Origin of the sequence: Pseudomonas sp. A-RE-19 (genome assembly GCF_019956555.1) — a bacterium.
In the GTDB taxonomy this organism is placed as follows: Bacteria; Pseudomonadota; Gammaproteobacteria; order Pseudomonadales; family Pseudomonadaceae; genus Aquipseudomonas.
Genome location: NZ_JAHBDQ010000008.1, coordinates 1 through 57,671 on the forward strand (window position 1 = coordinate 1; position 57,671 = coordinate 57,671).

The 57,671-nt window shown below is 61.1% G+C and carries 42 protein-coding genes and 3 pseudogenes; 8 read left to right on the top strand and 37 right to left on the bottom strand.

What is annotated here, in order from left to right; genetic code table 11:
* Nucleotides 1-298 precede the first annotated feature (298 nt).
* Both KGB14_RS06060 and KGB14_RS06065 read left to right on the top strand, forming a co-directional pair.
* Complete coding sequence (locus KGB14_RS06060) at nucleotides 299-1,447, top strand: MalY/PatB family protein (RefSeq protein ID WP_223484759.1); 1,149 nt, start codon at nucleotides 299-301, stop codon at nucleotides 1,445-1,447.
* A 106-nt stretch (nucleotides 1,448-1,553) separates the two neighbouring features.
* A pseudogene (locus KGB14_RS06065) lies at nucleotides 1,554-1,925 on the top strand (Yip1 family protein); the annotation flags it as partial.
* A 76-nt stretch (nucleotides 1,926-2,001) separates the two neighbouring features.
* Here KGB14_RS06065 and KGB14_RS06070 read toward each other — a convergent pair.
* From KGB14_RS06070 to KGB14_RS06080, 3 genes and pseudogenes are all read right to left on the bottom strand, one after another.
* Nucleotides 2,002-2,184, bottom strand: a pseudogene (locus KGB14_RS06070) (hypothetical protein); the annotation flags it as partial.
* A gap of 1 nt (nucleotide 2,185) precedes the next feature.
* The gene (locus KGB14_RS06075; protein WP_223484761.1) at nucleotides 2,186-4,462 is read right to left on the bottom strand and encodes an ATP-dependent DNA helicase; all 2,277 of its coding nucleotides are present in this window, start codon (nucleotides 4,460-4,462) and stop codon (nucleotides 2,186-2,188) included.
* Nucleotides 4,459-6,126, bottom strand: a complete 1,668-nt coding sequence (locus tag KGB14_RS06080) for a VRR-NUC domain-containing protein (protein ID WP_223484763.1) — start codon at nucleotides 6,124-6,126, stop codon at nucleotides 4,459-4,461. The genes KGB14_RS06075 and KGB14_RS06080 overlap by 4 nt, the downstream gene beginning before the upstream one ends.
* A 209-nt stretch (nucleotides 6,127-6,335) precedes the next feature.
* Between KGB14_RS06080 and KGB14_RS06085 the strand changes: the two genes are divergently transcribed.
* Nucleotides 6,336-6,560 (top strand): YgdI/YgdR family lipoprotein, encoded by a 225-nt coding sequence (locus KGB14_RS06085; RefSeq protein ID WP_223484765.1) that lies wholly within the window; start codon nucleotides 6,336-6,338, stop codon nucleotides 6,558-6,560.
* A gap of 153 nt (nucleotides 6,561-6,713) precedes the next feature.
* On the opposite strand, the gene KGB14_RS06090 is transcribed toward KGB14_RS06085, so the two are convergent.
* The 13 genes from KGB14_RS06090 to KGB14_RS06150 all read right to left on the bottom strand — a co-directional run bounded on the left by KGB14_RS06090 (nucleotide 6,714) and on the right by KGB14_RS06150 (nucleotide 22,931).
* The gene (locus tag KGB14_RS06090) at nucleotides 6,714-7,793 is read right to left on the bottom strand and encodes a tartrate dehydrogenase (RefSeq protein WP_223484767.1); all 1,080 of its coding nucleotides are present in this window, start codon (nucleotides 7,791-7,793) and stop codon (nucleotides 6,714-6,716) included.
* 35 nt (nucleotides 7,794-7,828) lie between these two features.
* Entirely contained in the window at nucleotides 7,829-9,286 is a 1,458-nt protein-coding gene (locus KGB14_RS06095) for an NAD-dependent succinate-semialdehyde dehydrogenase (protein WP_223484769.1), read from the bottom strand.
* Between the two features lie 256 nt (nucleotides 9,287-9,542).
* Complete coding sequence (argE, locus tag KGB14_RS06100; RefSeq protein ID WP_223484771.1) at nucleotides 9,543-10,700, bottom strand: acetylornithine deacetylase; 1,158 nt, start codon at nucleotides 10,698-10,700, stop codon at nucleotides 9,543-9,545.
* Nucleotides 10,697-11,866, bottom strand: a complete 1,170-nt coding sequence (locus KGB14_RS06105) for an NAD(P)/FAD-dependent oxidoreductase (RefSeq protein WP_223484774.1) — start codon at nucleotides 11,864-11,866, stop codon at nucleotides 10,697-10,699. Before KGB14_RS06105 ends, argE begins: the two co-directional genes overlap by 4 nt.
* Entirely contained in the window at nucleotides 11,863-13,254 is a 1,392-nt protein-coding gene (locus KGB14_RS06110) for an NAD(P)/FAD-dependent oxidoreductase (protein ID WP_223484776.1), read from the bottom strand. The genes KGB14_RS06105 and KGB14_RS06110 overlap by 4 nt, the downstream gene beginning before the upstream one ends.
* On the bottom strand, nucleotides 13,236-13,544 hold the full coding sequence (locus tag KGB14_RS06115) for a (2Fe-2S)-binding protein (RefSeq protein WP_223484778.1): 309 nt from the start codon (nucleotides 13,542-13,544) through the stop codon (nucleotides 13,236-13,238). The genes KGB14_RS06110 and KGB14_RS06115 overlap by 19 nt, the downstream gene beginning before the upstream one ends.
* Nucleotides 13,541-15,382: an ABC transporter ATP-binding protein gene (locus KGB14_RS06120; RefSeq protein ID WP_223484781.1), complete on the bottom strand. Its 1,842-nt coding sequence runs from the start codon at nucleotides 15,380-15,382 to the stop codon at nucleotides 13,541-13,543. Before KGB14_RS06120 ends, KGB14_RS06115 begins: the two co-directional genes overlap by 4 nt.
* A gap of 1 nt (nucleotide 15,383) precedes the next feature.
* A complete protein-coding gene (locus KGB14_RS06125) occupies nucleotides 15,384-16,259 on the bottom strand; it encodes an ABC transporter permease (protein WP_223484783.1) in 876 nt (291 codons plus the stop codon).
* Entirely contained in the window at nucleotides 16,256-17,212 is a 957-nt protein-coding gene (locus KGB14_RS06130; RefSeq protein ID WP_223484785.1) for an ABC transporter permease, read from the bottom strand. The genes KGB14_RS06125 and KGB14_RS06130 overlap by 4 nt, the downstream gene beginning before the upstream one ends.
* A gap of 45 nt (nucleotides 17,213-17,257) precedes the next feature.
* Nucleotides 17,258-18,895 (bottom strand): ABC transporter substrate-binding protein, encoded by a 1,638-nt coding sequence (locus tag KGB14_RS06135; protein ID WP_223484787.1) that lies wholly within the window; start codon nucleotides 18,893-18,895, stop codon nucleotides 17,258-17,260.
* A gap of 91 nt (nucleotides 18,896-18,986) precedes the next feature.
* Nucleotides 18,987-20,261, bottom strand: a complete 1,275-nt coding sequence (locus tag KGB14_RS06140) for an NAD(P)/FAD-dependent oxidoreductase (RefSeq protein WP_223484789.1) — start codon at nucleotides 20,259-20,261, stop codon at nucleotides 18,987-18,989.
* Between the two features lie 45 nt (nucleotides 20,262-20,306).
* Nucleotides 20,307-20,975: a haloacid dehalogenase type II gene (locus tag KGB14_RS06145; protein ID WP_223484797.1), complete on the bottom strand. Its 669-nt coding sequence runs from the start codon at nucleotides 20,973-20,975 to the stop codon at nucleotides 20,307-20,309.
* A 483-nt stretch (nucleotides 20,976-21,458) separates the two neighbouring features.
* Nucleotides 21,459-22,931 carry an aldehyde dehydrogenase family protein gene (locus KGB14_RS06150; RefSeq protein ID WP_223484799.1) on the bottom strand — a complete coding sequence of 491 codons (1,473 nt, stop codon included), beginning with the start codon at nucleotides 22,929-22,931 and terminating at the stop codon, nucleotides 21,459-21,461.
* Between the two features lie 241 nt (nucleotides 22,932-23,172).
* On the opposite strand from KGB14_RS06150, the gene KGB14_RS06155 reads away from it, so the two are divergent.
* Nucleotides 23,173-24,030, top strand: coding sequence for a GNAT family N-acetyltransferase (locus KGB14_RS06155; RefSeq protein ID WP_223484808.1), 858 nt, complete (start codon nucleotides 23,173-23,175; stop codon nucleotides 24,028-24,030).
* Between the two features lie 69 nt (nucleotides 24,031-24,099).
* Nucleotides 24,100-24,813: a cupin domain-containing protein gene (locus KGB14_RS06160; RefSeq protein WP_223484810.1), complete on the top strand. Its 714-nt coding sequence runs from the start codon at nucleotides 24,100-24,102 to the stop codon at nucleotides 24,811-24,813.
* Nucleotides 24,814-25,028: 215 nt separating this feature from the next.
* On the opposite strand, the gene KGB14_RS06165 is transcribed toward KGB14_RS06160, so the two are convergent.
* The 6 genes from KGB14_RS06165 to gabT all read right to left on the bottom strand — a co-directional run bounded on the left by KGB14_RS06165 (nucleotide 25,029) and on the right by gabT (nucleotide 31,549).
* Nucleotides 25,029-26,372, bottom strand: a complete 1,344-nt coding sequence (locus KGB14_RS06165) for an OprD family porin (RefSeq protein WP_223484812.1) — start codon at nucleotides 26,370-26,372, stop codon at nucleotides 25,029-25,031.
* Nucleotides 26,373-26,458: 86 nt separating this feature from the next.
* A complete protein-coding gene (locus KGB14_RS06170) occupies nucleotides 26,459-27,664 on the bottom strand; it encodes a DUF1624 domain-containing protein (RefSeq protein WP_223484814.1) in 1,206 nt (401 codons plus the stop codon).
* A 39-nt stretch (nucleotides 27,665-27,703) separates the two neighbouring features.
* Nucleotides 27,704-28,477, bottom strand: coding sequence for a DUF4198 domain-containing protein (locus KGB14_RS06175; protein ID WP_223484816.1), 774 nt, complete (start codon nucleotides 28,475-28,477; stop codon nucleotides 27,704-27,706).
* 493 nt (nucleotides 28,478-28,970) lie between these two features.
* Nucleotides 28,971-29,459, bottom strand: a complete 489-nt coding sequence (locus tag KGB14_RS06180) for an Lrp/AsnC family transcriptional regulator (RefSeq protein ID WP_008055821.1) — start codon at nucleotides 29,457-29,459, stop codon at nucleotides 28,971-28,973.
* 45 nt (nucleotides 29,460-29,504) lie between these two features.
* Entirely contained in the window at nucleotides 29,505-30,161 is a 657-nt protein-coding gene (locus KGB14_RS06185; RefSeq protein ID WP_223484818.1) for a 2-haloalkanoic acid dehalogenase, read from the bottom strand.
* A 95-nt stretch (nucleotides 30,162-30,256) separates the two neighbouring features.
* Nucleotides 30,257-31,549, bottom strand: coding sequence for a 4-aminobutyrate--2-oxoglutarate transaminase (gene gabT, locus KGB14_RS06190; RefSeq protein WP_223484820.1), 1,293 nt, complete (start codon nucleotides 31,547-31,549; stop codon nucleotides 30,257-30,259).
* 272 nt (nucleotides 31,550-31,821) lie between these two features.
* Here gabT and KGB14_RS06195 point away from each other — a divergent pair, with 272 nt between their 5' ends.
* The gene (locus KGB14_RS06195; RefSeq protein ID WP_223484822.1) at nucleotides 31,822-32,748 is read left to right on the top strand and encodes a 2-hydroxyacid dehydrogenase; all 927 of its coding nucleotides are present in this window, start codon (nucleotides 31,822-31,824) and stop codon (nucleotides 32,746-32,748) included.
* A gap of 47 nt (nucleotides 32,749-32,795) precedes the next feature.
* Here the strand turns inward: KGB14_RS06195 and KGB14_RS06200 are convergent, their stop codons facing one another.
* The 12 genes and pseudogenes from KGB14_RS06200 to KGB14_RS06255 form a co-directional block, all read right to left on the bottom strand.
* Nucleotides 32,796-33,170, bottom strand: a complete 375-nt coding sequence (locus tag KGB14_RS06200; protein WP_223484824.1) for a hypothetical protein — start codon at nucleotides 33,168-33,170, stop codon at nucleotides 32,796-32,798.
* 286 nt (nucleotides 33,171-33,456) lie between these two features.
* Entirely contained in the window at nucleotides 33,457-35,310 is a 1,854-nt protein-coding gene (locus KGB14_RS06205) for a polyurethanase (protein ID WP_223484826.1), read from the bottom strand.
* Between the two features lie 97 nt (nucleotides 35,311-35,407).
* On the bottom strand, nucleotides 35,408-37,105 hold the full coding sequence (locus tag KGB14_RS06210; protein WP_223484828.1) for a polyurethanase: 1,698 nt from the start codon (nucleotides 37,103-37,105) through the stop codon (nucleotides 35,408-35,410).
* 23 nt (nucleotides 37,106-37,128) lie between these two features.
* Nucleotides 37,129-40,176: an autotransporter serine protease gene (locus KGB14_RS06215; protein ID WP_223484836.1), complete on the bottom strand. Its 3,048-nt coding sequence runs from the start codon at nucleotides 40,174-40,176 to the stop codon at nucleotides 37,129-37,131.
* A 217-nt stretch (nucleotides 40,177-40,393) separates the two neighbouring features.
* Nucleotides 40,394-43,351, bottom strand: coding sequence for an autotransporter serine protease (locus KGB14_RS06220; RefSeq protein WP_223485042.1), 2,958 nt, complete (start codon nucleotides 43,349-43,351; stop codon nucleotides 40,394-40,396).
* 137 nt (nucleotides 43,352-43,488) lie between these two features.
* The gene (locus tag KGB14_RS06225; protein ID WP_223484845.1) at nucleotides 43,489-44,853 is read right to left on the bottom strand and encodes a TolC family outer membrane protein; all 1,365 of its coding nucleotides are present in this window, start codon (nucleotides 44,851-44,853) and stop codon (nucleotides 43,489-43,491) included.
* A gap of 2 nt (nucleotides 44,854-44,855) precedes the next feature.
* Nucleotides 44,856-46,205: an HlyD family type I secretion periplasmic adaptor subunit gene (locus KGB14_RS06230; protein WP_223484847.1), complete on the bottom strand. Its 1,350-nt coding sequence runs from the start codon at nucleotides 46,203-46,205 to the stop codon at nucleotides 44,856-44,858.
* Nucleotides 46,202-47,977, bottom strand: a complete 1,776-nt coding sequence (locus KGB14_RS06235; RefSeq protein WP_223484849.1) for a type I secretion system permease/ATPase — start codon at nucleotides 47,975-47,977, stop codon at nucleotides 46,202-46,204. The genes KGB14_RS06230 and KGB14_RS06235 overlap by 4 nt, the downstream gene beginning before the upstream one ends.
* 210 nt (nucleotides 47,978-48,187) lie before the next feature.
* The gene (locus KGB14_RS06240) at nucleotides 48,188-48,610 is read right to left on the bottom strand and encodes an AprI/Inh family metalloprotease inhibitor (RefSeq protein WP_223484852.1); all 423 of its coding nucleotides are present in this window, start codon (nucleotides 48,608-48,610) and stop codon (nucleotides 48,188-48,190) included.
* A gap of 68 nt (nucleotides 48,611-48,678) precedes the next feature.
* Nucleotides 48,679-50,136 (bottom strand): serralysin family metalloprotease, encoded by a 1,458-nt coding sequence (locus KGB14_RS06245; protein WP_223484861.1) that lies wholly within the window; start codon nucleotides 50,134-50,136, stop codon nucleotides 48,679-48,681.
* Nucleotides 50,137-50,521: 385 nt separating this feature from the next.
* Entirely contained in the window at nucleotides 50,522-50,689 is a 168-nt protein-coding gene (locus KGB14_RS06250; RefSeq protein ID WP_223485054.1) for a hypothetical protein, read from the bottom strand.
* Nucleotides 50,662-50,766: pseudogene (locus tag KGB14_RS06255) on the bottom strand (hypothetical protein); the annotation flags it as partial. The gene KGB14_RS06250 and the pseudogene KGB14_RS06255, both read right to left, overlap by 28 nt.
* 258 nt (nucleotides 50,767-51,024) lie before the next feature.
* On the opposite strand from KGB14_RS06255, the gene KGB14_RS06260 reads away from it, so the two are divergent.
* Complete coding sequence (locus tag KGB14_RS06260; RefSeq protein WP_223484863.1) at nucleotides 51,025-51,300, top strand: DUF1652 domain-containing protein; 276 nt, start codon at nucleotides 51,025-51,027, stop codon at nucleotides 51,298-51,300.
* 59 nt (nucleotides 51,301-51,359) lie between these two features.
* On the opposite strand, the gene KGB14_RS06265 is transcribed toward KGB14_RS06260, so the two are convergent.
* The 3 genes from KGB14_RS06265 to KGB14_RS06275 all read right to left on the bottom strand — a co-directional run bounded on the left by KGB14_RS06265 (nucleotide 51,360) and on the right by KGB14_RS06275 (nucleotide 56,670).
* The gene (locus tag KGB14_RS06265) at nucleotides 51,360-52,541 is read right to left on the bottom strand and encodes a cystathionine gamma-synthase (RefSeq protein ID WP_223484865.1); all 1,182 of its coding nucleotides are present in this window, start codon (nucleotides 52,539-52,541) and stop codon (nucleotides 51,360-51,362) included.
* Nucleotides 52,538-53,914 carry a pyridoxal-phosphate dependent enzyme gene (locus KGB14_RS06270; protein WP_223484867.1) on the bottom strand — a complete coding sequence of 459 codons (1,377 nt, stop codon included), beginning with the start codon at nucleotides 53,912-53,914 and terminating at the stop codon, nucleotides 52,538-52,540. Before KGB14_RS06270 ends, KGB14_RS06265 begins: the two co-directional genes overlap by 4 nt.
* Before the next feature lie 281 nt (nucleotides 53,915-54,195).
* A complete protein-coding gene (locus tag KGB14_RS06275; protein WP_223484869.1) occupies nucleotides 54,196-56,670 on the bottom strand; it encodes a UvrD-helicase domain-containing protein in 2,475 nt (824 codons plus the stop codon).
* 279 nt (nucleotides 56,671-56,949) lie between these two features.
* Between KGB14_RS06275 and KGB14_RS06280 the strand changes: the two genes are divergently transcribed.
* Nucleotides 56,950-57,645: a pirin family protein gene (locus KGB14_RS06280; protein WP_223484871.1), complete on the top strand. Its 696-nt coding sequence runs from the start codon at nucleotides 56,950-56,952 to the stop codon at nucleotides 57,643-57,645.
* Nucleotides 57,646-57,671 lie beyond the last annotated feature (26 nt).

Consider the following 57,671-nt stretch of genomic DNA (forward strand, 5'->3'; position numbering starts at 1 on the left):
GGCGGCGTGTCAGACGACATCAATATTGATTGTGCTGCCGTCTTCGCGGGCAAGCCTCGCTCCTACAGAGGTTTCGTGTAACTGCCTGGCATTGTGCGTTGGCCGGGTTTTTCTGGACGATCACGGTGACGGTAACCTATCTACCGCCACTTAGAACTTTAGACAATCTTGCCGTGCGTCGTCTGAAAACCGACCGTCGGCAGCTTGCCGGTCATGCTCTGTTGCGCAACTCGCCAGCGATCGAGGTTGGCGCTTATCATGACCGCCGGATTAACCCCTGCCTTTTATGAGACTGAGCATGACTTTCGATTTTGATCAGGTGTTCGACCGCCATGGCACCGGCAGTACCAAATGGAGCCGTTACCCGGCCGACGTATTGCCAATGTGGGTCGCCGACATGGACTTCGCCACGCCGCCAGCGATCACCCGGGCCCTGCACAAACGCCTGGAACACTCGATGCTCGGTTACAGCGTGGCCCAGGACGACCTGCGTGAGGCCATCGTCGCCGACCTGTGGAACAAATACGCCTGGCGCGTGCAACCCCAGGAGCTGATCTTCCTGCCGGGAGTGGAGCCGGGTTTCAACATGGCCCTGCATGCGTTGGTTCAGCCGCAGCAGAATGTAGTCGTGCAGACACCGAACTATCCGCCGCTGCGTCATGCAGCGAGCCACTGGAACTTGAACAAGGTCGAACTGGATTTCGACACATTGGCCGACGGTACTTATGCCACGCCACTCGATGCCTTGCGCCAGGCGTTGCAAGGTGGCGGCGCGCTGCTGCTGAGCAATCCGCATAACCCGCTGGGCAAGGTCTTCCCGCGCGAAGAGCTGCAAGCGGTCGCCGACATTTGCCTGGAGCAGGACGCCTGGATCATCTCCGACGAGATCCATGCCGAGCTGTGCTTCGACGGGCGCGTGCACATTCCGGTCGCCTCGCTCAGCCCGCAGATCGCCCAGCGCACCATCACCCTGATGTCGGCGAGCAAGGCCTACAACATCGCCGGTTTGAAGACTTCGTTCATGATCATTCAGGACGCGGCGCTGCGCCATCGGGTCAACAGCGCCCGTTGCGGGATGGTCGACAGCGTCAACCCACTGGGCCTGGAAGCCACCCGCGCTGCCTACAGCGAAGGCGGCCCGTGGCTGGCCGGGCTCATGGCCTACCTGCAAAGCAATCGGGATTATCTGGTGGAGGCGGTTCGCACGCGGTTGCCGGGCGTGACCATGAACATACCCCAGGGCACTTACCTGGCGTGGCTCGACTGCACGGCGCTGGGGCTGGACAACCCGCAGCAGTTCTTCCTCGAACAGGCCAGGGTCGGGCTGAGCGCCGGGCTGGATTTCGGCGATAACGCCCAGCAATTCGTGCGCCTGAACTTTGGCTGCCCGCGGGCGCTGCTGGAAGAAGGGATCGCGCGGATGGAGCGTAGTTTGCGTAACCGCTGATTCCTGGCGCAACAAGGATCAAGTGTAGGAGCTGCCGAAGGCCGCGATCTTTTGACTTTGATGTCAGCGAAAGCAAGATCAAAAGATCGCAGCCTTCGACAGCTCCATTGTCGGCGTGGCGCTGATGGGCCTGTTCATCCGCTGGATGTCACGCACCTTCGACTCACGCCCCACCGTCAATCAGTGCATCGGTTTTGCCGCCTATACCGTAACCCCACTCTTCCTCGCGGGCGTCGCCGGGCTCTATCCGAGTCGCTGGCTGGCGATCACGGTGCTGGGGGCCGCCTCCCTCTATTCGACGTTTCTGCTGTTCGTCGGTTTGCCGATTTTCATGCACGAGCGCAAGGAGCAAGGCCTGCTGAATGCGGCGAGCGTATGGGGTATCGGGCTGTTGGTGCTGGTGACTATCCTGGTGGAAATGATTCTGATCTGGTCCAACTACCTGGCACCTGAATACCTGCGCGCGACCGTGGGTTGATAGGGTCAGTTGAATCGCAGAGGCCCGGCGAATGACGGGGCTTTGGTTTTCCTGATGGGCACAAACGCGACAAGTGTCACTTCATCGCCAGGGCAATGACTTCCACCAGATTGAGTTGGGTAAAGGGTTTGGGCAGACGAGGGAGTCTGGCCGCAAAGCCTTCCAGACGCTCGGCGTAACCGGTGGCGAGGATGATCGGCAGGTGCGGCCTCATGGCCCGAATAGCCTGCGCCAGTTGCGCGCCACTCTTTTTGGGCAAGTCACCGCGCTGCATCAAGGGTAGTCTGGAGCGTCCACCAGCGTGGCAGCAATTGCTTGACCTTACTCTCGCCAAACCGGTCATCGATCAGCATCACCACCCCTTGATCCTGCTGAGTGCGGATCACCCGCCCCGCCGCCTGCACCACTTTCTGCACGCCGGGAAACAGGTAGGTGTAGTCATAGCCGGCACCGAAAATCGCCGCCATGCGATGCTTCATCTGTTCATTGACCGGATTGAGTTGCGCCAGCCCCAGAGTGGCAATAAATGCGCCAATCAATCGTGCGCCAGGCAAATCGATGCCTTCGCCAAACGCTCCACCCAGCACCGCAAACCCGATGCCCTGGCCATGGACGGTGAATTGATCGAGAAACGCCTGACGCGGCCCTTCCCCCATTCCCCGGGACTGCGACCACAGCGTGATGTACGGATGCCGCTCGGCCAACAACTGCGCCACTTGCTGCAAATAATCGAAGCTGCTGAAAAACGCCAGGTAGTTGCCAGGGCGCCGGGCGAACTGTTTGGCGATCAGCTCGACGATGGGCTCAAGGGACGCCTGACGGTGGACGAACCGCGTGGAGATCTGGCTGACGATGTGCACATGCAGTTGATCGGCGTGAAAGGGCGATTCGACATCGATCCAGACCGTGTTCGTCGGTGTTCCCAGCAAATCGGTGTAATAGCGCTGAGGGCTCAGGGTGGCGGAAAACAACACCGTGCTGCGCGCAGCGGTCAGGCGCGGGCGAATGAAACCGGCGGGCACCACGTTGCGCAGGCACAGCTGCGACAGGTTGCGCTTGCGCTCGAGGTCGCGCTTGCTGATGTCGAACAGGAAATGCTCATCGAACAATTCAGCCACGCGGCCGAATTGCAGCATGTCGAAGTAAAAATTCTGCAATCCGCTGTCCAGGCCTTGGGGATGATCGTTCAGGTAATCGCCGATGCTCGCGCAGCACAGGGACAGCGCCTGAAGCAGTTTTTCCGGGGCTTTGTCGTAGGCCTGATACGGAGCGAATTGCTGATCATGCAGGGCGTTCCATTCACGATTGACCCGCTGCAAGGATTTCTTCAGCGCCTCAGGCGCGGTTTTACGCACGCTGTTCAACGTCGCCTGATCGAGGTTGGCGCTGTACATCTGCCGGCCGCGCTCCACCAGGTTGTGGGCCTCGTCCACCAGCACCGCGACTTTCCAGTTGTTGGCCTGAGCCAGCCCGAACAGCAACGCACTGAAGTCGAAATAGTAGTTGTAGTCGGCAACTACCACGTCCGCCCAGCGGGCCATTTCCTGGCTCAGGTAGTAGGGGCAAACGTCATGCTGCAGGGCAATCTCGCGCAAGGCACTCTGGTTCAGCAGGCTCAGTTCGCTGGCGGCCTGACGTGCGGCCGGCAAACGATCATAAAAACCCTGGGCCAACGGGCAGGACTCGCCGTGGCAGGCCTTGTCCGGGTGCTCGCAAGCCTTGTCCCGGGCGATCATCTCGAGGACTCGCAACGGTGGAGCGTCGGCGCTGTCGAGGATGACCTGAGCCGCATCCAGCGCCAATTTGCGCCCCGGGGTTTTCGCCGTGAGGAAAAACACCTTGTCCAACTGCTGCGGCGCCAGGGCCTTGAGCATCGGGAACAGCGTGCCAACCGTCTTGCCAATACCGGTCGGTGCCTGGGCCATCAGGCAGCGACCGGTACTGACCGCCTTGAACACCGATTCGGCCAGATGTCGTTGCCCGGGACGAAAATCGGCATGGGGAAATGCCAACCGTTGCGCCGCCAGATTGCGCCCCTCGCGATGGGCCATTTCCTGCTCGGCCCAGTTCAGGAATAACCCGCAGTGGTGTTCGAAGAACACCTGCAATTCGGTGGCACTGAAGGCCTCGACCAGACAGGTTTCCTTTTCGCTGACGATGTCGAAGTACACCAGCGCCAGATTGATGTGTTCCAGCTGCAGTTTCTGGCACATCAACCCACCGTAGACCTTCGCCTGCGCCCAGTGCAGCTGCCGGTGATTGGCCGGTTGTTTGCTCAGGTCGCCACGGTAGGTTTTGATTTCTTCGAGGCAGTTTTGCGCCGGATCGTAGCCATCCGCCCGGCCTTTCACGGTCAAGGTTCGATATTGCCCCTCGAGCGCGACCTCACTCTGGTAACCCTCGCTACGTCGTGACGCCACGGTGCGATGCCCGACGATGCCTTCCAGCGCGGTCGGTGACGGGGTGAAACGCAGGTCGAGGTCGCCGACCTTGGCGGTGAATTCACACAGCGCCCGCACCGCAATGCTGTAGCTCACTCGCCCTGCTCCGCCCATTGCACGTAGCACACGGCAATCGGCATCTGGTGCTCGTGACAGAATTCCAGCCAGCGCAACTGATTATCCTGCAACCGATCGCCGGGGCCTTTGACTTCGATCATCCGGTAGGTTTTGTGCTGCGGCCAGAACTGGATCAGGTCCGGCATGCCGGCGCGATTGGCCTTGATGTCAAGCAGCAGTCGATTGAACCAGTGCTTGAGGTGTTCGGCGGGCAGACAGTCGAGCGCCTGCGCCAGCAATTCCTCGCTCAGCGCGCCCCAGAATACGAACGGTGACTGCACGCCCCACTTGGCGCTGTAACGCTCGCGGACAGTTTGCACATAACGCCCGTCATCGAGTTCAGCGAGGCAGGCCTGGAACAGATCCTCGCGCCGCGCATGAAAGTCTTCGTTGAGCAGGTCCACCGGCCCGCGCTGGAACGGGTGAAAAAACGCGCCCGGCACCGGCGCGAAGATCGCCGGCCAGCACAGCAACCCGAACAGCGAGTTGATCAGGCTGTTCTCGACGTAATGCACCGGCGCCGACTCATCCGCCAGATGCGCCTGAACGCAAGACTCCACCGACAACGCCGGATCGTGCCTGGGCAGTTCAAGGTCCAGACGCTGCATGGGCCGAGGAGCTGGCCGCTTGATCGGCGGCCCGCCCAGTTTGCGCCGCAGTCTGGGTAGCACACGCGATAAATGCTGATGCTCGGCGGCGCTTTCAGGGGCCTGCTCGGCGTGGGCGGCCAGGTCCATCGCCAGTTGATATTCACCACAGCGCTCCAGCACCCGAATCAACCGCAGACGCGCGCCGGGGTAGGCGCATTCGCGGTAAAGGGTCAGGGCGGCGGCAAAATCCGCGATGCGCTCGCAATGCTGACCGATCTGGAACAGCAACTTGCTGCGGCGTCTTTGCAGCCAGGGATTGTCGAGTTCCAGGCCGTTGATCTGCTCGACGATTGCCGCCACGTCTTCACCCGCCTCGAAACGCTGCTGGCAGCCATACAGAAACAGGCAGGCATCGACGTCCTCGCGACGGCGCAAGCCTCGGGATTCGGCGCAGAACTCGACTTTCTCGTAGGTGAAGATGCCCAGGTCGGCCAGCACGAATTCCGACCAGTCCTGATAAAGGTTGCCGAAAAACATCAGCCGCAGCCGGTCACACAGGCCCATGATGGTCAGGCTGAACAACCGGTCATTCAGTGCCGGACACCACTGGGCAAAACTTTGAGCTTCGGCAAACTGCTCGCTCAGGGCCGGCAGCCAATCGCTCTTTTTGCCTTTGGGCTGATCGATGGCGCCGCCAAAACACTGAAGAACCTCGGCTTTGAGCAATACTTCGAACAAGGCCTCGATGTGCAAGGGCGACTGCTCGTCGAGCCAACCCAACGCCAGCAGCGGTGCCGCAGCATTGGCGATGTCGCCGATCTCGACGTAACTCAGTTTGCCGGCCCTGAAATGCACGCCCTTGCGCATGACCAATCTGACCAGCAGGGCCTGGGACTCGCGGGGCAACCGATTGAAGTCGCGAATGAAATCCTGCTCCTCGACGCTCAATACATCGGCATAACGATGTTCAAGCCAATCAAGCACTTGCGTGAAGTTGTTCAAGTAATAAAACGGATCATCGAGAGGATTTACAATCACGGGCAAAAGGGCCATGGCAAGCGAGTACTGGTTATGCGTACAGATACCAGCTATGCCCCACCCGGTGCAAATGGAAAAGGATCAGTGGCGACGCTATTCGGCAATTTTTGGGTGACCATCGAACTTTCTGCCATTCCATCGCACCAACCGCGTTAGAGGCACAGTGACGATTGACCTCAAGTGAGGGCGATCGCGCTGTTTTTAGTGAGTGAGGAGAGGTGTGTATGAATATCAAGACTCTGGGTTTGCCCCTGGCGGTAGCAGCCTTTCTGGCCTTGGCCGGTTGCTCGACGCCAACGGTTGTGACGCTGCAGAACGGCACCCAGTATTTGACCAAGGACATGCCGAAAACCAAAACCAAGGACGGTTTCTATGAGTTCGAAGATATCTCCGGGGCGACGGTGAAAGTCCGGGCCGATGACGTGGCCACGGTTCGCAAGGAAGACTGATCCCGACGCAAATCCTGTGGGAGCGTGGCTTGCCCGCGAAGAACGATGACGCGTAATACCTGAAAAACCGCGGTGCATTCTTCGCGGGCAAGCCTCGCTCCCACAGGTGCTGCGTTTTAACTTACCGGCATTAGCGCTGCCCGCTTTTGGGCTTTAAAGCGCTTGTGCAATCGCCTTGCCGACCTCCTGGGTCGAGCCCTGCCCGCCCAGATCCGGCGTGATCGGCCCCTGGGCAATCACCCGTTCGATCGCTTGCACAATCCCGTCGTGCGCGGCGCGATAACGCTCATCGCCGTTCCCCAGAAAATCCAGCATCAACGCACCGGACCAGATCATGGCGATCGGGTTGGCGATGTTGCGCCCATAGATGTCTGGCGCCGAGCCATGCACCGGTTCGAACAGCGACGGGAAACGCCGCTCGGGATCGAGGTTGGCCGACGGTGCGATGCCGATGGTGCCGGCACAGGCCGGGCCGAGGTCGGACAAAATGTCACCGAACAGATTCGACGCCACTACCACATCGAACCGGTCCGGTTGCAGCACGAAACGCGCGCACAAGATGTCGATGTGCTGCTTGTCCCAGGTGATGTCCGGGTACTGCGCGGCCATCAACGCGGTGCGTTCGTCCCAGTACGGCATGCTGATGGAAATCCCGTTGGACTTGGTCGCCGCCGTCAGGCGTTTGCGCGGTCGGGTCTGGGCCAGGTCGAAGGCGAACTTGAGAATCCGGTCCACGCCACGCCGGGTGAACACCGACTCTTGCAGCACGAACTCATGCTCGGTGCCTTCGAACATCTTGCCGCCGACCGAGGAATACTCGCCCTCGGTGTTCTCGCGGATCACCACGAAATCGATGTCCCCCGGTTTGCGCCCGGCCAATGGGCACGGTACGCCGGGAAACAAGCGCACCGGGCGAATGTTCACGTACTGGTCGAAATCGCGGCGAAACTTCAGCAGCGAGCCCCACAAAGAAATGTGATCCGGCACCTTGTCCGGCCAGCCTACGGCGCCGAAGTAAATGGCGTCGAAACCCTTGAGCTGCTCGAACCAGTCATCGGGCATCATCTGCCCGTGTTCCAGGTAGTAATCGCAGTGAGCCCAGTCGAGTACTTCGATGCTCAAATCGAGCTGCCACTTTTTCGCGGCTTGCCCCAGCACCCGCAATCCTTCCGGCAGGACTTCCTTGCCAATGCCATCGCCGGCAATCGCGGCGATTCTGAATGGTTTACTCATCAATCATGCCTCGCAAAATGGCTGTGCAATCGTTGTCACAGCCCACCGATGTGGAAGGCTTTGACTTCAAGGTATTCGTCCAGGCCGTACTTGCTGCCTTCACGGCCCAGGCCCGACTGCTTGATACCGCCGAACGGCGCGACTTCCATGGAAATGATCCCGGTATTGAGACCGACCATGCCGAACTCCAGCGCCTCGCCAAAACGCCATGAACGGCGCAAGTCCTGAGTGAAATAGTAGGCGCCCAGGCCATAGGGCGTGGCATTGGCCAGCGCGAGCGCTTCGGCTTCATCGGTAAAACGCATCAACGGCGCCACCGGGCCGAAGGTTTCTTCGTTGGCCAGGAGCATGCCGGCGTGGGTGTCGCCAAGAACGGTTGGCTGAACGAACTGATTGTCGCCCTCGGGAATGCCGCCGCAGAGCAAACGCGCGCCCTGGCTCAGGGCATCGTCGATGTGCCGGGCGACCTTGCTCACTGCCGCCGGGTTGATCAGCGGGCCAATGGTGACATCGGCGTCCAGACCATTGCCGACGTTGAGCTTGCCCACCTCTTCCACCAAACGCTGGGCGAAGCGCTCGTAGATACCGTCCTGCACCAGAATGCGGTTGGCGCAGACGCAGGTCTGCCCGGCGTTGCGGAACTTGCTGAGCATGATGCCGGCCACGGCCTGCTCCAGGTCGGCGTCGTCGAACACAATAAACGGCGCATTACCGCCCAGTTCCAGGCTCAAGCGCTTGATGTGTTCGGCGCTCTGGCGCATCAGTAGCCGACCGACCGCGGTGGAGCCAGTGAAGGAGATTTTGCGCACCGTCGGGTTGCCGGTCAGCTCTTCGCCGATGCCGGCGGGCATCCCGGTCAGCACGTTGAACACCCCGGCCGGAATGCCGACTCGCTCGGCCAGCACCGCCAGGGCCAGGGCTGACAACGGGGTCAGGTCCGAAGGTTTGACGATGATCGGGCACCCGGCGGCCAGGGCTGGTGCGCACTTGCGGGTAATCATCGCGTTGGGGAAATTCCACGGGGTGATCGCGGCGCACACGCCCACCGGTTGCTTGAGGGTCAGCAGGCGGCGGTCGCCACTGGGGGCCGGCATGGTTTCGCCGTAGACCCGGCGAGCCTCTTCGGCGAACCATTTGACGAAGCCGGCGCCATAGCGGATCTCACCCTTGGCTTCGTTCAACGGCTTGCCCTGCTCGCAGGTCATGATCAGTGCGAGATCGTCGAGGTTGTCGATCATCGCCTGATACCAGCGCTCCAGCAGTGCCGCACGTTCCGCCGCCGGGCGTGCGCGCCATGCCGGCCAGGCACGTTCGGCGGCTTCGATGGCGCGCCGGGTTTCCGCGCCTTGCATGGCCGGCACCCGGGCGAGCAACTGGCCGGTGGCCGGGTCGATGACGTCCAGGGTTGCGGCGTTATCGGCGCCGAGCCACTGCCCGTCCACATACGCGAGTTCTGCCAAAAGGCTGGGGTCTTTCAAACGATTCTTGAGCATGGTCGAGTCCTGATCCGAGACATCTCGAGTCTAGGGAGATGCCGCGGATGAGGATGCTGAAAGCGTCGGATGGGCAGTGTTGGATGCTGAAATTTGCGGTGGGACGGCAGGCTCTACCGAGGGGTTTCAGGGTCCGTCAGACAAACACACCCCCCCCTGTGGGAGCGAGCCTGCTCGCGATAGCGGTGGGTCAGGCAACATTGATGTTGATTGATAGGCTGCCATCGCGAGCAGGCTCGCTCCCACATTTGATTTTTTACAACTTCAGAGAACCGAGCAGGCCCTCAAGAAACCGCTCCCCAGCCTCCATCTGGCTGATATCGATGAACTCGTCCGGCTTGTGCGCCTGTTCGATCGAGCCCGGGCCGCAGACCACCACCGGTATGTCCAGACGCTGCTTGAACAATCCGCCCTCGGTGCCGAACGAGACTTTGGCGGTGCCGGTGTCCGGGGCGGCGAAGTTTTTCAGAAAGCGCACCGCTTCGACGCTCGGGTGGGTATCGAGGCCCGGATAAACGTTCAGGGTTTCGATCTCGATGTCCGCCACGCTGGACAGCTTTTTCGCCTCGCGCACGATCACTTCGGCACGTTCGCGCATCTGTTCCAGAAACTGATCCAGATCGTCCGCCGGCAAGTTACGCACCTCGAAATCCAGGGTGCACAGGTTCGGCACGATGTTCAGCGCCTTGCCGCCGACAATCTGCCCGACGTGCACGGTGCTGTAAGGCACGTCGTAATCCGCATCCTGCGCGCCCTGCTCTTGCAGTTGCTGTTGGCTCTGACGCAATGCCGCGATGAAGTCGCAGGCCACGTGAATCGCATTGACCGAACGCGGTGCCAGGGAGGAATGCGCTTCCAGGCCACGACAGTAGGTGCGGTAAGAGCCCTTGCCCTTGTGCCCCAGCACGAACTGCATGTTGGTCGGCTCACCGATCAGGCACAGAAATGGCCGCACCGGCGCCAGATGCAGCACGTCGAGCAAACGTCGAACCCCCACACAACCTGTTTCTTCGTCATGGGACAGGGCCAGTTGCAGCGGCCGGTTCAATGGGCTGTCCGCTGCGTTGAGCATGGCGTCGATCGCCAACGCGATAAACCCCTTCATGTCGCAACTGCCACGGCCGTAAATCCGACCGTCGTGTACCGTTGCCTGAAACGCCGGAAAGGTCCAGGCCTGCCCCGCGGCCGGGACCACGTCGGTGTGCCCGGACAACAAAATCCCGGGTAATTCCTTGGGGCCGGTGCTGGCGAACAGGTTGGCCTTTTTGCCCGTTTCGTCCTTGACGATCAGCGACTCGATGCCTTTGCTCAGCAACAGGTCGCGCACGTATTCGATCAGGGCCATGTTCGACTCCGACGACACGGTGTCGAAGGCCATCAGGCGTTTGAGAATTTCCAGTACACGGGGTTTCATGAGGTCCTGCTCCTTTGCTCAGTTGTCCGTTGCTCGGCTGAAGGGGCGAACCGGCTGATGGCAAACGGCTCAATCGAGGTGCTGGTGCTGCCGGTGCTGATCAGTTCGGCCATTACGTCGCCGACGCCGGGGCCGAGCTGGAAGCCGTGCCCGCAGAAGCCGAACGCGTAATACAAGCCGTCAACGTTGCCACTCGGTCCCATCACCGGCAGGGAATCGGGCAGGTAGCCTTCGATGCCGCTCCACACGCGGATGATGTTCAGGTTGCCGACACCCGGCAGCAGGCGCCGCATCTGGTCCATCTGATTGAGAATGCTGCGTGGCTCGACATAGGCGCGGCGGTTGAACATGTCCGGTTTGCTCCGGTAACCGCCGCCGATGATGATGTTGCCGCGCGGAATCTGCCGGAAGTAGATCACTTCCTCGGGAATTTTGGTGTACACGCCGATCACCGTCGGCAAGGCGTAAGGCACCGGTTCGGTCACGGCCATTTGCGGGCCGTGGGTGTCCAGCGGCACCGGTTCGCCGAACTGCGCCGAGAGTTTCTGGCCCCAGGCGCCGGCCGTGATCAGCAAGCGTTCGGCGCTGAACTGACGACCATCGGTGGTGGTCACCGTGAACTCGCCGCCGACCTTCTGCACGTCGGCGACTTCGGTCTGTTCCTCGATTCGCGCACCGAGGCGTCGTGCCGCCCGGGCAAAGGCCGGCGCGGCCAGACGCGGATTGGCGTGGCCATCATGAGGCGCATAGGAACCGCCCTTCACATCCGGCCCGAGGAACGGGAAGCGCTCATGCAGCTCAGCGCCGCGATAGATCTTCAAATCCAGCTGCGCCGCTTCGGGCGCGGCCGCATAGGCCTCAAGCTCAGGGATTTCGTCTTCGTGATAACACACGCGCATGTGCCCGCTGGCGATGAACTCGAGGTCGTCATCGATCAACTCCGGCAGACGTTTCCACAACGCCCAGGATCGATTGGCCAACTCCAGTTGACCGAGGAATCGCCCCTGACGCCGGACATTGCCGAAGTTCACGCCGCTGGCGTACTGACCGATCTGGTCGCGTTCCAGCAGAATCACCGACTGCCCGCGCTGGCGCAGGAAAAACGCCGCCGCCGAGCCCATCAGGCCGCCGCCGACAATCACGACATCGGCTTTGTGTACCGTCATGGCGACACCTCCTCGGTGAGCATCGAAAGGGGTTTGACCGGCGCCTGGCCACGCTGCCGACCGACCTGTTGCACACTGACGCCCGCAGCGGCGGCAATCACTTCGGCCCCGGCCTGGGAGCAATAACGGCCCTGACAGCGACCCATGCCGACCCGACTGAAGGCCTTGGCCCGGTTGACTTCACAGGCACCCTTCTCGCTCACCGTGCGGCGCAGTTCGCCGGCGCTGATCATCTCGCAGCGGCAGACGATGGCTGAATCCGGCAAGGCTTTGGCTTGTGCCGCAGGCCAGGGAAACGCCTGGGCCAGGCCGAGGCGAAACTCATCCATCACCGCCAAGGCGTGCCGTTGTTCATCGCGCCAGCCGATGTTCACCGGTTGCTGCAAATCTTCCAGCAACGCCATGGCCACCAGTCGTCCGGCGTGTTCGGCGGCATCGGCGCCGCGAATCTTCGAACCGTCCCCGGCGGCATACACACCGCTGACCGAGGTGCGGCCCGCTTCATCGACGGCCAGCCACCACTGGCTGGACGCCTCGTCAAAACGCATGCGACAACCGGCCAGGTCGGCCAGTTGGGTTTCCGGGCGCAAGTGATAACCCAGGGCCACGGCATCGCAATCGATCGTCAGGGTTTCGCCTTTCGCCGCGCTGATCCGCACACCACTGACCCCACTGGCAGCGTCGCCCAGCACTTGCAGGGGGTTGATTCCCAAATGCACCGGGATCTTCGCCCGGTACAGCTGCGCCAGCAGTTTCATCCCGGTGAACAGCAATCCGGGGCGCGCCAACAGCTTGGGCAACGCGCCGATGCGTTTGCTCAGCGGTGAAGTGTCGAGCACCGCCGCGACTGTGGCCCCGGCTTTGACGTATTGACTGGCGACCAGATACAGCAACGGCCCGCTGCCCATGAACACCACGCGATGGCCGATGGAAACCGCCTGGGATTTGAGTGCGATCTGCGCCCCCCCGAGGCTGTAAGTGCCCGCCAACTGCCAGCCTTCTATCGGCATCAAGCGGTCGGTGGCGCCGGTGCACAGGATCAGTTCGTCGTAATCCACCGTCGAATGCTTGCCCTGGCTGACGCAGCACAATTGCCCTGGTGTCAGGTTCCACACCAGCGTGTCGGGGCGGTAGTCGATCTGCCCGCGCAAACGGTCGAAACTCTGGTGCAAATCCTTGGCCTTGGCCGCTTCGGAGCCGTACAAGGTGATGTAATCCCGGGTAAACCCTTCAGGTTGGCGACGGTAGATCTGCCCGCCGTCCCGGCGATTTTCGTCGATCAGGATCGGTTTGAGGCCGGCCGCCAACAGTGTCTCGGCACAGCGAATGCCGGCCGGGCCGGCGCCGACGATAACGACCCGATGAGTGCTCAGCCGTGCAGTGGCCATATCGCCTCCGGTTGTGTGGTGACGATGTCCAGCCCTTCACGGACCTCGTTGGAACAGGCACGCAGGCGTTCGCCGCTGCGGGTCCAGACCCAGCAATCCTGGCAGGCGCCCATCAGGCAGAAGCCGGCGCGGCGGCCTGAATCGAATTCCGATTGGCGCAGCGCGTTACCCTGGGTCAGCAATGCGACCATCAACGTATCGCCCCGCAATGCCTCGATGGGCGCCCCGTCCACCGTCAGTTTGACGGTTGGCCGGCCCTGCTCGGCCAGCCTTACAAAACGCCCGTTCATGCGCAGGCTCCCTGGTTCATGGTGATTAAATCCTGCTGAGTCTTTCGCAACTCGGCACTGTCGTGATGGCAAAGGATTTCACTGCCGCCGTCGATGATCCGACGGCTCGGCGCGGTGTGATTGCACAGGCCGTCGACCCGCACCGGGCAGCGACTGAGGAAGGTGCACAGCTCTGGCACATTGGCCTTGGCCCCGATCGGCGGCAGCGTGCCGCAGGTGGTGCCGCAGTGTTCCAGCCAGCCCTGACGCAGTTCCGGCACCGAATGGATCAACAGGTCGGTGTAGGGATGGAACGGTGCCTGGGCGAACGACTGCCGAGTGCCGGCCTGAACCTTGTGGCCGCTGTACATCACCACAATGTCGTCGCACAGCGCCCGCACGGTGGAGATGTCATGGCTGATGAACAGATAGGAAACGCCCAGCTCCTGACGCAGGTCGCGCAGCAGTTCAAGAATCGCCGCGCCAACCACGGTGTCCAGCGCCGAGGTCACCTCATCACAGAGGATCAGGTCCGGTTTCGCCGCCAGGGCCCGCGCCAGGTTGACCCGCTGCTTTTGCCCGCCGGAGAGTTCATTCGGGCGTCGCTCGGCCATGGCTCGCGGCAGACGCACCAGGTCCAGCAGCTCGCCGATGCGCTCGCGTAACGCGGCGCCCTTTAGGCCGAAGTACATTTTCAGCGGACGGCTCAGAATGGTGCCGACGCTGTGCATTGGGTTGAGCGCGGTGTCGGCGTTCTGGAACACCATCTGAATCCGCCGGAACTGCTCGTCAGTGCGCTCGGACAGGCTGCCGCCCAGTGGCTGGCCATCGAAGGTCAAGCCGCCCAACGCCGGCGTCAGCAATCCGGCCACCACCCGCGCCAGGGTCGACTTACCGGAACCCGACTCACCGATCACCCCGATGGCCTGGCCCCGGCGTACGGTCAGGTCGATGTCTTCCAGCACGCGGATGGCCGGCATGCCTTGCAGGTTTTTGTCGCCATAACCGGCGGTTAGCCCGTGGATGGTCAGCAGCGGCGCTTCTTCGGCGATGCCGCAGGGCGGGCGAATTGTCGTGTCCGGGCGGGCCGCCAGCAGCAGGCTGCGGGTGTATTCGTGGGCCGGGGCTTTGAGCAGCGGCGCGGTGGCGCTCTGCTCGAAAATCTGCCCGCCGTTGAGCACGACGATCTGATCGGCCATTTGCGCCACCACGGCCAAGTCGTGGGACACATAGACCGCCGTCGCACCACGCTCGCGGACCACGCGTTTGAAGGCGCGCAACACGTCGATCTGGGTGGTCACGTCGAGCGCGGTGGTTGGCTCGTCGAGCACCACCAGCAATGGATCGCTGATCAGCGCCATGGCTGCCATCACCCGTTGCAACTGCCCGCCGGACACCTGATGCGGATAACGCTGACCGATGTGATCAGGGTCCGGCAGGGCCAGGTCGCGGAACAGTTCGATGGCTTTGGTTTCCAGCACGGCCCGGCTGCCCAGACCATGAATCAGCGCGCCCTCGACCACTTGGTCGATCAGTTTTTTCGCCGGGTTGAACGCGGCGGCGGCACTCTGGGCGATATAGGACACCCGATTGCCGCGCAGGCCTTGCAGCTCGTTTTCGCTCAACGCCAGCATGTCGTGTTCGCCGACCTGCACCACCCCTCCCGCCAACCGGCAACCGCGCCGGGCATAGCCGAGCAATGCCAGGGCGATGGTGGTCTTGCCGGAACCGGACTCACCGATCAGCGCCAGCACTTCACCTTTGGCCAGGGTGAAGCTCACGCCCTTGACGATTTCCACCTCGCCGCGCTCGCCACAGGCCACCACGCGCAGGTCTTCGACTCGAATCAAATCACTCATTTCAATGGCCTCCCGCACGTCGACTACGCCGTGACGACAGTCGGTCGATGAACAGATTCACGCCGATGGTCAGGGTGCCGATGGCCAGCGCCGGAATCACGATCGCCGGTGCACCCTGATTGAGGCCGCCGATGTTTTCCCGTACCAGCGAGCCGAGGTCGGCATCCGGGGGTTGCACCCCCAGGCCAAGGAAGCTCATGCCACTGAGCAGCAGCACGATGAAACCGAAGCGCAGCCCCAGATCCGTCAACACCGGGTTGAGCATGTTCGGCAGGATTTCCACACAAGCGATGTACAGCCGACGCTCGCCACGGGTGCGGGCCACTTGCACGTATTCCAGCGCTTCGATGTTCACCGCCATGCTGCGGGCGATGCGAAACGCACCGGGGGTGAAACTCAGTACCGCAGTGCAGATCAGCAACAGCACCGAGGAGCCGAAAGCCGAGACCATGATCAACGCCAGCATCTTGCTCGGAATGGAAATAAAGGCATCCATCAAACGGCTGATGACCTCGTCCAGCCATTTCGGCGAAACCACCGACAGCAACGCGCAACCGGTGCCCAGTGTGCTGGCCAGCACCGCCGAAATCAGTGCCAGGCCCACGGTGAACCGCGCACCGACCAGGATCCGGCTGAGCATGTCGCGCCCCAGGTAATCGGTGCCCAACGGATAAGCTGCGCTGAGGCTGTCAAAGACGTTGTCGGAGATCACTTTCCCCACCGGGTGCGGCGCCAGCCACGGACCGAAAATGGCCACCAGCAACCAGATCACACACATCGCGGCGCCGACCAGGCCGAGCCAGGACGGCCCATGGGAGACCTTGCCCAGCGCCAGTTCGGGTCCGGCAGGCGCCGATTTCGCAATGAGATCGTTCATTGGTTTCTCAGCCTCGGATTGGAAAGAATCGCGCACAGGTCGGCAATCAGCACCAACCCCAGGTACGCCGTACAAAACAGCATGGTGCAGGCCTGAACCAGCGCCATGTCGCGGTTGGTCACCGCATCGACCATCAGGCTGGCGATGCCGGGGTAGCTGAAGATCGTCTCGACGATCACCACCCCACCCAGCAGGTAGGACAGGCTCAGGGCGATGGCATTGGCAATCGGCCCGATGGCGTTGGGCAAGGCATGGCGCACGACGATTCGCATCGGACTCACGCCTTTGAGCCGGGCCATTTCCACATAAGCACTGTCGAGTTGATCGATCACCGCCGCCCGGGTCATGCGCGCCATTTGCGCGACAATCACGCAGCACAGCGTCATCACCGGCAAGGCGTAGGTGCGCAGAAATTGCAGCGGTGAAGTGATGTCACTGGCATAGGACAACGCCGACAGCCAGCCCAGGTTCACCGCAAAAATCAGCACCGCCAGGGTCGCCACCAGAAACTCCGGCACCGCGACCAGGGCCAGGGTGACAAAGCTGAGGAAACTGTCGATGCGCCCGCCCCGGCCCATGGCCGAACCGATGCCGAGGATCAGCGCCACCGGCACCGACACCAGCGCCGTGACGGACGCCAGCATCAACGTGTTGGGCACCCGCCCGGCCATCAGCTCGCTGACCGGCATCGCGTTGGATACCGATAGGCCCATGTCACCGCTGAGCAGGTTCATCAACCAATGCAGGTAACGCACCACACCGGGTTGATCCAACCCCAGTTTCAGGCGCAAGGCCGCCACCTGTTCCGGCGTGGCGAACTGCCCGAGCGATTGTTGCGCCGCGTCCCCCGGCAAAACTGCCGTGATCGCAAACACGACCATGGACACGATCAACAAAGTCACGATCGCCGCGCCCAGGCGCCGGCCGATCAACCACAGTGTGTTGCTATTCATCGCCTACCCTCCTGCACTGTCCCTGACGTACAACCCGACCACCCATCAAGCGTCCAGCCAGACCTGCTCGGCGAACATGTAGCCCATGAAGCCGCCCAACGGGTTGCTGCCGTAGCCCTTGATGCGCTGGTCGACGCCATCGATGTTGCTGATGAACACCGGCACGCCGATGCCGCTGTTGTCGTGCACCAGGGTTTGCATGTCGGCGTACATCTTGCTGCGCTTGGCGTCGTCGGTTTCACCGCGGGCGAGCATCAGCAACTGGTCGAACTGATCGTTCTTCCAGCCCGATTCGTTCCAGGGCGCGCTGGACTGGAAGAACTGCGAGAACATCACGTCGGCGTTCGGCCGCGGGTTGATGTTGCCGAAGCTCAGCGGGTGCTTCATCCAGTGGTTGGACCAGTAGCCATCGCTGGGCAAACGATTGACATCGAGCTTGAGCCCCGCCTGTTTCGCCGATTGCTGCAACAGCACGGCGATGTCCACCGAACCGGTCGCGGCAGGCGATGCCACCAGTGGCATGCTGATGCTTTCCATGCCGGCCTTCTTCAGCAGGAATTTGGCTTTTTCCGGGTCGTAGACCCGCTGCGGCAGGTCGGCGTTGTAGTAACGCGAACCGGGGGAAATCGGATGGTCGTTACCGACCACGGCAAAGCCACGGAACACCGCGGATTTGACCTGTTCACGGTCCAACAGATACTTCATGGCCTGAGTGAACTCCGCGCTTTTACCCGGCATCTGGTCCTGACGAATGATCAGGTCCGTGTAGTTGCCCGACGGCGCATCGACGACGCGGTGTTTGGCGCTGGCGTTGATACGCGTGGTCGAACGCGGGTTGACCTCGTTGATCATGTGCACGTCGCCCGACAGCAGCGCGTTGACCCGCGACGGCTCGTCGCCAATCGCAATGAATTCGATCTCGTCCAGGTACGGCAGGCCCGGTTTCCAGTAACCGGTGTTGCGCGCGGCAATCGAGCGCACGCCCGGTTTGAACTCCTTGACCTTGAACGGCCCGGTGCCGATGCCCTGATTGAAATCGGTGGTGCCGTCGGGAACGATCAGCAGGTGCGACACGGCGAGGATCGACGGCAGTTCGGCGTTCGGCGCACTCAGGCGGATCTGCACTTCGTGGGTGCCAGTGGCCTTGATCTCTTCGAACTGCGCCATCAGCGGCATGACCTTGGAACCGGTCAGCGGGTCCTTGTGGCGCGACAGCGAGTAGACCACGTCGGCGGCGCTCAGGGTCTTGCCGTTGTGGAAGGTCACGTCCTTGCGCAGGGTGATGATCCACAGTGTTGCGTCGGTGTTGTCGATGCGCTCGGCCAGTTCCAGTTGCGGCACCAGGTGGCTGTCGAAACGGGTCAGGCCGTTGTAGAACATGAAGTGGCGCACGTAGTCGGTGGACAACGCGCCCTTGGCCGGGTCCAGGGTATCGGCGGTGGAGCTGGACATGCCGGCGACGCGAATCCGCCCACCCGGCTTGCCTTTGCCCGGGGTCGCCGCTTCTTCGGCGAAGAGCTTGCCGGCGGCGCCGAACAGGCTACTGGCGCCCGCTGCGGCGACACCCGCCACGCCGAGCATCTGCAAGGCGTGGCGGCGCGACATGCCGCGATTGAGGCCTTCGAATACCCGCAGGCTTTCTTCACCGGAAATCAGTTGGGAGTCAATTTTGTTGTCAGTCATATCAGTTGTACCTGTCGATAATGAGAAGGTTCGTGTCCGGTTGACCGGAGCGTCCTGGAAACGCAAACGACGGTGACGCCACAACATCAACTCAATGCAAATAGTCCTGGAAGCGGTAATAAGCGCCCACGAACGGCAGGAACCACGGCTTGCCGAAATGCCCGGGAATCGCCGGCCAGTCGAGTTCGCGCCAGGGGTTGGCCTCGACCTTGCCAGCCATCACCTCGGCCATGACCTGGCCCATGTGCACCGACATCTGCACGCCATGGCCGCTGTAGCCCATGGAGTGATAAACCCCGCCGTGCTGACCGGCGCGAGGCAAGCGGTCGGACGTCATGTCCACCAGTCCGCCCCAGCAGTAGTCGATCTTCACGTTGGCCAACTGCGGGAACATCTGCACCATCGCCGCTTGCAGCACCTTGCCGCTCTTGGCGTCGTTCACGCTGTCGGACATCGCAAACCGCGCACGCCCGCCGAACAGCAAGCGGTTGTCGGGGGTCAGGCGAAAGTAGTTACCGATCATGCGGCTGGTGACATAGGCACGCCGACCGGGCAGCAGCTGATCGATCAGGACCTGTGGCAGCACCTCAGTGGCGATCACGAAACTGCCGACCGGTACGATCCGCCGCCGATACCAACCCAGGCCGCCGTGCTGACAGGCGCCGGTGGCCAGCAACACTTGCCCGGCGTGCAGCGAACCCTTGGCGGTATTGACCCGATAGCCGCCGGCCTGGGCTTTCCAGTCCGTCACGGGCGTGCCTTGATGGATCAACGCACCGTGACGCGCCGCCGCCTCGGCCAGCCCGACGCCGAAACGCCCGACGTGCATCTGCACCCCGTTGCGCTGCAGCAAGCCGCCGTGGAACTGCGCCGAATTCACTTCAGTGCGGGTCTGTTCGGCGGTCAGCAACTCGACCTCGGCATCGACTTCCTGGCGAATCAATTCGCAGGTGCGCGCCAGGCCTTCGTAGTGCATCGGTTTGGCTGCCAGTTTGAGCTTGCCGTTGCGCTTGAGGTCGCAGGCGATCTGCTCCTGCTCCACCAGCGACACCACGCTCTGCACCGCGCTTTCATACGCCTGGTAATAAGCGCGGGCCTTGTCGGCACCGAGGCTGGCGCTCAGCCCGGCGTAGTCCTGGGCAACGCCGGTGTTGCACTGGCCGCCGTTGCGCCCGGAGGCTTCGCCGATCACCCTCCCGGCTTCCAGCACCACCACACTGGCGCCCTTCAGCGCCAATGCGCGAGCCGCCGCCAGACCGGTGAAACCGCCACCGACGATGGCCACGTCGACCTGCCCGGGCAACGCGCCAAGCTGAGCACCGGTAAATGCCGGTGCGGTGTCGAGCCAGTAGGATTCACTGCCCATGTTTAACCCGCCTATGCCAAGAAGAGTGCCGCGTTACCGTTCGACTCAGAGACCGACCAGCGCCGCCAGCCCACCGATGTCGGTGATCTGCTGGTAGCCGTAGAACGCATTGCCCGGAACCTCGTGACCACGGGCGACAAACGCCTTGTTCTTGATCTTCATGTCGTGGGCCGGCATCAGGTCGTAACGGAAACTCGAAGACACATGCAAGATGTCTTCCGGGCCGCAGTTGAGGTTGTCGAGCATGTACTCGAATGCCGCCAGACGCGGCTTGTAGGCCTGGGCCTGCTCGGCGGTGAAGACTTTGTGAAACGGTGCGCCGAGCTTGTCGACGTTGGACATGATCTGGCTGTCGCTGGCGTTGGAGAAAATCACCAGAGGAATCTTGTCGGCGATTTTCGACAGGCCGGCCGGTACGTCCGGGTGCGGGCCCCAGGTCGGCACGGCGTCGTAATACAGCTGACCTTCGCCACGGTACTCGATGCCCCAACGCTTGCAGACTCGCGCCAGTGCGGTCTTGAGGATTTCGTCATACGGCATCCAGTCGCCCATGACCTGATCCAGACGATAGGCGGAGAAATCCTTGACGAACTGATCCATCTGCTCGGGCACCACGCGATCGGCGAACAGTTCGCGAGTCATCGTGCCCATGTGGAAATTGGTCAGCGTACCGTAGCAGTCGAACGTAATGAATTTGGGGCGTAGAAAGCTCATTGAGTGCGGTCCTGAAGTTCGTTGAGGTCATGGCGCGACAGGCATTCACTTCGTTTTTCGAAGCGGTGATGCAACGCTGCAGCACACCGTCATTACAACACCGTGAAATCAGCAGATGGCGTTAAAAGCGACCTCTGCTTGATACAAACCACCGTTTTAGCCTCCCCCCTCAGCAGACTTTGCGGCTCGCTCCAGCCTTGGGCAAACCCCGTACTTGTGCGCTCTTATGGACCTTGATGGCCGCGCGAGGCTCAAAAATGCCCGCATTCACGGCAGAACCTGCGCCGGGCGGAACGAAAACGGGCGCGTCCGTCAGGAAGCGCCCGTTTGGGTGCTGATTAAAGAGTGTTGAAGATCCGGAGGTTATATGGAACCTGTGGGAGCGAGCCTGCTCGCGATAGCGGTGTGTCAGGCAAAATTTATGTCGACTGACCCTCCCTCTTCGCGAGCAGGCTCGCTCCCACAGGGGACAATCAGTGGGCCTTACTGCGCGATATCGATCAGCACACTCTTGAAGCGCAAGTTGGCTTCGAAGGCTTCGCGCCCCAGGTCCTTGCCGATGCCGGAGCGTTTGTAGCCGCCGGTCGGCAGAATGTAATCGTTGCTGCGTCCGTAACGGTTGACCCACACCGTGCCCGCCTCCAGCCGCCGGACCAGTCGCAGGGCTCGATTGATGTCAGCGGTGTGCACGCCCGCCGCCAGGCCGTAGGTGTCGTGCGCGGCCAGGCTCACTGCCTGCTCTTCGTCATCGAACGCCTGCACCGTCAGCACCGGGCCGAAGATTTCTTCGCAGACCGCCGGGTTCTGGTTGTCCAGGCCCGCCAGCAACGTCGGCTGGTAATAAGCCCCGCCCAACCCTTCGAACAAGCCACCGCCGGTCAGCACTTCGGCCCCGGCCTGGCGCGAACGCTGGACGATGCCGTCGATGCGGCTGGCCTGCAACCGGGAAATGATCGGCGACAGTGTGCTCTCGGACGACCAGGTCGGCCCCGGCCGCAGCGCCTCGAAATACGCCTGCAGGTGCGCAATGAACGGTTCCATGATCGAGCGTTCAATCAACAACCGCGAACCGGACACGCACACCTGCCCGGCATTGCCGGTGATGGCCAGCGCCACGGTACGCGCGGTTTTTGCGATGTCCGGCACGTCGGCGAACACCAGCTGCGGGCTCTTGCCGCCCAGCTCCAGCGTCACCGGTTTCGGCCCCACCAGCGCGCAGGTAGACATGATGCTCGACCCGGTCGCCGTGGACCCGGTGAAGGTCACCTTGCCCACCCGCGGATGACGACACAAGGCATCGCCGGTCACGCGGCCATCCCCCTGAACCACGTTGAAGATCCCGGCAGGAAGACCCGCCTGCACCGCCAACTCGGCGAAACGCAGACTGGAGAACGGCGTCAGCTCCGACGGCTTGAGCACCACGGCATTGCCGGCGGCCAGTGCCGGGGCGACTTTCCAGGAGGCCATGCTCAGCGGGAAGTTCCACGGCGCGATGGCCGCGATCACCCCGTATGGCTCGGCGATCTGCATGCCCAATCGATCCGTCTGGGTCGCGGCGACATGGCCGCCATGCTTGTCCGCCAGTTCGGCAAAGAAGCGAATGCCCTCGGCGACATAAGGAATGTCCCAGGCGATCACGTCTTTATGCGGACGGGTCGAACCCACCGCTTCCAACGGTGCCAGGACGGCGGCATCGGCTTCGATCAGATCGGCCCAACGGCGCATGACCCGTGCCCGTTCCCGGGGTGGACGGCTGGCCCAGTCGCTGCGGTTGAAAGCCTGCCAGGCATCATTGACCGCCTCATCCACCAAGCCCGCATCAGCGATTGGCAACTGGGCATAGGCCTGGCCGTCCGAAGGGCGGACCACCTCCAATCCCGGCTGGGCATCGCGGTATTGACCGGCAATAAAGTGAGCGCTGCGCACAGCGATAAGACGAGGATCGAAGCTATCCATGGAGCACTCCAAAAAGGGACGGCGAGGCGTGAACTCAGGCCTCCATCGTAGGAAAAAAGCCCAAGCATTTGCTGCCGACCTTATGGGGCAATTAAGTAGTAAGTATGGTCTGCGGGCCTGCGACGTGAGGAATCTGCCGAATCTTCCCGGCCCCCTTGTCAGGCCTTCACGCAGATGGGATACAGGCACCCTAGCGCCGGAAAACCGGTTGATCGCGCACACTGTAAAACGGAGACTCGCCATGTCCGCCTCGCTACCTTCTGCTTATGTCTATCGGCCGATGACCGCTGCCGACATTCCTTCGGCCCATGCCTTGTCTGTGCAGTTGAAATGGCCCCATCGCCTGGAAGACTGGGCGATGTTGCAGCGGGTCAGCGAAGGTTTCGTGGTGCTCGATGGCGAACGATTGATCGGCAGCGCATTCACTTGCCCGCAAGGCAAGTTCGCTACCATCGGCCTGGTGATTGTCAGTGATGACTATCAGGGCAAGGGCATCGGTCGCCGGTTGATGGAATATGCGCTGGAGGCTTGCCAGTCATGCACGCCGATGCTCAATGCCACCCTCGCCGGCGCACCGCTTTATGCCAGCCAGGGTTTTGTCGAGTTCGGCCGGGTTCAGCAACATCAAGGCCAGGCGCAAGCACCCGCGCTTGAAGCACTGGCGGACGGTGAAGAATGTCGCCCGCTGCGCGCGGCTGATCAGGCTCGTCAACTGGAACTGGCCAACGCCGGCAGCGGGTTGGACCGCCAAGCGGTGCTCACGGATTTGTTGGGGGTGGTCGAGCATTCGGTGGGCATCGAGCGCGACGGTCAATTGCGTGCCTTCGCCCTGCTGCGCCCCTTCGGCCGTGGTCGTTGCCTCGGCCCGGTCATCGCTGAAACCCCCGAGCAGGCCAGACACTTGATCGCCGTGTTGCTGGCCCAGGTGCCGGACACCTTCGTGCGGATCGACATTCCGGCGGACAGTGGTTTGGGCGAATGGCTGGAGCAGGCCGGTCTCAAACAGGTCGATACCGTGGCGCAAATGGCACTCGGCACGCCACCGCGTGCGGTCAACGGCGTCCGCCAATTTGCCCTCGTCACCCAAGCCATCGGCTGACCCCGGCGCACGATGAAACAAGCGCCACCCAACACCTTCTACCCCCCATTTGCAGGGAGCGTCACCCGTATGTCTCAACCTACCGTTCTGCTGTTGGCTCGCGCCGACGGCAGCCGCGTTTCTACGTCTTTCAAAGCAACGCCCTTGAGCTCCATCGACCCGTTCATGGAGGGTCGTCAGGTCGCCTACATCGGACCCGATGGCGTCTCGGCGGGCATCGTTCACGCTAGCGAAGCCCTCGATATCGATGACTTTCCGCACACCGAAGTGATCGTGGTTCATGCCGGGCATGTGCTGCTGCAATCCCAGGGGCAGACGCTGGAACTGGGGATCGGTGCCAGCGCCGTGATCGGTCGCGGCACAGCGCTCAAGCTTGAGGCGCAACCCGATACGTGCTGGGCCTTCTGCGCCGTCACCAGCCCCACCGCCGAACCGGTGCCGGGGCTGACCGCGCTCGACCCGCTGGCGATGCTGTCCCCTTCGACGGCACCGGAACCGCAAATACTGATCGGGCCTACGCCGCAGTGCCGTTCCCGCAACGCCTTTGAAGATGACGCTACTCATCTGCGCGTAGGTGTCTGGGATTCGACGCCGTACACCCGCCATGGTCGAGCGCACAAACTCAACGAGTTGATGCACCTGCTCGAAGGCAGCGTGACTTTGCAGGCACCGGATGGAACCAGCGTAACCGTCAACCCCGGTGATACCGTGTTCGTACCGCAAGGCGCACCGTGTGCCTGGAGCAGTGCGCGGTATGTGCGCAAGGTTTATGCCGTTAAATAACGGCCATGAAGCACTGGGAGCGGGCTTGCTCGCGAAGAGGCCATAACATTCAGTATCCGTATTGAATGTAAATCCGCCTTCGCGAGCAAGCCCGCTCCCACATTGGATCTGTGGCGTTCGCAAAAAAGCGTGTTCACAGCAAATCCCTTGTGGGAGCGAGCCTGCTCGCGATGAGGCCGGCTCAGCAGCTCGGCAGTTGCTACAAGGCCTGCGCTTCAGAACTTCCCGCCCAACGGATATTCAATCGCCAGACGAATCTGATCGGCATCCAGCTCGGCCTGCGCCGAATTCCCTCGATGGACCGCATGCCGCAAGGTAAATCCAAGGTTCTTCGCCGGTCCCGACTGCACCACATACTTGGCTTGCAGATCACGTTCCCAGTGTTTACCGCCCTGCCCGTAACCCAACCACGTGTAACCACCATTGGGGTCCATGTGACTGCCATCGATGCCGCTGCCGCGTACATACAGCGCGCCGAAGGACAGGCCGGGAACGCCGTAGCCGGCCATGTTCAGATCGTAGCGGGCCTGCCAGGACGCTTCTTCGGGGGCGTTGAAGTCGGACAGCGCCACCGCGTTGCTCAGGTAGATCGCGCCACGGGTCACGTAGTCGAAGGGCGTGTCGCCGTCGACCTTTTGATAACCCAGGCCGAAGCTGTGGGAGCCGACCTTGTAGGTGGAGAGCAAACTCCAGGTGGTGTTGTCGATACGACCGGACAAGGCTTTGCCAGTGTCCTGGGTGCGATACAGATTGAGGTCGAAGATCAGGTCCTGGCCTTCGGTCAACGGCTGTGTGTAGACCGCGCCCAGGTAATGCTGACGCCAGGTATCGTCATACACCGCACTGAACAGGCTGGCATTGAGCCCTTTGATCGAAGTGTTGCGCGCACCGATCAAGTCAAAGCTGTTGCCCTGTTTGCCGTTGGAGTAATTGACCACGAAGCCTTGGTCATGGCTGGTGGCGTTACGGTCGGTACTCTCGTTGAAGTGCCCGCCATACAGCGTGGTGCCGGGCAGTTCGCGGCTGGTCAGCAGCCAACCGGTGGCGGTCTCCGGCAACAAGCGACTGTCGGATGAGCCGAACACCGGGGTTTTCACTCGCTGCTCTCCATAGCGCAATTCAGTGGAGGAAAAACGCAGTTTGGCCACCGCGCCGCCTCGGCTGAACTCGTCTTTGGGGTGACCTTCGTTGTCCACGCCCAGCACCCGCGCCTTGCCGGCACGCCCGCCTCCGCTGTCCAGTTGCCAGCCGGAATACAGGTGCGCGTCCAGCCCAAAGCCTACGGTGCCGGTGGTGAAACCCGAGGCCACATCGGCCATCAGACCGTAAGCCCATTCCTCCGCCAGATCACTGCGCTGGGACCTGGGTTTATAAGCGTTGCGCGCGCCGTTGCTGAGCGAGCCGTGTTCATAATCGCGACGGTCATAGAGGCTTCGATTGAGCAGGTTCCATTGGCCGTCCTCTACAAAGCCTTTGGCGTTGTCTTGTTCCGATGCCTGAGCGAGCAGGGTTTGCCCTCCCAAGGCCAAAATCAGGGCGTGCGTGGTCAATGTCTTCACAGTTCGACTCCTGGAAAATCAGTCGTGCGTAGCGGGTGTGCAAGGTGTCCCGCCGAACGGGGGACACCAAAGGGCAACGCTAAGAATCAGAGATATTTGAGAATCGCGATGTCGCGACGGCGCTGTTTGAGGTTGGCGAACCAGCGCGTCGGGAAGAACAGCAACACCCCGAGGATCACGCTCCACAGCCAGACCATGGGCAGGTTATCGAAGCCGTAATAAGTACCCTGATTGGTGCCCCAGATCGCAACGGCCACCAGGTACATGACCTTGAGCACGTACAGGTGCAGCAAATAGAAGAACATCGGCGCACCGCCGTAGATCGCCAGGGTCGCGGTGGACCAGCGATCCTGGGCCTTCTCGAACACCGCCAAAAGGATCAGCCCCAAGCCGAGGGTCGGCATCAGAAACATCAGCGACGGCGGGTACTTCTTCGCGCTCATGAAGCTCATGAACGTGCGCAGGGAATCACCCGTTTGCACCCAGGGTTTCTCCCCGTAGACATTCAGATAACGGATGAACACGAACGCCACCAGCAGGCCAACGCCGACTTTCAGCAACCGGGAAATCCGTTCGGCCGGTTCAATGTCCTTGCCGAACCACGGCCCGATGGCCCAGCCCAGCAGAATCACCCCGATCCACGGCAACACCGGATACGTGGTGCGGGCCCGGGTGAACTCGGTGATGTCGATGAACACCCGCTGATGCAGGATCGACCACGGCACGTAGAACGGCGACTCCGGCCCCACGGTCACGCCGTCGAGCAGGTTGTGCCCGGCGACAATCGCTAATCCAAGCACGATCAACCAACCGCGCTTGAAGTGCAGTAACCCGGCGAGCACGATCATGCAGATGCCGATGCACCAGATCACTTGCAGCCACAACGTCTTGGGCGGGAACTCAGCGTTCCAGGCAAAGCACACGAACGTGAGTTCCAGAAACACCAGGAACAGTCCGCGCTTGAGCAGGAACACCGACGTCTCGTTGGCCGTGTGTTTCTGGCTGTAAAGCCAGGCCGACAAACCGGTGAGGAAGATGAACACCGGGGCGCAGATGGTGCTCAGCAGTCGGGTGAAGAACAGGTCCGGGGTCACGCTCAAGGCGTCGATCGGGTCGGTCACCTGGCGATGCAGCAAAAAGGTTTCCCGCACATGGTCGACGAGCATGCAGAGCATGACGAAGCCGCGCAGGGCATCGATGGCGAGCATCCGGGTGTTGGTTTTTGCAGCGCTGGAGACAAGCGCAGGGGAAACACTTCCCGCCTGCCCTGCCACGCTTGTGGATAGGGTCATATCAGTCACTCATGTCGTGGTCAGTGGACTACCGCGGGCTCAGCCCTGTTTCTTCAGCCTGGCAACTTCCGAGGCTGGCAGCTGCGACGGCGCCCGCGGCAAGGGTACCTGACCTTCCTTTCGATAGAACGACAGCGTCGAACTGAAGCTCTTCACGTCAAAGGGTTCGGCCTGGCCCTGGGGATTGATGCGCTCGCCGGCGGTGTGATCCTTGTATTCGACGGCCACCACATAGGTGCCCTGCCAGGGCAGCTCGAAACTGACCTTGCCATTCGCATCGGTGCGCCGGGTAAACACCTCACCGGAGCCGGTTTCCAGTACCACGTCCTGATCGGCCAGAGGCTTGTGCGCATAGAACACCTGGAACTGCGCCGCGCTCGCCTCGGCGACGCCCGTGGGCACGATATCCAGCGTCAGTTCCGGCGTGCGGGCGCGCAAATCACCGACCCAACGGGTGGCAGGCGTCCAGTAAGCCTTCAGGGTTTTATTGCCTTCATGAAGGTCGAAGATCGGGTAATGCGCGTCCTCGGCCAGCAGCGAGTCATCCGTCTTGGTTTGATGCGCCACGGCAAACGCCTGGCGCTGCAAGGTCAGGTTCAACGGTTGGGACCTGTTGCTGATCGACCAGCCCTTGAGTTGCCGGAACCGGTCCATCCCGCCCGGTGTGACTTCCAGCATGTTCTTGTCATATTCCCCGTAGTACAACGCCAGGGGTTGCCCCGGTGGCTGCTCGTACCAGATTTGATGCGCCTCGCTGCTGCTTGCCAGCATGAAGACGCCGTAACCCAACAGTGCTTTTTTTGCGTGGCTCATTCGCATTTTTTTGCGCTCCGATTGGTGTTGTTCAACGGATCGTTGCAGCCCCTGCAACGACCAGCCCCTCTCTCTGAACGCATTACAACGCAGGCTATTTTGTGCTTCGCTCCGAATTCATCGCTCATAACGCAAACGAAGACTGTTTTCGTCGCGTAAACAGCTATTTATGCGGCCTGTGCCAGCATGAAGCGTGTTGAGAGGTTTGGCGGGTGGGATGTCCAATCGAGGTGCATGCACAATGTCAGTCAGTAGGGTGAGGAACCTGTGGGGGCGAGCCTGCCCTAATGCCAATCAGTTAAGTATCTGAACACTGCAATCCTTGTGGGAGCGAGCCTGCTCGCGATAGCGTCGGGTCAGCCAACATTGATGCTGAATGTACCGCCATTATCGCGAGCAGGCTCGCTCCCACAGGGATTGCGGTACTAGCCGTCGCGCGCCTTTTTCAAAGGCGCGGCAGCTGCAAGGGAATGGTGTATACGCGGAGTCGGTTTCAGTGACGCAGTAATTTGCGCAGCGGCACGCCGTCCTTGAGCACGGGTGATTTGATGACAATGTAGCTGAAGTACTTGGAGATGCCGATGTTCTTGTCCAGCAGGCTTTCGATCACTTCCTGATAATGCTGAATGCTGCGGGTCATGAAGCGCACCAGGTAATCGTAGCCGCCGCTGATCAGGTGGCATTCGAGCACTTCATCGACCAGACGGATATTGGACTCGAACTTGGCGAAGTCTTCGCGCTTGTGGTCGCTCAAGGTGATTTCGGTGAACACCGTGACCGAGTCGGTGATCTTGGCCAGGTTCAGGTGCGCCTTGTAGCTGGAAATGTACCCGGCCGACTCCAGCCGCTTGACCCGTTGCAGGCAGGGGCTGGCCGACAGGCCCACGGCATCGGCCAGGCTGACGTTGGTCATGCGCCCGTCCTTTTGCAGCTCAACCAAGATGCTGATGTCGATCCGGTCCAGTTTTACTAAACCTTCCATTGCGTACCTCTTGACTGCCGTTTGTAAGACAATCTTCTAGCAAAATCAGCGCCGTAAAGACAGCTGATGCTGAGCCACCAGATCCGCCATGCTGTTGATGCAGTAATCCGCCGCGCACGGCGTCGGATGTTTGCTCCGGCCGCGACAGATCAGGCAGACAGCGCCCGTGCCCTGTTGCCGGGCGCAAGGCCGGGTCACCTGGAGGATGGTTTTGGCATCAAGGTCATTGGCCGCCAGCCAATCGTGATCCCGCAGGGGGTCGCTGGCCAGTGAAATGAAATCATCGGGCATGATCCCCAGACGCTCGCACAGCAGGCCGCGATCCTCGGCGTCACGATCGCCGTGCACCAACAGGCGGTAGAACTTGCGCAGGTAGAGCATGGCGCCGGGTGCGTCTTCGAACAGCGACCAACCCGCCACCGACCGGGCAAAGCTCATGCCCTCCTCCCAACTGGCTTTCAGCCCCCAGCGCTCGGCCAACTGACGGTGGGCGAAACACAGCAAGCCGCTGAAACCCAGTTCGCCGAAGCGTGGGTACAGCGCATGCACCACCTCACTGAACTCGGCCAGCACCCGGCTTTTGTCCGGGTGGCCGCCACGGCTGTCGAGCAACGGCTGTAACGCCGTCCAGACCCCGGAATCGCGATCCACCAGGACCTCATCGCAATCGATCAACAACGCTCGATAATCAGTCAGCCCCATGGTGTGTAAAGCCTCCGATGATGCATTCCATCAATCCTTGCTCCATAAATGCTCACGGGCGATGCCGTATGGCAGCGCCCCGAGCAGGCGTGAGCTCAGTTCAAGACTCGTGCCAGCGCAGCGTCGAGAATCTGCAACGCTTCGTCGACCTGTGCTTCGGTGGTCACCAGCGGTGCGAGGAAACGCAGCACGTTGCGGTACACGCCGCACTTGATCACCAGCAGGCCACCGGCCCGGGCTTCGTCGATCAGCCGCTGGTTCAGGTCGGCATCCGGGGTGCGCGCGTCGTCATCCTTGATCAGCTCGATCGCCAGCATGAAGCCGCTGCCGCGCACGTCGCCGATACGCGGGTAACGGGCCTGCAAGCGCAACAAGCCCTCACGCAAACGTTCGCCCAAGGCGTCGCCACGGGCCAGCAACTGTTCTTGTTCGTAGGCCTCGATCACCGCCAGCGCCGCAGCGCACGACAGCGCGTTACCGCCGTAAGTGCCGCCGAGGCCGCCGGGTAATGGCGCGTCCATGATCTCGGCCTTGCCCACCACACCGGACAGCGGCAAACCACCGGCCAGGCTCTTGGCCACGGTGACCAGGTCCGGCTGGATGCCGGCGTGCTGAAAGCCGAACCATTTGCCGGTGCGACCGAAACCGGTCTGGATTTCATCGAGGATCAGCACGATGCCGTGTTTTTCAGTCAGGGCACGCAGGGCCTGAAGAAATTCCGTCGGTGCCGAGAGGAAACCGCCATCGCCCTGCACCGGCTCGATAATGATCGCCGCGACCCGCTCGGGCGCCACTTGGGTGGCCAACAATTCGTCCAGCGCCTTGAGCGCCATGTCGCTGGTGACACCGCGATAGGCATTCGGATACGGGGTGTGGAAGACCTCAGGCGCGAATGGCCCGAAGTTCTGTTTATAGGGCTGGCTCATGCCGGTGAGCGTGGTGCCGAGCAAGGTCCGGCCATGGAACCCGCCACGAAAGGCAATCACTGCCGAGCGGTTGGTATGAGCGCGGGCGATCTTCACCGCGTTTTCCACGGCTTCGGCGCCAGAGGTGAAGAACGCCGCTTTATACGATTCCTGGCCGCCGATCATTTCGCACAAACGCTGGGCCAGGTCGAGATAAGGCTTGTAGGCCACCACCTGGAAGCACGCGTGGGAAACCTTTTGCAACTGCGCCTGCACCGCCGCGACCACCTTCGGGTGATTGTGGCCGATGTTCAACACACCGATGCCGCCGACAAAGTCCAGGTAGCGCTTGCCGTCCACGTCCCACAATTCTGAACCTTGGGCCCGATCGATCACCAACGGATGCGCGGTAACCAGGCCACGTGGCACGAATTGATCGCGCTGACGGAGCAAATGAGGGGTTTCGTCGACTTTGCTGTTCATGGCATTTCCCATCGTGAGTCCGGCAACCGGGAAGTGGTTGCGATGGTGTTCAGGTTAAGGCTTGCGCGAAACGAACTACGCCGAACTTGCCCCCTGAGAAATTCGGATCGACTGTTTTCACCCCGCCAAACGGCAGATTCCTTCAGCCCGCCGAATCTGCCGATGGATGGCCGATACCACGTTACTCAACGCGTTAAACCCGCTGCTTTCGACAGATCCTGCGCTGGCGTTGCGCGATGATGGGCAGCCCCTTCACCTTTCAGGAAATGCCCATGGCCCTGCTGTATAAAGCTGACCCTGTGCGCGGCGAACAGTGGCAAGCGCTGTTCGCCGAACACGCCCCGGATATCGAATGGCGTGCCTGGCCGGACATCGGCGACCCTACCGACATTCAATACCTGGCCGCATGGCAGGCACCCGACGATCTCGAGGTTGTGCTGCCCAATCTGCAGGTGCTGTTTGCCTTGTCCGCCGGCGTCGATCAACTCGACCTCAATCGCCTGCCGACGAGCTTGCCGGTGGTGCGCCTGCTAGACCCCGGCATCACCCGTGGCATGTGTGAATACGCCACTTTTGCCGTGCTCAGCCTGCACCGGGACATGCTGCGCTATCGCCAGCAACAAATGACCCGCCGCTGGCAAGCGCACTTGCTGCAACCGGCGGCGAGACGTCGGGTCGGGGTCATGGGGCTCGGCGCTCAGGCGCAGCAGATTCTGACAACCTTGCAGCCGCTGGGCTTTGCCTTGTCAGGCTGGGCGCGCAGTGCCCATCACATTCAGGGGGTCGATTGCTATGCCGGCAACCAACAACTGCCAGCATTCCTCAGCCAGTGCGACATTCTGTTGTGTGTGTTGCCATTGACCGAACAGACCCAGGGCATTCTTGATCGCCGGCTGTTTGAGCAACTGCCCCGTGGCGCGGCGCTGATCAACATGGGCCGTGGCGGGCATCTGGTGGAAGGCGATCTGCTTGAGGCGCTGGACAGCGGGCATTTGAGCGGCGCGGTCCTGGATGTGCTGCAACAGGAACCGGCACCGGTGGATCATCCGTTCTGGCACCACCCGCAGATTCTGCTGACACCGCACATCGCGGCGATGACCCAGCCAGAAAGCGCCTTTGGGGTGTTGCTGGAGAACATTCGTCGACATCAACGGGGGGAGTCGATGCTCGGTGAGATCGATCGTGCGCAGGGTTACTGATGGCCCATGCAGTAACGGGCGCTCAGGGGCGCCCGTTATGTTTAGTGTTAGTGGATTCCAGGAATGCGGTTATCGCAGGCGATGTGTTGCCCCCCGCGTCGGAAAAGTTGGTCCTGCATCCGCCGGCAGCGCTCCAGTTCCTGCTGCATCGAACGATCGATGCTGATATTGCCGGTCTTCTCTGGTTGTTTGCCGTCGCCCAGGCGCAATGTCATCCAGGGCTGTTCCGGCTGGAGCTGGAAGCGGCTTTTTTCTTCAACGGGCGTGGTGGGTTTGGTGGTTTCGATCGCGGCCGGTTTCGGCAGTTGATCGGAGGTGACCCCATAACGGGTCAGAATCGAGCTTTGAGGCAGTTCTGCGGCGGCGGTTGCCGATAACAAGGCCAGCGCCAGACCGAAGGTGTACCTCTTGCTGTTACTCACGTTGCAAAATCTCCTGTACTCAATGGCGGCATGCAGCACCGGCGTCATAGGAATAACGCGTGGATGGGCTGATGGTTTAGTGCCAGATTCCTGATGGTGCAGGTATTGGAGTCCGGGTGTGAACGGTGAGTCACGTAGGCAGGCAGGATTACCGCGTTATCGTTCTTCGCGAGCAAGCCCGCTCCCACATTCGATCTTCAGTGAACACCCAATATGGGTACGCCTGCGATCAAAATGTGGGAGCGGGCTTGCTCGCGAAGAGGCCCTTACCAGCGCCGCATCACCCTCAGGCGATCACAATCCCGCTACCGGACAAACTGTCCAGCCCGACACCCACCAGGGTCACCGAATCACTGCCGAACGTCAGCAGCGTATCGTGCCCCACCGCCGTGGCATGGGCCCGGTAGTCGTCGTTCGGCGCAACGCCCTGAACCCCGAGGAACACCAGTTTGTCGTTGGCTTGATAGCCCACCACCCGGTCCTGGCCAAACGCACCGCTGAACAGGAACGTATCGACCCCGCCACCCGACTCCATCAGGTCATTACCCGCCCCGCCGACAAACACGTCATTGCCGGTGCTGCCAATCAAATGGTCGTTGCCATCGAGGCCAAACAACCAGTCACCCGTTGCGTGCGCCTTGAGGGTGTCGGCGCCGGTCGTGCCCTTCACGCTTGAAGCGTATTGAGTCAGGTTGCTGCCGACCGCAAGGCCATTGGCGGTGACGCTGTGGGTCACGTCATCCTTGAACACCCCCCAGAGAAACCCCGGCTCTTTGGTGACAATGCTGCCGATGTCGCGAGTAATGCTGATGCCGCCATTGGCGTCGCGCACATAGAGGTTGCCGGCACCGTCATTGGCGAAGGTGAAGTTCTTCACCGACTGCTGCAGGTCCAGCACGTTGCTGCCCTTGCCGCCCAACAGGATGTTGTAGCCACCGCCATCGCGGAAGGTGTCGTTACCGTCACGGCCTTCCAGGTAGTCGTTGCCCTTGCCGCCCTGGATCAGGTCATTGCCGTCGGTGCCGATGATGAAGGTGCTGCCTTTGTGGGTTTCGGCGTTGCGGTTCAAGTCCTGGACCCAGGTGTTGCTACGCGCCGGGTCCGAGAGGTTGGCGACGATGATGGTCGAGTCTTTACTGGTCAGGTCGTAGAACTGCGACTCCAGCACCCGGGTCATGCCGTCGCCGTAACCGGTGGGCAAATGCGAGATCCAGGTGGGAACGTTGAGGATGGAATACGGCAGCACATTCCACGCCGTCGAGGCGTAGTGGTCGTTGAAGCTGATGATGTTGTCGGTCGTCGAATCCTTGGCGGCATCGTGCACGCCCACCGAGGACAGGTTGAACGAGGAGCCATCGAGGGCACGAAACACCGGGTCGTTTTCATAACCGATGTTCAGCACTTTGTCGTTGCTGCTTTGGGTCGGCGAGGCGTAGGCGATGTAGTTGGAATCCTGGTAGAACCCGGACCATTTGTTGCTGCTCAAGTCCGCCAGGCTATTGACCGCCAACCCGCCAAGGCTGTGGCCGCTGACCAGCACGTCCTTGCCCGACAGCCCATTGGCCTGGGCAAACGCCGCGACGTTACCGAGCAATTTGCCGAAGGCTTCGCCCACGTAGTTTTTCGCATAATCCTTGGGACCCAACGCCGCCAGCAAATCGTTGATCACATCACCGATGGAGTCGCCGATCTGGATTTCTCGCGGGCCGCTGGTGCCGCGAAAAGCGATGCCGACTTCGGTGAGATGACCCTGGGCGTCGTACTTGCCGAGGATCTCCACTTGGGCGCTGGTGTAACCATCCTTCTCGCCGAAGAAGGTTCCGCGAGCATCGGTCTTGCCGTCATAGCCCAATTGCGCGGCGGTGATCGGCGTCCAGCCGGCTTTTTGCACGGCGTCGAGTGCGGCCTTTTCCGAATCGGGGTTCCAGGGAATGCCGGGAATGACGCCTTGGGAATCGGTGCCGCCGATCAGTGCGGTCACCAGGGTTGCCGGCAAGCCCAGGCCGAAGCCGTTTTGCTGATAACCGGTGGCGAAACCGTTGTCGAGGTTGTGATAGGAATACAGCGTGATCGCCATGGCGTCGCTGAACAACGCCTTGGAATCTGCTGTGCCGAAGTTTTTATAGTCATACACACCCATTGGTATTGCCTCTCTCTTTGTTGGAATTGTCAGAGATAGCTCACAACCAGGACGCCTCACTGACGAGGCGCCCCGGAGCATTTAGTGCATGCAGCCTTTACGCAAACGTAATTCCCGAAGCCGAAAGATTATCCAGACCCACGCCCACCAGCGTTACGGCGTAATCGCCAATCTTGAGCACGGTATCGTGGCCGGCCTGGGTCGCGTGCTGGGTGTAGTCATACCCCTGCCCCGCGCCCTGGACGCCCATGAACACCAGTTTGTCGCTGCCCTGATAGCCATTGATCGCGTCGAAGCCGAAGGCGCCGCTGAACAGGAAAGTGTTGTTGCCGCCCGAGGCCTGCATCACGTCATTGCCCGCGCCACCGACGAAGGTCACGTGGCTTTTGTCGCTGCGCAGCAGGTCGTCGCCGGCATTGCCGAACAACCAGTCACCGTCAACGCTGGCCACCAGCGTGTTGCCGTAGACATCGCCGTTGAGCGAGTGGTTGTAGTGGGTCAGTTCCGTGCCATTGAGCAAGCCATTGGCGGTGACGTTGTAGGTCACTTCCTTGCTGCCCCACCACGAACCCGACTCCTTGCTCACCAGCGCGCCGATGTCACGGGTCATGCTGATGCCACCGTAGGCATCGCGCACATACAGCGTGCCGTCGCCATCATTGGCAAAGTTGAAGTTCTGCAACGGCTTCTGCAGTTCGAAGGTGTTGCTGCCCTTGCCCCCCAGCAGCAGGTTGTAGCCGCCGTCATCGCGGAACCGGTCGTTACCGTCACGACCTTCGATGAAGTCATTGCCCGCGCCGCCCTTGAGCAAGTCATTGCTGTCGGTGCCGATGATGAACGTGCTGCCGGTGTGGGGCTCGCCGCTGCGGCCCAGGTCCTCGACCCAGGTCGTGCCTCGGGACGACTCCGACAAGTTCGACACGATCAGCGTCGAGTCCTTGTCGGTGAGGTCGTAGAAGCGCGAGTCGATCACCCGGTTCAAGCCGTCGGCATAGCCCAACGATCCGTGGGCCGACCAGTTCAGCGGGTTGAGGATGCTGAACGGCACCAGGTTCTGCGCGGTGGAAGCGCATTGGTCATTGAAGTTGACGATGTTGTTGGTCGCCGAATCCTGATGACCGTCGTGCTTGCCCAGCGAGCCACTGCTGAAAGTGGTGCCGTCGAGCACTCGAAACACCGGGTCGTTCTCGTAGCCGATGTTCAGCACGTTGTTGCCGGTGGCGCTTTGGGTCGGTGAGGCGAAGGCGATGTAGTTGGCGTCCTTGAAGAAACCGCCCCAATTGTTCCCGCTCAACTCCGCCAGGCTGTTGACCCCCAACCCGCCGAGGCTGTGCCCGCTGACCAGCACGTCCTTGGCACTCAGGCCGTGGGCGATGGCGAACGCGGCGACACTTTTGAGCAAAGTGTCGAAGGCGTTCTTTGCGTAGTTCGTCGCGTAATCCACCGGGCCGACCGCGGCCAGCAGGTTGTTTTTCATGTCGCCGAAGGTGTCGCTGTACCCCAGGCCGCCGGTGCCACGGAAGGCGATACCGATGCCGATCAGCTTCCCTGCCCCGTCGTATTTACCGAGTACTTCGGCTTCGGCGCTGGTGAAGCCGTCCTTCTCGCCATAGAAAGTGCCTTGGCTCCCGACCTTGCCCTGATAGCCCAAGGCTGTGGCGCCAATCGGCGCCCAACCTGGCGCCGACAGCGGCTGGCCGGTCGGCGTGTACGCGTAGAGCGTCAGCGCGATCGCGTCGGGGTACAACGCCTTGCCGGCCTCACTGCCGGCATTTTTGTAATCAAACAGTCCCATCTTCTTGCTTCCTTTGCGTCAAATCAGAACTGCCAGTCCAGGGTCAGGCCCACACCGTGGTCTTTTTCCCGGGAGCCGAGCAGCCCGTTGTAATCCAGGTTCAACCGGGTATCGCGGCCTAGCGCCAATCCGGCACGGACACCCACCACTGCAGCATCACGGTCCATGGACACGCTTTGCACGCTGAACGCGGTGTTGCCGTTGACGAAGGCCAGATGGTCTTCGGAACGGGTGCTGCTCAGGTTGTGCTGCCAGCCGAGCGTGCCGGACAGTTCCAGCTGTTGCTGGTCGGACAGCGCAATGGCTTTGCTCGCCCGCAGGCCGAGGGTCGAGAGCACCGCATCGCGATTGTTTTCACCGCCCTTGAGTGCGGCGGCGTCACCTTTTTCGCTGAAGCTTTCAGTGTTCAAGTGCACGTAGGCCAGGTTGACGAACGGCTCCAGAGCGATCGGTTGCAGGTCCAGGCGATACGCCGCTTCGGTGAACAGTTGAGCGGTGGTCGCATCGCGTTTGGATTTCTGCTTGCCGCTGACGTCACCGAATTGCAGGTCGCGTTTGACGTCGATGCGATGCCAGCTGTAAGCACCGCCGACGCTCAGGCGCAACGCGTCGATTTCATGGCCCAGGTACGCACCCAAGTGGTAGCTGTCGACCGAGGCCGACGAATGCGTGCCATCGCCCATGCTCAACGAGCTATCGCTATAACCGGTAACGAAACCCAGTCGCGTATCTTCAGTGATCAAGCCATCGACACCGGCCAGCAGCCCGCCGATGGAGCTGTTGGAACTGGCGTAGTCATGCCCGCCATCGCTCTTGCCCCAGGCGCCGAGCACTTTGAGCCAGGCGTTGCTGCGGTCATCGGTCGGTGCCGCCGCGTCGAACAGATCGTGCTCGCGCAGACGCTCGCCGACCGCATCGCGCAGGTAACGGCTGTCGTTGATCAGCAACGTGCCGATTGCCGGATGAATCTCACCGGACAGTTGCTGGAACGCTTGTTGCGCGACAGCGGCGGTCGGTGATAGCAGCAGGGTTTCATAGAGTGGATTGCCTGCGCCCAATTGCTCGGCGGCAGCGGCCACGGCCCGTTGGTTCGGGGTCTGGCCAACGCTGGTGAAGGATGTTGCGTTACGCACCACCGCCAGTTGAATACCGTTAGCCGAATAATCGAGGGTGCCGCCGAGGAACAGGTAGTCCGGCACCACCGCACCGAAGCGCCCTTCGATTCCGCCGGCCGCTTGCAGGATGTTGTACTGCTTGCCCAGCAGGGTTTTCACCTCAGCGGTGGTCAACAGCGTCGGGCTGTTTTCCAGAGACAGGCTGACCGTTGCGCCTTCGATGATCGCCTTGCCACCGGCAATGATCTGGTCGCTGTTGGTGGGCGACAGTTCTACGGCGTAGGTCGAGCCAGGCTCGAAGGTCACGTCGCCCGCCACCTGCAAGGTGCCGATGGAGTTGCCGGGGGCCACGGTACCGCCGCTTTTCGCGGTCAGCGCCGCAATGCTGCCGTTACCGCCGAGGATGCCGCTGTTATTGACCGTAACGGCCGACAGCAGCGAACCGTTGATGGCCAATCGGCCCTGATTGACCAGGGTCGGGCCGGCGTAGGTATTGGCGCCGGTCAGCACCAGCGTGCCGATGCCCTGCTTGGTCAGGCCGCCATGGCCGGAAATGTCGTTGCGCCAGACGTCGAGCCCGCAGTGCACGTCATTGCACACGCGCTCGGTGGGTTTGCCGGCGTCGATGATCGCGCCGATACCCGGCAGGTCCGCGACAAACTGGCTGGAGCCGTAGGCACCTTCGATGCGGAACTCCTCGGGAATATCCTGCTCGGTCACGAACATGGCCGGGCCATCGATGCCTTTGCGCAGGTTGATCATGCCCCAGCCGTACAGCGCGTCGACGCCGGGTGCGCCAAGGTCGGTGGCGGTGGTGCGCAGCACGCTGGCGACCTGCGCGCCGGTCATGTACGGAAAGCGTTCCATCAACACCGCCATTGAGCCAGCAACGTGCGGCGCCGCCATGGAGGTGCCGTTGTAATTGGCGTAGCCGGTGGTCAGGTTATCGGCATTGGTGCCGCTGATGATCGAGCTGTAGATCCGGCTGCCCGGTGCCGACACGCAGAAACTCGCGGTGTAGCCGCAGCGTGACGAGAAGGTGCTGATGTTGTAAGGGTCGGGGCTGTTGATGTCCGGGTTCTTCTGCAACGCGGCGACGGTCATCCAGTTGGGTGCGATCTGCGGGACGAAGTAACCGAGGCCCGCGATGGCGTCCGGGTTGTTGAGGTTGTAGTCGTTGCCGGCGGCGAAGATCGTCACGATGCCGCTGCGGGCCGCCGCGATGGCGCCATCGTAGGCACCACCGGGTTTGGTCCCCAGCAAGGTCTGGATCTCGTTGAACTGCAGTTGCGCGTCCTGCACGGTGAAGTGCGGGTACGCCGGGTCCCGGCCACCCAAGTCGAAGCGGTCGGTGATGCCGATGCCCCAGCTGTTGTTGATGATCCGCGCGCCGCTGGCGATCAGGGCATCCCAACCGGCCTTGTACACCGCGCCGTCGTTGCCGCGAATGATACCGTCTTCCGGGCCAGGGTCACCGTTGTCGGCGCTGATGATTTGCGCGCCAAAGGCGACACCGTGCATCGGCCCGCCATCGCGACTGCCCGCGGCGATCCCGCCAACGTGAGTGCCGTGGGCACCGAGTTTGCCGTTGGAGCCCACCGAGGGTGAACCGTCATATAGAAAGGCGTCCCCGGCTTTGACCGGAATGTACGGGTCGGTGTATTCGCGGATGCCGCTGGTGACCAGCGTGATCACTTTATTGGTCCCGGAAAACTCTGGGTGCAACGCGTAAACCGGTTGGTCGAAGATCCCCAGTTTCACGCCTTTGCCGGTGTAACCGGCCGCGTAGGCATCCTGAGCATTGATCGCTCCCAGGCCCCAGTCGGCGTTGAACTCTGTGCTGCGCCAGCTGTTGGGATCGCCTGTCCTGCCGTTTTCCACGTAGGGCGCCGCGTGTGCGGTGCCCAGGGTTGCCAATGCACAGAGCAAGGCAAGGTTGTTGTACTTGTTATTCATCGAACTACCGTCCTTAGTTGTGTTGCCAAAATCCTTGTGCCTCAAGGCCCACCCAATTCCTGTCAGTCAAGGCACGGAACCTGTGGGAGCGAGCCTGCTCGCGATAGCGTCGGGTCAGTCAAGATTGATGCTGAATGTTCCGCCGTCATCGCGAGCAGGCTCGCTCCCACAGGTTTGCGCACCTTGACTAGGCATGAGGGCAATCCCCTCGCCGCCGTTAAAACTGCCAATTGAGACTCAGCCCGACGCCATGGCTCTTCTCGCGGCTGGCCAGTTGGCCGGTGTAATCGAGGTTCAACCGAACATCCCGGCTCAAGGCCAGGCTGGCATGGGCGCCCACCAGCGCCGCATCGCGAACCAGCGGCGAGCTTTCCACCACGAACGGTGCGCTGCCGCTGGCAAACGCCAGGTGTTCTTCGGAATCGGTGTGGCTCAGGTTGTGCTGCCAGCCAAGGCTGCCGCTCAGGTCCAGGTGTTGCTGGCCAGACAGCGTCAGCGTTTTCAGTGCGCGCACGCCCAGGGTCCCGAGTACTGCGTCACGTCGGTCGCCACTGCTTTTGAGCGCCGCGGCGTCACCTTTTTCGGTGAAGCCCTCGGTGTCGAGGTGCACGTAAGCGAGGTTGGCGAACGGTTCCAAAGCCAGTGCTCGCAGGTTCAGGCGATACGCCGCTTCGCCGAACACCTGGGTGGTCCCGGCGTCGACCTTGGCTTTCTGTCTGGCGCTGACGTCGCCGTATTGCAGGTCACGTTTGACGTCGGCCCGATGCCAGCTGTAGGCACCGCCGGCGCTCAGACGCCAGGCGCCCGTTTCGTGGCCGGCATAGGCGCCCAGGTGATAACTGTCGACCTGCGCTGATGAGTGAGTTCCAGAACCCATGTTGACCGAGCTGTCGCTATAACCGGCGACCAGACCCACCCGGGTTTGGTCATCCACCGCGCCATCGACACCGGCCAGCAAACCGCCAATCGACGTGGTGTAGCCGACGGTGTCGTGGCGGTCATCGGTCTTGCCCCAGGCACCCAATGCCTTGATCCAGCCATTGCTTCGGGAACCATCGGCTTCATTGAGACGCTCACCCACCGCGTCGCGCAGATAACGACTGTCATTGATCAACACAGCGCCCAGCGCCGGGTAAATTTCCCCCGACAGCTGCTGGAAGGCCTGTTGCGCCGAACTGGCGGTCGGCGACAGCAGCAGGCTTTCATAGACCGAATTACCCGCGCCAAGCCCTTCCACAGCGGCCGCGACGGAACGCTGATTCGGCGTTTGCCCGACGCTGGCGAAGGTTGTGGCGTTACGCTCAACGCTCAGCTGAATGCCGGTTGCGGAGTAATCAAGGCTGCCACCGATGAACAGGTAGTTGGGCAGCACCGCGCCGAACTGGCCTTGAATACCGCCCGCCGCTTGCAGGATGTTGTACTGATGGCCCAGCAGGCTTTGCACTTGTTGGGTGCTGAGCAAGGTCGGGCTGTTTTCCAGGGACAGGCTCACGGTGGCGCCGCTGACCGTGGCCGTACCGCCCGCCATAATCTGGTCGCTGCGGGTGGGCGACAGTTCGACGGCATAAGTCGAACCCGGCGCAAACGTCACGTCGCCGCTGACGTGCAACGTACCGATGGAGTTGCCGGGCGCCACGGTGCCACCGGCATTAGCGGTCAAGGCGGCGATCCGCCCGTTACCGCCGAGGGTGCCGCTATCATTGACGATCACCGCCGATGTCAGCGAACCGTTCACCGCCAGCAAACCGCCGTTGACCGTGGTCGAGCCACGATAAGTGCTGTCGCCAGTGAGCATCAATCGGCCGGCGCCGGACTTGATCAGGCTGCCTTCGTAGACTCGGGTGGCAGCGGCGGAGTCGCGGGCTGTGCCCACTGCGTAATCGGTTTGATCCTGCTGACTGGCGCCGAGCGGAACACCCCTCTCCCAGCCTTTGTCCTTCAACGTCTGTTGCCAGGCACTGTGCTCGGCGGCGTCTTCGGCCTGACGCTGAATCAGTGCCTTGTCGGTAATGCCGTTGCTCCAGACATCGCTCTGCCCTGCCCCCAGATTGGCGTCGAACGTTCCAAGCAACTGCCCCGGCCCGTGCATCGCCCGCTCAAGGTTGGCCACGCCCCAACCGATGCGTGTGCTCGGTGCCTCGGTGATCGAACCGTCGAGTTGGGTCGCAGTGGTCAGCAGCACCTCCAGTGCCTGCTGATTGTTCATGTACGGATAACGCTCCATCACCAGCGCCAGTGCCCCGGTGGCATGCGGCGCGGACATGGAAGTGCCGGATTTGATCGCGTAACCGCCGCCGGGAATGGTGCTGTCGATCTTCGCCCCCGGCGTGGTGATGCACCAATACTTGGCGATCCCGCACTGGTTGTATTTCTGCTGGTTGCTTTGATCCAGCCCCGACACCGCCAGCCAGTGGCCTTCCAGGTCTGGCTGAAAATACGGTAAGGACGAACGCACGCTGGCATTTGGGTAACCGCTGTTGCCGGCGCTGAACACGTTGATCACGCCACGGCGCGAAACGTCGGCGGCGGCATCGAGCCAGGTGCCTTTATTCCAGTGCTGGGCGTAGGCGGCGTGCAGGTCGTCGAGGGTTCGGTAACTGACGTCTGGCGGCTGGCTGCCCCAGCTGTTGTTGATCGCGCGTACGCCTGCATCTGCCAAGGCGTTATAGGCCGCGGTGAAGTAGCGTGGGTCGGGGCTGGGGCCGAACAGGAAACTGTCGTTCTTGTTGGTGTTGCCGACGTAGATTTGCGCGTTGAATGCCACGCCGTGCATGCCGGTGCCATCCCGGGAAGCGCCCATGATGCCGGTGACGTGGGTACCGTGAGAGTCGTTATTGGCGTTGAGTGTGCCGCCGACATTGAACGCTGAACCGTCGACATAGCTGCCGCTGGCCATCACCGCGTGATACCGGTCTGCGGCAAATTCGGGATGGGCGGAATCGAAACCGGAATCCAGCGCGCCGATTTTCACGCCTTTGCCGGTGATGCCGGCGGCATAGGCTTGATCGGCCTGCATGCGCGCCAGCCCCCAATCGCGCTGGAACTCCGCCGAGCGCCAACTGGCGGGGTCGCCGGTTTGGCCGGTTTCCAGATAAAGCGCCTGGGCTGGGCCTGGTACTGATGAAATCAAGAGCAATAGGGTGCCGACCGACATCGGCTTGATCTGTACGTCCATGTTCATGACTCTCGCTTTTCTTGTTTTTTGTAGGAGCTGCCGCAGGCTGCGATCTTTTAGCGTCAGCAAGACGCCGGAAGATCAAAAGATCGCAGCCTTCGGCAGCTCCTACCGGGATGTGCGATTTTCCTTGGGGGTTACCGGGTCCTCGCGCCTTGGCCGAAGGCCTCATCCACCTTGGCCAGGTCTTGTTCGCTCAAGGTGCCGGCGTAGTAGTGCAATTTGGTCCAGGCCATCAAATAGTCGTAGCGTGCCTGGGCCAGGTCCCGGCGGGTGGTAAATAGTTGTTGTTCGGCATTCAGCGCATCGAGGTTGACCCGTTCGCCGCCCAAAATGCTTTGTTTGGTCGAGACCACCAGCGCTTCCGCCGACGTCAACGCTTTCTGATAAGCCCGTAACTTATTGACCCCCGACAGGCAGGCGCTGAACTGGCGGCGCAGCTGGATCAAAATTTCCCGGGTCTTGCCGTCCAGCTCGTACTCGGCCTGCTCCATGGTGCGGCTGGCCTGTCGGGTCGAGGCCGAGACCCCGCCGCCGGCATACAGCGGCACGTTGACTTCAATGCCGATGGTGTTGGTGTCGTAGCGCTGGTTGTAGGTGTTGCCGCTTTCCGATTCGTTCTGGCGTACCGAGGCATAGGCGCTGACTTTTGGCAGGTGACCGGCGCGGTTGCGTTCGACCTCGTAGCGCGCCACTTCCACCGCCTGACGCTGGGAGGCCAGGCTCGGGTTGTTGGCCACCGCCATCTCGTGCCAGGTGTCGTAATTGGCCGGTTGCAGGGTGAAGGTCTGGAAGTTCTGATCCAGCGGCGTCAGGTCGCCAATGTTGATGGCCGGTACACCAATCAGTGCGCCCAGCTCACGCAGAGCCGCATCCTGTTCGTCCCGTGCCTCGATTTCCTCAGCGGTCGCCAGCTCGTAACGTGATTCGGCTTCGAGGATATCGGTGCGCGTGCCCTCCCCTTGGCGGAACATCTGCTCGTTTTGCTGAAACTGCTGCTCGAAGGCTTTTTTCTTGGCTCGCGCGATGTCGATCTGATCCTGAGCGAACAGTGCCTTGGTGTAATTCTCCAGCACGCGAACCAGCAGTTCCTGGCTCTTGCCACGAAAGTTTTCGTCAGCGAACAACGATTGCGCCACGCCCTTGCGATACGCCGAATAAGCCTCGTAGTCGAGCAGCGGCTGTTGCAGGGTCAAGGTCGAGCCGTAACTGCTGTAGTTACGATCATCACTGCGCCTGTCACCGCGCTCGTCCAGTTGAGTGACCTTGGAAGAGTTACGCCCCTTGTTGTAGTTGTAACCCAGCTTCGGTAACAGCCCGGCGCGGCCGATGGCACGGTTTTCAAGGCCTGCATCGCGTTCCTTGATGGCACCGAGGAACACTGGATCATTGCGTAATGCTTGCTCGTAAATGTCGAACGGCCCCATGGCCATCGCGCTGTTGCACGTCAGCAACGCCAGGGTCGCTGCGAGCAGGGAAAGCTTATTCATACAACCGAACATCCTTATTCCTCGGTCAACGCGGAGCCTGCCCGGTCGAGCAGCGGTTTGAACAAATAGTTGAGGAGTGAACGTTCACCGGTGCGCACGAACATTTCTGCCGGCATGCCGGGCTTGATCACCAGACCGTTGAGTTTTTCCATGGCCTGATCGCTGACGCTGCTGCGCAACACGTAATACGGCGCACCGGTTTTCTCATCGACCATTTGGTCGGCGGAGATCAGGCTGACTTCGCCCGGCACTCGCGGGGTACGGCTCTGGTTGAACGCGGTGAACAGAATGTCCACCGGCAAGTGCGTGCCGACCTTGTCGATCAGGTTGATCGGCAAGTGCCCTTCCACTTCCAGGCGGGTGCCTTGCGGGACAATCTCCAGCAGGTTTTCGCCCTGGCGCACCACCGCGCCTTCGGTGTGAACCCCAAGGTTGACGGCGATGCCGTCGGCGGTGGCGATGATTTCGCTGTGTTGCAGGTCGAAACCGGCGGAGGTCAGTTGCTCTTCCAGAGTCACGCTTTTGAGTTGCGCGTCGGCCAGTTGGCTGCGCACTTCCTTCTGGTATTCCTCGCTGTGCTGTTGCAGCTTCAGGCGGGATTCAAGAATGCCCTGCTCCACCCGGCCACCTTCGCCGGTGTTCTCTGCCAGCTGTTGTTGCACTTGCGACAGCTGACGCTGGTAATCCATCAAGCGGTTGCGCGGGATGTAGCCGTTGTCCGCCAAGGGCTGAAGATTGCTCAACTGTTGTTGCAGGGAACTGGCCTGGGCTGTCAGGTCGGTGCGCGCGCGGCGCATGCCGGCCAGTTGCGCGCTGGCGCCTTCGATGTTGGCGCGCAGGGCGGCTTGCTCGCGGGAAAAGGCTTCGCGACGGCTGCTGAACAATTGCCGCTGGCCTTCAAGCACCAGGGCCAGACGCGGGTCCGGATCGTTGCTCAGTTCGACGGGGAAATTCACTTGTTTGAGGTTGTCCCGTTCACTCTGCCACCGCGCCAGGCTGGCCCACGCCATGCGGTACTGCGCTTGCAGCGATTGCACATCGGCCGCGACCTGGGTCTGGTCAAGGCGAAACAGCGGCTGGCCCTGCTTCACCACTTGGCCTTCGCGCACCAGAATCTGGCTGACCACACCGTTGCTCATCGATTGCACGGCTTTGCGCTTGCCCGAGACCACCACGGTCCCCTGCACCGGAATGCCTTGATCGAGCGGCGCAAGGCTCGCCCAGGTGAAGAAACTGCCGGCACCGACAATCGCCAGAATCCAGCCCATGCGGGCGAAGAAACGGGCGTCGCGCTCAGGGCGTTCGGCGATGTAGTCGTGTTCCATGGTCGCTTCGCTGTCGTTATTCATGCGTGCGCTGCTCATACACCCGAATTCCTTGTCGTGGGCTGATACTGCCGGCTCATGCTGAGCCCGCCCGGTGCTTGCGCAGGTTTTTCACGTTGTTGTTCCTGGGCGCCGGACAATGCCTTGAGCACTTCCTGGCTTGGGCCGAAGGCCTGCAAGCGACCGTCGTTGAGCACCAGTAACTTGTCGGCCTGGGCCAGGGCCGAAGAGCGATGGGTGACCAGAATCACGCTGGTGCCCCGGGCCTTCATGTGCGCGATGGCGCCGGCCAGTGCCGCTTCGCCGACGGTGTCGAGGTTGGAATTCGGTTCGTCCAGCACCACCAGGCTCGGGTGGCCGTACAGCGCGCGAGCCAGGGCCACACGTTGCTTCTGGCCGCCGGACAAACCGCTGCCGTCCTCGCCAAGCACCGTGTCGTAGCCCTGCGGCATGCGCAGGATCAGTTCATGCACCCCGGCCAGTTGCGCGGCCTCGACGACTTTTTGCGGATCCGCCTCACGGAATCGGGCGATGTTTTCCGCAATGCTGCCGCTAAACAGTTCGATGTCCTGGGGCAGATAACCGATGTAAGGGCCGAGGTCGTCGCGGTTCCAGCGATGAATGTCCGCGCCGTCGAGGCGCACTGTGCCACCCAACGTCGGCCAGACGCCGACCAGCACCCGGGCCAGGGTCGATTTACCGGAACCGGACGCCCCGAGCACGCCCAACACTTCCCCGGCGCCCAGGTTGAAATTGACCATGTGCAAGGTCGCTGCCCGCTGCCCCGGAGGGCCGGCGCTGACTTGTTCGAACGTGATCTGACCTTTCGGCGCCGGCAGCGCCATGGCCTCGTCACTCGGTGGAAAGGCTTGCAGCAAGGCGTCGAGACGGCGGTAAGCGAGTTTGGCGCCGCTCCACTGTTTCCACACGGCGATCAACTGATCGATGGGGCTCAGCACCCGGCCCATCAGGATCGAACCGGCAATCATCATCCCGGCGGTCATGTCGCCCTTGATCACCAGCAAGGCGCCCAGCCCCAGCACCAGGGATTGCAGGCAAAGGCGCAAGGTTTTACTCAGGGAGCTGATGATCGCGCCCGTGTCGCTGGCCTGATTCTGCAAGCCGAGAAAACGCGAGTGCACCCCAAACCAGCGCTTGCGCAAGGCGCCGAGCATGCCCATGGCCTGGATGGTTTCGGCGTTATGCAGGTGACTGGTGGCCAGTTGGCTGGATTTCTGGGAAAAACCTGCGGCTTCGCCCAGAGGCTTTTTGGTCATCGCCTCGTTGAGGCAGGCCAGCCCGATCAGCAGTACCGCGCCTGCGGTGGCCAACACCCCGAGCCAGACGTTGAACAGAAAAATCACAAACAGGTAGACCGGAAACCACGGTGCATCAAAGAAGGCAAACAGCGCCGGGCCGGTGACGAATTGGCGGATATGGGTCAGGTCGCCCAGGGATTGCCCGGCGTTGCCCTCGCCTTTGAACAGGTTGCGCTCGAAAGCGGCCTGATACACCCGCAGGTTGAAACGGCGCTCCAACTGGCTGCCGATACGGATGACGATAAAGCTGCGTACGATCTCCAGCAACCCGATGAAGGCAAAGAACCCGACCACCATCAACGACAACATCGCCAGGGTGGTTTCGTTTTGCGAAGACAACACCCGGTCATAAACCTGAAGCATGTAAATCGACGGGACCAACATCAGAACGTTGATCAGTGCGGTAAAACAACCGACGCTGATCAGGATGCTTTTATAGTCGCCCAGTGCCTTGAATAACGGTGCGGTGGCCGGGCTCTTCGCCATCTTCATTGGTTTTTCCTGAGGTATTAATCCTCGCCTTGCTTGGCGAGGTTCCAATTAACTGTCCGCACATGGCCGAGACATTCTTTTGCCGGTTATCGCTTACACATTAACAACAACTCTTCGTGTTCTCTAAAGAGTTCCGGTTATTGATCGGCTGCTTATAACGGCAACAACAAGCTTTATATTCAGCGCTTGGTGCCGGTCCGATATTTTCACTTAATGCACAGTGCGCTCGAGCGTAATGATCAGACCTGACTTCAAGGTGCTTTTATAAAGCCCCTCACGCTGTCGGCTGAAAAACGCAATTCTTGAGCCTTCGTTACCGGTCACGGCGATGCCGTCCGGTTCCGGGAACCAGCCGATCGCCGATTCGTTCAGCCAGGCGCCGAGGCAGTCGGCCCCCTCACCCAGGGTCTGGTTCGATTTAAGCTCGATCGAGCAGACATTCGACGGCTTGTCCTGCAGCGTCTGGGACTCGGCCGAGTCTTGCGCGGTGTTCAAGGTGGCCTGCCATTTCCCGGCCAGTTCCGACGGGTCCGCTAATCTCAGGCTGCGTGCCATGGCTACATCTCCAAAAAACATCATCAGCGTCGCCAACAGCCACGCGGTTGCTTTGCAGGTTAAAGCGTTCTGGATCATAGGGCGTTTTTACTCTGGATCTGAGCAGAGAGCGACGCGTAAAGCGCCGCTCTCCTTTATGCCTTGAATCAGGCCACGATGTCCGAGAACGCCGCCTGGCCAACGGTACTGACCAGGAAGTCAGCTACGCCGTGCCCGGAGAAGTCCACCGACAGCAAGCTGTTGCCACCGGAAGTGCTCAACACTGCATCGCCTGCCGCACCGGTGAACGAGTTCACGAAATGCAGGCCCGCGCCCTTGGTGATGCCGGTCAGGTCGATCTTGTCCAGGCCGCTGACAAAATCGAAGATCTGGTCTACGGCACCTGGCTTGGAGTCGCTGCTGGCCGCGAACACGAAAGTGTCCGAACCCGAGCCGCCCCACAGCTTGTCGGCACCGCCCGCGCCAAAGAGGATGTCGTTGCCGGCACCGCCTTTCAGTTCGTTGGACACGCTGTTACCGATCAGCAGGTCGCTACCCGAACCACCAATCGCGTTCTCGACGGTGACGCCCTTGGCGATGGACACGTTGCCCACCAGGCCGCCAACGTCGGAGAACGAGGCTTCATTGAGGTTGATCTTCTGGTTTTGCGTGAAGCCGGAGAAGTCCAGGGTGTCCTTGCCGCCCGCATCCCACACCGAGAACACGACTTTGTCCGACGACGAAGAGGCGCTCAGGAAGTCGCGCCCGGCGTTGGAGTTGAAGCCGTAGGTGGTATCGCCGGTACGGGTGGTGGTGTTAGCGCCGTAGAGCTTCTGAATGGCGGCGATATCGTCCATCAGCGGGCCGGAGGAATAGGCTTCCACACCGCCCTTGCTGAAGTTCTGGTCGGTATTGCTTTCACTCCAGTAGCTCATGACGCTGTAGCCGCGAGTGTCTTGCCCGTAGGTCGCGTCATTGTAGGTCGGCGCGCCTTCACCGGCGTTGTAATCGCCAGGGTGAGCCAGGCCCAGGGTGTGACCGATTTCGTGGGTCAGGGTCTGACGGCCGTAGTTGTTCAGGTCCGGCGTCTTGTTCGGCGTGTAGCTGCTGTTGGTCAGGTACCAGGAAGTACCGTCATAACCTGCACCCGTGCCAGGCAGGTAAGCGAATGCCGCCGCGCCGTCCTGACCGCCGCTGTAGTTACCGAAAGTCATGTGACCGTCACCGCCGGAGGATTTCTCGGTGAAGGTGACATTGGCCACGTCGGCCCAGGATTGCATGGCGAGCGCGGCCTGGGCTTTCTGTTGCGTGTTGAACTGACTGAACCCGGTAATGCCGTGCTTGTTCATGGTGCTCGATGAAGCCGAGGTCAGGAACGTATAGGTGAGTTCAATTTTGCCGCTGCCGTCCTTGTCCTGGTAGGCAGCGCCGTCACGCAGCAGCTGGGTAGCAGCCTCGTCGACGGAGAAGGAGGGTTTGCCATTGACCGTGAGGTTGCCGCCACGATCGTACTGATGGCTGAAACTATCGATCTGGTTGTAGGCGGAACTGGGAGCAGCCAGCGCTTGCAATGGCGCAAAGGCCTGTTCGGCAAGATCAATAGCGTTGTCTTTTACTTTCGACATAAACACACTTCCTTGTTTAGCAATGGAACAGTTTTTGTCTGATACGACAATCTCTGGCGAGATCGTCCTATCACTCGCCCAATGAAGGCGAAAGAAAGCTGACACAATTCGAAATCAAACGTCTACATTTTTTTTGAGGTCAAATTGTGTGACTCCGGGAAACTCCCGAAAACAGTACGCATGCTGTCGAAATATAGTTTTTAGTTCTGGGTTTCGGCCAGATTGTCTGACAATCGACTATCTAAATATTAAATAGGGATTAGTTGTTTTTTGTTGAGGGGTTCTCATATTTCTGGACGACTCAATATAAGTGCCAGTGCATTGCCACCAACTAAATTAAACATTCAGTTAGTTGTAGTAGTGGCCAGAGATAGAGCACCGCTGCTCAGTGCATGAACCCTTCCATGAACCCCGCAATACCGCTGGCCAGTTTGCGTCGCCAGGGCGCGGTGGCCGGGTTGGCCAGGGTCTGGTCTTCGTGGACAAAGCTGCGGATGATTGCGCTGTAGCCCAGCCAGCGGCGATTTCTTGCTCTGGATAACGCGCCGCACAATAAAGCACCCCGCCCTTTCGATAATCGCAGTCAATGCCTTCTCGTTCGAGGACAATCTCTACTTCATCGGGGATGCCGACCGGCATGCAAAACTCCATCACTCAAAACTTCAATGGCCAATGGATGCCCCGGCAATGCCGACCTTTCGCCGAAAAACCGGTATCCCGTGATCTGCATCAAAAAAAACTGAACCAATCGCCAAACGGACTGAAAAATTCCACATGATTTTCACATCTGGGTGCTACTTTTAAAGACAGTCAACGGTTGAGCCAATGAAGGCTCTTCCCTCCTAACATGAGCTAAAGGAAGCGCTCGATGATGAAGGTGGGCAACACATGAATGAAAGGTCTTTCAGCAAAGTCACTTTTCCCAATGCCTGCCAGCTGATGCGCTGGCATTTTCATCCCATGGGTTTCGAAGCGACCATGGATGCACCAGGCAGCATGGTTGCCCGGCTGTTCGACCGCGCCAGTGGCGAAACCATGATCGCCATCGCTGGCATTCCTTGCGCAACAGTCATGAATGCGGCGGATGTAGAACGAATCATCGAAGCTGTGGAAGACGAACTGGAGGCGTTCATTCCACCGCAGGCCCTCAGAAGTTATGCCTGACGGCTAACACTCCACAAAACATGTGGGAGCGGGTAAGCCCGCTCCCACATTGATTGCGCTTAACCGATCTGCAATAGCGCCTGGGTCAGATCGGCGCGCAAGTCTTCGACATCCTCGACACCCACTGACAAACGCACCAGCGCATCGCCGATACCGAGCTGTGCACGGGTTTCGACCGGGATGCTGGCATGGGTCATGATTGCCGGGTGCTCGATCAGGCTTTCCACCCCGCCCAGGCTCTCGGCCAGAGCGAAGATCCGCACACTCTCGAGGAAACGCCTGGCACCGGCCAGGTCGCTGCTCAGGTCCAGAGAAATCATCCCGCCGAAGCCACGCATCTGCCGCCGCGCCAGTTCGTGCTGTGGATGTGACGGCAGACCCGGATAGTAGACGCGCGCCACCTGCGGCTGGCGCTCCAGCCATTGCGCCAGGTCCAGCGCGTTGTCGCAGTGACGTTCCATGCGCAGCGCCAAGGTCTTCACGCCACGCAAGGTGAGGAAAGCGTCGAACGGCCCGGCGATGGCCCCTACCGCGTTCTGCAGGAAGCCCAGGCGTTCGGCCAGCTCGACGTTCTGCCCGACCACCGCGATGCCACCGATCACATCGGAATGACCGTTCAAATATTTGGTCGTCGAGTGCAGCACGATATCGAAACCCGACTCCAGCGGGCGCTGTATCCACGGACTGGCGAAGGTGTTGTCGGCCACACAGATGATGCCTCGCTCGCGACAGATACCCGCGACGGCGGCGAGATCGGTGAGACTCAGCAAAGGATTGCTCGGCGTCTCGACCCAGACCATCCGCGTGTCGTCCTGCAGCGCCGCTTCGAAGGCCGCCAGGTCGGTCAGGTCGACGAAGCTGAAACGATGCCCGGCGCTGCGCCGGCGCACCTTGTCGAACAGGCGGAAAGTACCGCCGTAGAGGTCATTGCCGGAGACAATGTGTGCGCCAGTGTCGAGCAGTTCGAGCACATTGGCGATCGCCGCCAGCCCGGAGGCGAAGGCGAAAGCTCGAGTGCCGCCCTCGAGATCCGCCACGCAACGCTCCAACGCAAAGCGCGTCGGGTTGTGCGAACGCCCATAGTCGAAGCCCTTGTGCACACCGGGGCTCTGTTGCAGATAGGTGGAGTTGGCGTAAATCGGCGGCATCAGTGCCCCGGTGGAAGGGTCCGGTGTCTGTCCGGCATGGATCACACGGGTGGCGAAGGCACGTGGCTTGGCGGTTTCATCGTGCTGACTCATGCAAGAGATCTCCGCAGGTAATTGAGCATGTCGACGCGGGTGATCAGGCCGTGAAAGCCTGAGGAATCGGCGATGATCGCCACCAGTCCACGGTCGAGCTTGGCCTCCAGTTCCGCCAGACTGGCGCCGGGTGGCAGGGTTTCCAGTTTGTCGGTCATCGCACTGGCCACGGGCATACGGAAGTGCGAAGCGTCTTCGTGCACGCCAAGCAGAATATCCGACTCGTCGATCACCCCGACCAGCCGCTGCCCGTCCACCAGCACCGGCAGTTGCGACACATCCGCCAGGCGCATGCGCTGGAAAGCGGTGAGCAGCGTGTCGTCCGGGCCTACACTGACCACCCGGCCATCCTCGAAACGCCGCGCGATCAGGTCACGCAGATCGCCGTAGCCCTTGCGCGCAAGCAAGCCCTGATCGTTCATCCACTGGTCGTTGTAGACCTTCGACAAGTAGCGGGTACCGGTGTCGCAGACGAAACTGACCACCCGCTTCGGCTCGGTTTGCTCGCGGCAGTAGCGCAGCGCCGCTGCGAGCAATGTGCCCGTCGAGGAGCCGCCGAGAATGCCTTCGGCACGTAGCAATTGGCGGGCATGATCGAAGCTTTCCTCGTCGCTGATCGAATAGGCCTTACGCACGCTGGAAAGGTCGGCAATCGACGGAATGAAGTCTTCGCCAATGCCCTCCACCGCCCAGGAGCCTGGCGTACCCAGGGTGCCGCTGCGGCTGTATTCGGCCATCACCGAGCCGACCGGATCGGCCAGTACCATTTCCAGGTTCGGTTGCACGCGGCGAAAGAAACGGGTCAGCCCGGTCAGCGTGCCGGCCGAACCGACGCCGACGACAATGGCATCCACATCATGCTGGGTCTGCGCCCAGATTTCCGGCGCGGTGCTGCACTCGTGGGCCAGCGGGTTGGCCGGATTGTTGAACTGATCGGCGAAGAAGGCATCGGGAATGTCTTGCGCCAGACGTGCTGCAACGTCCTGGTAATAATCGGGATGGCCCTTGCCGACATCGGAGCGAGTGATGTGCACCTCGGCCCCCATCGCCTTGAGGTGCAGCACCTTCTCGGTGGACATTTTGTCCGGCACCACCAACACCACTCGGTAACCCTTGGCACGGCCGACCAGCGCCAGGCCCAGCCCGGTGTTGCCGGCGGTGGCCTCGACGATGGTGCCACCGGGACGCAGGCGGCCATCGCGCTCGGCGTCGTCGATCATCGCCAGGCCGATGCGGTCCTTGATCGAGCCACCGGGGTTCTGCGATTCGAGCTTGAGAAACAGCGTACACGGGCCGGTATCGAAGCGGCTGACACGCACCAGCGGCGTGTTACCGATCAGTTCGAGCACGGCGGGTCGGGAGTCGTTCGGCATGTCGTCACCTCGCTGCGGTAATCCGCATTTGGATGGACAGCAACCTGGGGCAGTCAAGCTCGCCAGTCGCCAGCAAAGCCTCGCTTGGACCATAGGCCGGGATTGCGGCCCCCGCAACTTTTCGCAGCCCGTCGGTTGCGTCTCTGTGGCGAGGGAGCTTGCTCGCATTGGGTCGCGTAGCGGCCACCGATTTTTATGAGTGCTGCGCACTCAAGCGGGAGTAAGCTCCCTCGCCACAGGTGTTCTGACTCAAGACGCCCTTATGTGAACAGCATCAGGGGTCAGGCCGGCACTTTTCCTTGACGATGATCCGCAAAGAACACCTTGCCTTTGCCGATCCGGTCGGAAGCCTTGGGCATGTTCGCCGCCTGAGTATCCTGGCCATCGACATACCAGTAGCAATGGCTCACCGCCCGAGTGATGCCCACGTAGGCCAGGCGCAAAATCTCGTCTTTCTGTGCGCTGTCGTAAGGCTCGCTGTCGCCAGCCTTGCCGAGCCCGGCCATACGATAGACCTGATTCTTGTAAGGTGAACTGGTCAGGTGCTGGCAATCACCGAGCAGAAATACCGCATCGGCCTGCAGGCCCTTGGCGCTGTGATAGGTCAGTTGCTTGAGCCGTCGAGCGTCATACGGCAAGCTAGAATCTACATTAACTACAGACTGAATATGCTCTTCTATCAACGACTTATCGCTGCTTTTTCGATAAAGCATCAAGATTGAATCGCCCTTTCTGTAGTGCTCGATCAGGCGCTGGGCCAGGCCCTGGTCATCCCGATCAAGAACATTTACCGGCAGCAGCGCCTTGGGTTCACCGCTGGCCTTGGCCTTCTTGCCAGCGATCGCCGGCGCCGCGCGGACAATATGCTCCGCCGCGTCGATGATGTGCTGATGGCTGCGGTAATTGTCGCTGAGCATCACTTTGGTCGTACTCGGCGACGGGAATTCCTTGTTGAACTCCATGAAGTAAGTCGGCGAACTGCCGCGCCAACCATAGATGGACTGCCAGTCATCACCGACACAGAGCAATGACGAACGTTGCGCGCCGCGCCCCACATGCATGGCCGGTCCGCGACTGCGGATCTCTGCCAGGCTGGCGCGAATCCAGGAAACGATCTGCGGCGACACGTCCTGAAACTCGTCGATCATCAAGTGCGACATCGGCCTGAGCAACTCATCGCTGAGCAGCTTGAGATTCTCCGGCGAATGTTCGCTGAACAAGGCGAACATCCGGTTGTAGGTCATCACCGGTGGCGATTGATCCAGCAGATGATCTTCCAGCGCTCGCCAGAACAGGCTCAAGGCCTCAAAGAAAAACCGGTCCGGGTCGTCCTTGGCGAAACTCATCCGGCCCACGGCGTCGGGCACATCCAGGCCGAGGTTTTCGATAAACCCGGCCGCCGCGACAAAACAGTCCAGCAACGGCGCGGAGCCGAGCTCGCCCTTGACCTTGTAATCGAAGCCCGGCCCGGCGCTGGCGTCTCCGGCAAGAGAGGCCAAGACACGCCTTGAAGACTCATAACTATCTAGCCATATCAAAGGCTTACGACAGAAAGCTTGAAACAGGGTGCGCTTTACCGCCCATTCTGCGCGCACTGAAAGTTTGGCATTCGGACGGCTGAGCTGGGGATTTTCCCGAGGGTCGAAACCCAGCACCACCCAGGCGTCGAGCGTCGGAATGTAGCCGTGGCAATGAAAGGTCGAGCCATTAATGTCGAAGGTCTGACGATTCGGTTCGATGCCCTTGATCGGCCAGGCACCCGCGCGAAACCACAAATCTTCGAGGGTGTCGCACAGCTCTTCATCGCGCTTGGCGGCCAGCTCAGTCACCGCCATGCGTTTCTGTACGTCCGGGTGATCACGCTCCAGTTCCTTGAGCTGCAAGGCGTGGCGAGACAAAGGCTTGATCAACTCGCGAAAGCGCTCATCGCGGGTGTGCAGGTTGTGGTAGCAGGCGTTGAGTTGCTGGCGCTGCGCGTCATTGATCCGCAAGTCGAAAGGATTGCTGTCGACCTCCTCGTCGCCGCTTTGCACCCGATGGCTGAGGTTTTCGAAGGCTTGCAGGCGCTCGAAACCCGGCAGGCTTCGAACCATTGGCAGGATCCGCGAATGGAAAGTGCGCACCAGATCGCGCGCCTCTTTAAAGCTGATTCCCCGGCCCCACACTGCAAACAACTCGATCAGCTTGTTGATGAAGTCCTTGCGCGATTCGCGGGTGAAGGTCACCACGGTCATCGAACTCAGCTCAAACCCCAGGTAGTGGCTGAGCAGCAAGATTCGCAGCACCAGGGTGGTCGACTTGCCCGCGCCCGCCCCGGCGATCACCGAAGTCGACGGCGTGTCGCTGAAAATCATCTTCCATTGGGCAGCGCTCGGCTGGGCGTGCGCGGGCAGCAGTCGCGCCACATCGGCCTTCATGCGTTTCTTCAGTTCAGCACTCAATGGCAGGCGCCAATCGTCGAACAGGTTGTCGTCGACGTTGGGCGGTCGATGCTCGGTTGAGCGCGAGTCGCGAATCAACAGAACCTGCCGACCTTCCTCCAGCCCCTCGAGCTTGCCTTCCTTATAGCCGTACTCCACGCCGGCGCTGTGGCCGCTGCGAAAGCCGTCGGCCTGGCCGTGCAGCCAGGACGCGCGGTGTTGCGCGCGCAGACGGGTAAGGCCATGGCCAAAGAACCGGGCAGCCAGGCGCTTGAGCAGTGGCATCTCGGCCAGGGGACGAAGTTCAGGAGGAAGATCGGGGGTGTGTTGCGGCACGCTGACGGACTCCAGGGTGTGAGGCTGTTGAGGGCTATGGTGTCTGCATTTGCCGTTGAGTTCTAGTGAAATGCTTACAGGTCATTGGCTTATGCGATGAAGTGAAGGCTGGATGAGAATATTTCGAGGTTATTTGATATCAATTAATTCGATTGTATTGAGGCATTTTTTACGCTTTTTATCGATTAGTACCTGATAGATGATGTTTGCCATCAACCACCGGTTCTCGTTTGTGGCTCAGGCGTTCTGCCCCATGACGAACCTTTTCAGGAGACGATCATGCTTGAACTCAGACCTTTCAACTCGCTGGGTGGCGCGCACCATGGCTGGTTGGATGCCCATCACCACTTTTCGTTCGCCGAATACCACGACCCCAAACGCATGAACTGGGGCAACCTGCGCGTGTGGAACGACGATGTGATTGCACCCGGTACCGGGTTCCCGCAACACCCGCACCGGGACATGGAAATTATCACCTACGTTCGTGAAGGCGCGATTACCCACCAGGACAACCTCGGCAACAAGGGCCGCACCGAAGCGGGCGACGTTCAGGTGATGAGCGCCGGCACCGGGATCGCCCACAGCGAATACAACCTGGAAACGACCGAGACCCGGATCTTTCAGATCTGGATCATCCCCAACGAAGCCGGTTCGGCCCCGTCGTGGGGTGCCAAGCCGTTCCCCAAAGGCGAGCGCGAAGGTTTCGTCACCCTGGCCAGCGGCAAGGCCGGTGACGATCAAAGCCTGCACATTCGCGCCGATGCGCGTCTGGTGGCGGCCAACCTGAAAGCCGGGGAAACGGCGGAATACCGCCTGGACAATGGCCGTCGCGCCTACCTGGTGCCAGCAACGGGTGTCATTGAAGTCAATGGCTTGCGCGCACAAGCTCGAGACGGTGTCGCGGTAGCCGATGAGCAGCTCCTGCGCGTGACCGCGATTGAGGACAGTGAAATCGTGTTGGTGGATGTGGCTTGATGCGGTAAATGCAGGACAAAAAAGGG

Bases quoted from the DNA above. Each gene is read 5' to 3' on its own strand.
- KGB14_RS06060 (WP_223484759.1), top strand. From the start codon at position 299: ATGACTTTCGATTTTGATCAGGTGTTCGACCGCCATGGCACCGGCAGT.
- KGB14_RS06080 (WP_223484763.1), bottom strand. From the start codon at position 6,126: ATGGCCCTTTTGCCCGTGATTGTAAATCCTCTCGATGATCCGTTTTAT.
- KGB14_RS06085 (WP_223484765.1), top strand. From the start codon at position 6,336: ATGAATATCAAGACTCTGGGTTTGCCCCTGGCGGTAGCAGCCTTTCTG.
- KGB14_RS06090 (WP_223484767.1), bottom strand. From the start codon at position 7,793: ATGAGTAAACCATTCAGAATCGCCGCGATTGCCGGCGATGGCATTGGC.
- KGB14_RS06095 (WP_223484769.1), bottom strand. From the start codon at position 9,286: ATGCTCAAGAATCGTTTGAAAGACCCCAGCCTTTTGGCAGAACTCGCG.
- argE (WP_223484771.1), bottom strand. From the start codon at position 10,700: ATGAAACCCCGTGTACTGGAAATTCTCAAACGCCTGATGGCCTTCGAC.
- KGB14_RS06105 (WP_223484774.1), bottom strand. From the start codon at position 11,866: ATGACGGTACACAAAGCCGATGTCGTGATTGTCGGCGGCGGCCTGATG.
- KGB14_RS06110 (WP_223484776.1), bottom strand. From the start codon at position 13,254: ATGGCCACTGCACGGCTGAGCACTCATCGGGTCGTTATCGTCGGCGCC.
- KGB14_RS06115 (WP_223484778.1), bottom strand. From the start codon at position 13,544: ATGAACGGGCGTTTTGTAAGGCTGGCCGAGCAGGGCCGGCCAACCGTC.
- KGB14_RS06120 (WP_223484781.1), bottom strand. From the start codon at position 15,382: ATGAGTGATTTGATTCGAGTCGAAGACCTGCGCGTGGTGGCCTGTGGC.
- KGB14_RS06125 (WP_223484783.1), bottom strand. From the start codon at position 16,259: ATGAACGATCTCATTGCGAAATCGGCGCCTGCCGGACCCGAACTGGCG.
- KGB14_RS06130 (WP_223484785.1), bottom strand. From the start codon at position 17,212: ATGAATAGCAACACACTGTGGTTGATCGGCCGGCGCCTGGGCGCGGCG.
- KGB14_RS06135 (WP_223484787.1), bottom strand. From the start codon at position 18,895: ATGACTGACAACAAAATTGACTCCCAACTGATTTCCGGTGAAGAAAGC.
- KGB14_RS06140 (WP_223484789.1), bottom strand. From the start codon at position 20,261: ATGGGCAGTGAATCCTACTGGCTCGACACCGCACCGGCATTTACCGGT.
- KGB14_RS06145 (WP_223484797.1), bottom strand. From the start codon at position 20,975: ATGAGCTTTCTACGCCCCAAATTCATTACGTTCGACTGCTACGGTACG.
- KGB14_RS06150 (WP_223484799.1), bottom strand. From the start codon at position 22,931: ATGGATAGCTTCGATCCTCGTCTTATCGCTGTGCGCAGCGCTCACTTT.
- KGB14_RS06155 (WP_223484808.1), top strand. From the start codon at position 23,173: ATGTCCGCCTCGCTACCTTCTGCTTATGTCTATCGGCCGATGACCGCT.
- KGB14_RS06160 (WP_223484810.1), top strand. From the start codon at position 24,100: ATGTCTCAACCTACCGTTCTGCTGTTGGCTCGCGCCGACGGCAGCCGC.
- KGB14_RS06170 (WP_223484814.1), bottom strand. From the start codon at position 27,664: ATGACCCTATCCACAAGCGTGGCAGGGCAGGCGGGAAGTGTTTCCCCT.
- KGB14_RS06175 (WP_223484816.1), bottom strand. From the start codon at position 28,477: ATGAGCCACGCAAAAAAAGCACTGTTGGGTTACGGCGTCTTCATGCTG.
- KGB14_RS06180 (WP_008055821.1), bottom strand. From the start codon at position 29,459: ATGGAAGGTTTAGTAAAACTGGACCGGATCGACATCAGCATCTTGGTT.
- KGB14_RS06185 (WP_223484818.1), bottom strand. From the start codon at position 30,161: ATGGGGCTGACTGATTATCGAGCGTTGTTGATCGATTGCGATGAGGTC.
- gabT (WP_223484820.1), bottom strand. From the start codon at position 31,549: ATGAACAGCAAAGTCGACGAAACCCCTCATTTGCTCCGTCAGCGCGAT.
- KGB14_RS06195 (WP_223484822.1), top strand. From the start codon at position 31,822: ATGGCCCTGCTGTATAAAGCTGACCCTGTGCGCGGCGAACAGTGGCAA.
- KGB14_RS06205 (WP_223484826.1), bottom strand. From the start codon at position 35,310: ATGGGTGTGTATGACTATAAAAACTTCGGCACAGCAGATTCCAAGGCG.
- KGB14_RS06210 (WP_223484828.1), bottom strand. From the start codon at position 37,105: ATGGGACTGTTTGATTACAAAAATGCCGGCAGTGAGGCCGGCAAGGCG.
- KGB14_RS06215 (WP_223484836.1), bottom strand. From the start codon at position 40,176: ATGAATAACAAGTACAACAACCTTGCCTTGCTCTGTGCATTGGCAACC.
- KGB14_RS06220 (WP_223485042.1), bottom strand. From the start codon at position 43,351: ATGGACGTACAGATCAAGCCGATGTCGGTCGGCACCCTATTGCTCTTG.
- KGB14_RS06225 (WP_223484845.1), bottom strand. From the start codon at position 44,853: ATGTTCGGTTGTATGAATAAGCTTTCCCTGCTCGCAGCGACCCTGGCG.
- KGB14_RS06230 (WP_223484847.1), bottom strand. From the start codon at position 46,205: ATGAGCAGCGCACGCATGAATAACGACAGCGAAGCGACCATGGAACAC.
- KGB14_RS06235 (WP_223484849.1), bottom strand. From the start codon at position 47,977: ATGAAGATGGCGAAGAGCCCGGCCACCGCACCGTTATTCAAGGCACTG.
- KGB14_RS06240 (WP_223484852.1), bottom strand. From the start codon at position 48,610: ATGATCCAGAACGCTTTAACCTGCAAAGCAACCGCGTGGCTGTTGGCG.
- KGB14_RS06245 (WP_223484861.1), bottom strand. From the start codon at position 50,136: ATGTCGAAAGTAAAAGACAACGCTATTGATCTTGCCGAACAGGCCTTT.
- KGB14_RS06260 (WP_223484863.1), top strand. From the start codon at position 51,025: ATGAATGAAAGGTCTTTCAGCAAAGTCACTTTTCCCAATGCCTGCCAG.
- KGB14_RS06265 (WP_223484865.1), bottom strand. From the start codon at position 52,541: ATGAGTCAGCACGATGAAACCGCCAAGCCACGTGCCTTCGCCACCCGT.
- KGB14_RS06270 (WP_223484867.1), bottom strand. From the start codon at position 53,914: ATGCCGAACGACTCCCGACCCGCCGTGCTCGAACTGATCGGTAACACG.
- KGB14_RS06280 (WP_223484871.1), top strand. From the start codon at position 56,950: ATGCTTGAACTCAGACCTTTCAACTCGCTGGGTGGCGCGCACCATGGC.